The organism is Paenibacillus diazotrophicus (assembly GCF_042610465.1).
Window position 1 is genome coordinate 2,306,859 of sequence record NZ_JBGJZN010000001.1, and the last position, 57,671, is coordinate 2,364,529.

Genomic DNA, 57,671 nt, shown 5'->3' on the forward strand with positions numbered 1-57,671 from the left:
AGCGCTTGCTTCCGTAGCTCGGGATCGGGAATCCCTTCTGCATCCTGGCGCCAGAAATGGAGACATTCCGCCACTTCCGGCAGCACGTACTTGTAGACCCTGCTCATCAGCCCTATGGGGCCACGAGGGCTAAGGTAACGGCCTTGCTCAAATTCATTCAATGACAGTGCCTCCACATTGTTGTCTCCTTATCCAAATCATCATTATTATAATATGCAGAGCGTATTTGTACAAACAACAAAATCACTTTCGCAAAACCATGAAAGATTCAGAAATCTCCTGTTACAGCGGACATCCAGCGTTAGCTTTATGCTATAGTAGAACGCGTTCAACACAAAAGTATGGATTATGAGGCCATATTACATATCCGAAGGAGTGCAAATCATGTTATCAGAACGGACCGGAGGCCAGTACAGTGACCAAAACTGGCTGCGATCCTTTATGTTCACGCTCTACGGCACCAGTGTGCTGGTTGTCTCTTATTTCCCCTTATTCTATACTCACATTGGGTTCAGCAGCCCGCAGATTGGAATCCTGTATTCTATCGGGCCGCTGATCTCCATTTTATCCAACCTGTTCTGGAGCATGATGAGCGACCGTATGGGCACGGTCAAAAAAATCATGGCCATTCTATTGGCGGGCCAATTGGTAACTGCGCTGCTGCTGGCAAGAACTAATGATTTTGGGACCGTAATGCTTATTTTGTCCCTTTTCTATTTCTTCTATTACCCGTTATTCCCGCTTGCCGATACAATGGCAATCAAAATTGCCCAGCGCCACGGGCGCAATTTCATTACGATCCGGGTATTCGGGTCACTTGGATACTCCTTCTTCGCACTGACGATTGGTTATGTACTAAGGGCTTTGGGATCATCGTACAGCATAGCGGTCTGTATTGTAATTGTAGTTATTGCACTACTCATTACCTTTGGACTGAAGGATGTCAAACGGACCGAAATAGACAACAAGGCTGATACAGCCGGTTCCCCGGCAGAACCGCTTAAGCGCGGAGGCCTGAAACAGATTTTGCTGCAAAAGGAAGTGTTATGGTTCTTCGGCAGCGTATTCGTGCTTGCGATCGGTTACCGGATGAATGAAGCGTTCTTAACGCTCAGCCTCAAAGCCATGAATGCCGGAGATGAGATTATCGGATGGTCGCTGCTGGCTTCAGCACTGAGTGAAATCCCGGTATTCTTCGTCCTGAGTAAATATGGTGATAAATTCAAGGAGTTACCCCTGCTCGCATTTGCCAGCCTGATGTTTGCCGCCCGGTTCCTGTTCATGTCCCTTGCGAATGAGCCCGGTGCGGTGATAGCTATACAGGCTATGCACAGCATCTCCTTCGGCATATATTACGTGACGGCTGTGCGGTATATTACGCGCATAATTCCCGATCATCTCCGTGCAACGGGCATGGCCATCTTCACTGTTGTATGGTCAAGCGCAGCCGGTCTGCTCAGCGGAACATTTGGCGGATTAATCTACGAGGATGCCGGACGTACGGTATTCTATGTGGTGGCCATGAGCTTCTCGCTGCTGGCCTTCGTTGGTTTTTTATCCAAACACCTTCTGGACACTGGTTTCAGTATTCATCGTTATTCCCGCCGTAAAAGTAATTAGTTCTATCCAAGGGCTGCACTTCTTATATAGTGCAGCCCTTGGTGGATAAAAAGGCGAAAATAAAAAAACACAGTTCCCGAAAGAACTGTGTGCTTTGTAAGTTCTGGTTACCACTCTCGCAAGTGTTGCCATTCCAAAAAATATATGTTGTGACTGACAGATTAAACTGTCTGGCCGTTTATTATAATTTAACTACGTTAGCTGCTTGGGGACCACGGTTACCATCAGTAATATCGAACTCTACCGCTTGACCTTCATCCAAAGTCTTGAATCCGTCACCTTGAATTGCTGAGAAGTGAACGAATACATCTTCGCCGCCTTCTACTTGAAGAAAACCATAGCCTTTTTCTGCGTTAAACCATTTTACTGTACCTTTCAAATGAACAACCTCCTAAAAATACCGCCATATATGACGTATGCTTACATTATACCCCAACTATACCTGCGAATCAATCCATCATTTCCCTTCTAAAGTGATAATATTTGCTTTTCACTTCCTGCGTGCGTTATCATTGAGCCAAAAGCCAAAAATCGCCAGGGTGGTAATGATAATGATCAAAAAACATGAAATATACAAAACAGACAAGTGGAATATGATGACAGTAGAGGTTCAGGGGCGCTATATTGTTCTCCGTGAAATTTCTGATCAATGGGGAGAAGAAACACATACTTTTATGAGCCGTCCAGCTATGATGCAATGGGTCAACAACCGTTTCAACAAAGAATCTTACAAAGATAATGAAGAAGAGTACAAGAATATCATCGCAGCTTTCAAACAGGTATAGCCGGAGATGGATAACGAGAATTTAGTCATCTTCATCATTGTTGTTCTCTGTCTGGGAGCAGTGCTGGTCATGGGTAAGGAAAAAGTGCCGCCGCGCCTCAAGCGCGGTATGGCCCTGACTGCGGTCATTCTGATTGCCATGGCTTTTATCTTCATTATCTATAGCTTGCTAGCATAGCATCTGGAACAGATCATTAATAATCAGGATTTGGCAGGGCATACTAAGTCAACCTTAAGTGTTAAGGAGGCTTCCGTTATGTCCTTTTCCGCCAAGACCCTTCCGCTACTGCTTGCCTTAAGCCTGCTGCCGGGTAATCCCGTATCAAACGCGGTACTACAGAAGAATATGCCTATATCATCCCATCATCCGAGGAGGATTTCTATGGAACAATTATTGAAGAGAAGTGAAGTGCCCGCCGAAAACCGCTGGAAGCTTGAGGATATATTTGCTTCACAGGAGCAATGGGATGCAGAATATAAAGAGGCCAAGGAGCTGATTAGCAGCGCTGCCGATTTCCAGGGCAAGCTTGACTCTCCCGGAGCACTCAAACAATGCTTTGAGCTCGACGACAAACTGTCCCTGCTCACCGAACGCCTCTATGTTTACGCGCATATGCGCCAGGATGAGGATACGGCCGCCCCAACCTACCAGGCCCTCTCCCAGAAAGCCAAGAAGCTTGGAGTAGAAGCCGGGGAAGCTCTTTCTTTTGTCACACCGGAAATCCTTGCACTGCCGAATGAGACGCTGGACCAGTTCATTGCTGACCCTTCACTCTCAGACTACACTTTCACATTGACAGAAATGAAACGCGAGAAAGCGCATGTTCTCTCCAAAGCGGAGGAAGCTCTACTCGCCCAGGTAGGCACCCTTGCCCAAGCGCCGCAGACGGTATTCAGCATGCTGAACAATGCGGACTTGAAGTTCCCGAAGATCAAGAATGAGGAAGGCAAGGAAGTTGAACTGACGCATGGCAGCTACATTCAGTTCCTCGAAAGTCCGGACCGCGAGGTTCGCAAGAATGCTTTTAAAGCAGTCTATGAGACGTATGGCAAACAAAAAAATACAATTGCTTCCACACTGAGCGCAAACGTCAACAAAAATGTCTTTTACTCACGTGTGCGCAAGTACCCTTCTGTTCTAGAAATGTCCCTCTATGGCGATAACATCCCCAAGGAGGTCTACACGAATCTGATCGATACCATTCATGAGAGCCTGCCGCTGATGCATCGTTATATGAAGCTGCGCCAGAAGCTAATGGGTGTCGACGAGCTACATATGTATGACCTGTTCGCACCGCTGGTAGACGAATACAAGCTGGATATTACCTTTGAAGAAGCCAAGAAGATTACCAAAGAAGGATTGAAGCCCCTCGGCGAGGATTATCTGGGTGTGCTGCAGGAAGGCTACGACAAGGGCTGGATTGATGTCTACGAAAATGAAAACAAACGCACCGGCGCATACAGCTGGGGAGCTTATGGTACCCATCCTTATGTGCTGCTGAACCATAATGATAACCTGAACAGCATGTTCACACTGGCTCATGAAATGGGCCACGCCCTGCATTCCTACTATTCGGACAACACACTCAAATACCGGGATGCACAGTATACAATTTTCCTCGCAGAAGTGGCTTCTACAACCAACGAAGCACTGCTGATGGACTATCTGCTCAAGAAGTCTACCGATCCGAAGGAAAAAATGTACCTGCTCACTTACTATGCCGACCAGTTCCGCACGACTGTATTCCGGCAGACGATGTTCGCTGAATTCGAGAAAATCATTCACCAGCGCGCCGAAGAAGGCGAATCGCTGACGCCACAGGATCTGTCGGAAATCTACTATGACCTTAACGTCAAGTACTATGGCAAGGATATGGTGGTTGATAAAGAGATCGAGATGGAATGGGCCCGGATTCCGCATTTCTACAACAGCTTCTATGTGTACAAATATGCTACCGGCTTCTCGGCGGCTACCAGCTTTGCGAAGCAGATTCTGGAAGAAGGCAAACCGGCGGTAGATAAATATCTCGGCTTCCTGAAGAGCGGCGGCAGTGATTATTCGATCAACATTCTCTCCAAGGCAGGCGTTGACATGTCCTCTCCTGCACCCATCCGTGAAGCGATGAGCGTCTTCGAAAGTGTAATTGAACAGATGGAACAGTTGACCAAATAAGGCATACCGCTTAGTATTACTGTAATCCCTTGCCCTCTGCGGGCAGGGGATTTATCTTGTCATCCATGCTTAGAGGAGGAAGTTACATGCGATTGCAATGGTCACTTATTTTAGGACTGATCTTCGCTCTGATTACAGCCGTGTTCGCAGTCATCAATGTAGATCCGGTTGAGGTCAATTTCTATTTTGACGTTGTCCGTATCCCACTGATCCTGGTCATTCTGGGCTGTGCCCTGATCGGCGGGGTTATTGTCGGCTCCTACGGCATCTTCCGTCAATACAAGCTCCAGAAACAGATCAAAGGTCTTACAGCTGAGCTGAACAAGCTCCGGGATGCGGATCATTCCTTGGATGCGGTAGCACTGAATCAGGACAGCTTCTCTACAAACAGTACGCCGCAGCTATGAGGTGAATTGCAGTTTCAATCTAATAACAGGAGGACATTTACCTTGATTACCATTCAACCTAATGAAGAATACATTCTAACCGTTCTTAAAAAACTGCTCGATACCCCTAGTCCCAGCGGCTATACAACTACAGTCATGAACCTTGTAGCTGAGGAAGCGGCAGCACTGGGTGTGTCGATGAGCTGGAACGAAAAAGGCGGCTTAATCCTAACCGTTCCCGGCCTTGATCCAGCCCGCACCATCGGCATCAGCGCCCATGTGGACACGCTTGGAGCCATGGTCCGCTCTATCAAACCGAACGGCACGCTGCGTCTAACCTCTGTCGGCGGTTTTACCATGAATAGCATCGAAAATGAATATTGCGTCATTCATACCCGCACTGGCCTCACTTATACCGGCACCATCCTGAGCAGCCATCCTTCTGTCCATGTCTATGCGGATGCGCGTGACTTCAAGCGTTCTGAGGAAAATATGGAGATCCGGATTGATGAAATGGTCTCCACCAAGGACGAAGTCCTAAAGCTAGGTATTGCTGTAGGTGACTTCATCTCCTTCGATGCCCGGGCAGTTATCACACCTAGCGGCTATATCAAATCACGCCATCTGGATGACAAAGCTAGCGTTGCCGCTCTGCTGGGACTGCTGGAGAGTATCCGACGCGAAGGCTGGAAACCGCTGCATAACCTCTCCCTGCTAATCTCCAATTACGAAGAAGTTGGTCACGGCGCAGCCTGGATTCCGGGTGAGATCAGCGAGATCATCGCGGTCGATATGGGTTGCATGGGTGATGATCTAAGCTGTAAAGAGACGGATGTCTCCATCTGCGCCAAGGATTCCTCCGGACCCTATGATTATGCCATGACCGGCCGGCTGATTGAACTTGCGAATCAATTGGCTATTCCATTCGCGGTCGATATCTACCCGCAGTACGGCTCTGATGCTTCCGCCGCCCTGCGTGGCGGGAACAATATCCGGGCTGCGTTGATCGGCCCAGGCGTACATGCCTCCCACTCCATGGAGCGCACGCACAAGCAGGCTGTGCTGAACACAGCCAAGCTTCTCGCAGCATATGTGGGCGCGAACTGAGGTTGCACTTGCTGGCCTGCGGCGGGCCGCGCAGCGCAGGCCGTGGCTGACAGCCGCCGTTCTTCTGACGGCGGCTGTTGCTGTTATGGCGGCTATCGTGCTGCTGACGAAGCCGCATCCGAGGGAGGCCTTCCACGGCCTCCCTCACGCTTACAGCTACCTGCAGGCGGACAGCTCCGGCAAGGTGCAGCTGTATATGATGTCAGCGGCACCAGCTGACATTGTGCTGCGCAGCGTGGTTTCACCGCTGCGCCCGGTTGCCGCCTACGGGATTAACGGCGGCTTCTTCTACGGTAGCGACCTGCTGTCGGTCGCGATCATGGACGACCGGCCGGTGAACGGCGTTCAAAGGGCGTATGGCTCGGGCTGGTTCAACGCCAAATATGCGCGTGGAACGCTGGTATGGGACGGCGCGAGCGGTTCGATGTCGGTTCAGGTCGTCTCCTCAGGAGATGACCTGTCCGTCACGGACCGCGGGCATTACTGGGCGCAGGGCGGGATCAGCATGAACCTGCAGCATGATGAGCTGTGGCAGGCCGCGGCCGCCACAGAGCATCTGCCCTATGCTGACGAGCAGCGGATGCGCTCGGGGCTGGTCTACGATGAGGACGGAAAGCTGTGGCTGATCGTTACACCATCACGCTGTACGGCAGAGGAATTCCGTACAGCCATTCTGGAGACCGTCCCCGGTGAAGGGCGGGAAGGGATCTTCCTCGACGGCGACGGTTCCTCGCAGATGAACGCCGAAGAGGCTGTGCTGACCGGCGACTCGCGGCCGGTCGTGCAGATGGTTGCCCTGGTAGGCGGCAAATAACCTGCCGGAGGGTTCGCCGGATGAAAAGGCGAATCTACATTAATTTCCAAGACCTTATCTTCCATAGCCTTAATATGAGCCCCGGAAGAAAATATATAGCAATAAAATAAGCAGGCAGGTTTCCGAATCCGGAAATCTGCCTGCTTGCAATTCTGAATTCTTATTCCCACACCTGATCCAGCTTGTCCGAATAGTACAGAATAGCCTGGCGGTAACTCCCGATCCCTTTATCGGAAGAAGTCTCCGCGAGCAATGTCAGCGTCAACTTCATCGCTTCACTATGATCACCCAGATTGTGCAGTGCCATGGCCAGAAAAACCGCAAATTCCTTCTGCTCCGGATACTCGTGCAGCCCCTGCTCCAGCACTTCCTTGGACCGGGTATACTCACCCAGGGTCCGGTAGGTGCTGCCTAGTCCCAGAAGAGCACCCATACGCTGCTCCTGGGCCAGGCCCAGTGACAGACTGCGCTCATAGTAAGGCACAGCCTTCCGTTCCAGGCCCAGTACATCATGGGTCCAGGCCAGCTGATAGTGCAGCTCTGCATTCTCTTCATCTCCACTCAGCAAGGCAAGAAGCAATTCTCTTGCCTCTTCAGCCTTCCCGGCGGTGCGAAGGGACACTGCGTCTTCAATCGAATGTGTCAATCTCTTCTGCCTCCTCTTTGCGCTGTAAAGCCGTTACGTTATACGAAAACACAGCATTCAGGGCAGGAGCTCTGAATGCTGTGCTAATGTCACAAATGTGGTGAGTCATCAAGCGTAATAGCAGGTAGCCGTCACTAGGATGATGCGAAAATGACGCTTGATATCCAAGGATTAAAGGATACCCGCCTCCTACACTTTACCGGCAATCTTCTCTGCCAGCTCATTCAGATACGTCCAGCGCTCCATCAGACGCTCCAGCTCGGCTTCTGCCTGCCGCTGCTTCTCGACCAGCTCCTGAAGCTTGCCTGAATCCGCAAAGGCTGCTTCCATCTGTACACTAATGTCGGCCAGATGCTGTTCTGCCTGCTCAATGGCCTCGTCAATTCCTTCATATTCACGCTGTTCCTTGAAAGTGAATTTCAGCTTTTCTCTGGAAGGAGATGTCGTTGGGGTTGCCTGTCCTTGTTCCGGAGCAGAGCCGCGCTTGCCTGAACTCTCTTCTACTCCATCAGCAGGGACATTCTTCGCGAGCCATTCCTCGTATTCACTATAATCGCCTACATGCAGACGAATGCTTCCATTCTCAAAAGCAATCAGCTTATCCACTGTGCGGTCCAGGAAATACCGGTCATGGGATACTGTAAACACTACGCCCGGGAATTCGTCCAGATAATCCTCCAGTACGGCAAGTGTGCCGATGTCCAGATCGTTGGTCGGTTCGTCCAGCAGTAATACGTTGGGCGCTCCCATCAGGACTCGCAGCAGATAGAGACGTCTCTTCTCTCCTCCGGAGAGCTTGGCAATCGGCGTCCACTGCATAGCCGGTGGAAAAAGGAACCGTTCCAGCATCTGTCCGGCAGTAATTACACTCCCGTCCGCTGTACGGATGATCTCCGCTTCTTCCTTTACATATTCTATGGCCCGCATGGTGTCATCCATATCCTGATGCTCCTGGGTGAAATACCCCAGCTTGACGGTTGCACCAAGCTGAACCTCTCCGCTGTCCGGCTGCAGCTTGCCGGCAATCAGATTGAGCAAGGTGGATTTGCCGCTTCCGTTCGGACCTACAATGCCTACCCGGTCCTGAGGTACCGCGATATAGGTCAGATCCTTAATCAGTGTCCGTCCATCCAGGGACTTGGTTAGATCTTTCATCTCAATAATTTTGCGGCCCAGACGTGTTGAGGCCACGGAAATGTCGAGTGCACCCGTTGCAGCCGCCCCTTGACTATCCTTCAGTTTCTCATAACGGTCAATTCTGGCCTTTTGCTTCGTCGAACGGGCCTTGGCGCCACGGCGAATCCAAGCCAGCTCGGTACGCAGCAGATTCTTGCGCTTCTGCTCCATGGACGCCTCACGCTCCTCGCGTTCGGCCTTCAGCTCCAGGAACCGCGAATAATTCGCTTCATACCGGTACAGCTGTCCGCCGTCCAGCTCCAGCATGACACTTGCCACCCGCTCAAGGAAATAGCGGTCATGGGTTACCATCAATAGTGCGCCGCGCCGTTTCTGCAGATATTGCTCCAGCCAGGCTACTGAGTCTGTATCAATATGGTTCGTAGGCTCATCCAGGATTAGCAGCTCAGAAGGGGTAATCAGGGCCGCTGCAAGCGCAACCCGCTTGCGCTGTCCGCCGGATAACGTCTCCATCCGCGCATCAAACTGTGTAATGCCGAGCTTGGTGAGCACGGTTTTGGCTTCACTCTCCAGCTGCCACGCGCCGGCAGCGTCTATCGCCTGTCCAATCTGTACCAGCCGGCTCTCCAGGGCAGCGTCGCCCGGGTTTTTATCCAGAAGAGACAATGTCTCCATATACTCCCGCATGGTAGCAAGCTCCGGCTCATCCCCGGCAAAAACCTGCTGCAACACGGTGTTGTCCGGCTCATACGGCGGATTCTGTGCCAGGTACTGTACCCGCACCGAATTTCCAATGGAAATTTGTCCGGCATCTGCTGTATCCAGACCCGCAATGATTTTTAGAAAGGTAGATTTCCCTGTACCATTCACACCGATGACGCCAATCTTGTCTCTGTCATCCATTCCAAACGATGCATCCCGGAACAATGTTTTTTCCCCATAACTCTTGGAAAGATGTTCCACGGTCATAATATTCATGCTCTGTCCTCGCTTGCCTAATATTTTAAACCGGATCTGTACAACTTACTGCCCTGCCGGTAAATCTCCAAGTGATGCATTCATGTTAGCAACTGCACCTTCGATAAAGAGACTGGCTACAAACCTCGTTCGTTGGTTCGCATCCTCTTCCGAGAAGGAAGGATCAAACAGGATATCCATCTTCAGCCGGTCCAGCATACCGATGTACGACTTCGCCATCAGCTCCGGCTCATAGGCCCCGCCTTCCAGCAGCACCTTCACTACTGCCTGCATATACTCTTCCATAAAACGCGCCATGTAGGCTACCAGCTCAGGGTTGTTGTTCGGCGCCCGAAAGAAAAGCTTCGTATGCTGCTTGCGTTCATAATAGTAAAATAAGTGATGCTCTGCAATAACGGACAGCTTCGCGGTCAAGCTGCTGCAGGCCTGGAGCTTAACTTCGAGCTGCTGAAGAAATCCTTCACAGTCCCGCCGGGTGACCGCCATGAACAAATCCTCTTTATTTTTGAAATATAAATAGACCGTGCCCTTGGCAATCCCTGCACGCTCTGCCACTTCCGACATCTTCGTTTCGTAGAAGCCGCCTGAACCGAAGAGCTCGTAAGCGGCATCCAGAATGGCTGTATGTTTGTGAATGGACGCGCTGCTCACCGGTTCACCCCCTTCAATATTACGGATATTGGTGTATTCATGATATGAAAAGCATGTACCTCTTGCCGCCTGGTGTTATAGACCACCGATCAACAGAGCGGCAACGCCACCCAGAATGGAGCTGACGGCATTGACTGCGTCATTATCCATCCATCGCCAGCCACGGGCATAGACCGTGGGCTGGCCGCAATGCCGCGAGGCTTCTACCTCGCGGCCGCATACGGTGCAGCGGTTCATACGCTGCACCGTGGCCCCTAGAACCGAGTCGGCGAAGGCTCCGACGAGGCCCCCAAGAAGTCCTGCCAGCGTAAGCAGCAGGACTGAGTGTCCCGGCATGCCGGAGGCTGCCCTCAGCAGCCAGGAGGCAGCGCCGATCAGGGCGCCGCCTGCAGCGGCGGCCAGGGTTCCCGGCAGCGAGACACCGCCAGAGGTGCCGGGCGGCAGAATACGCCCCGTCAGCACAGAGCGGGGCGGCTTCCTGGCGAGGGTGCCAATCTCCGTCGCCCATGTGTCCGAGGTTACAGTCGCCATGACGCCGATGAACAAATATCCCCATAGCTCCAAGGGATAGATGGCGTTCAAGAGCACCAGCAGCATGCCAAGCCCGCCGTTGGCGAAGACCTGGCCAGCATCCCGGCGCCCTGTTTTGTCATAGGTAGCTTCCAACTCTGCCTTATTCTCATGGTGGAGCTTCGAGAGCAGGGTGGAAGAGATGAAGAACAACAGCAAAATCCCAAACCAAAAGGCATTCCCTGCCCCGAAATAGATCGTCCCCATAGCAACCGCCGCCAGCATCCCGGATAAGCTGAGCGACTGCTTATAATAAGCCGCTCCGGCCACCAGCAGAGCGCCGCAGAAGCCGATTGCCCATTGTAACACTTCAAGTCCCGCAGGCATAGGCTAACCGATCAGGCAGGTGCCCATTAAGCGATCGCCCCACAACAGCTCGAACGAATCGCCTGAAGCCACAGGGCCAACACCAGCCGGAGTACCGGTAAAAATAATATCATCTTTGCCCAACCCGTAACGAGCTGCAATGAATTCCACAATTTTTTGCAGTGAAAAAATCATGTTCTTGACGTTCCCGCGCTGGACCTCCACCCCGTTCTTGCGAACGGTGTAATCCGTTGCTTCCAGCTCTTCCGTATCCGGAAACGCAATATAGGGAGTCAACGGTGCAGCGTTCTTGAAGCCTTTGGCAGGCGTCCAGGGCAGACCTTTCTTTTGCAGATCGTTGTGTACATCGCGCAGGGTGAAATCCAGACCCAGAGCCATCACATCCACCAGCTCCTGTACGCTCATGCCAGGTACATAATCCCTTGCGATCCGCAGAACAATCTCACCTTCGTAATGAATCAGTCCGGCATCTTTTGGAAGCTGGATAATGGCTTTGTCGAGGGGAACCGCCGCATGTGAAGGCTTAAGGAAAATCAGCGGCTCCACCGGTACCTTGTTGCCCAGCTCCTCCGCGTGTTGCTTGTAGTTTCGTCCCACACAATAGATATTGTTAACATCAGCGCACATGTATGCTTCAGCTCTCTTCCCTGTCAATTATAAGCATAAGCTAAACTTACAGAAACGTATCGCCCCAAATATCCGGACGGTTCGTACAGATCATAATCTCTGAATGCATTTCGGCCAGGCGGCGCATCTCTTTGGCCTTATTCACCGTCCAGGCCATGACCCGCACCCCGCGCTCAGCGAGCAGCTTGGCCAGGTTCGGATTCAGCCGGTCAAAGCTAATGGACAGAAAAGAACAGTCGAGCTCCTTGAGCTTCCTCGCCGGGTCGCCAGACCTTGCGTCGTAGATCAATCCCGTGCGGTAACGCGGGTCCAGCTCCCTAATCCGCTGTAGCGCACCGGCGTCGAATGAGGTCAGTACCACCTCATCACGCATGCCGTGTGTGTTGACAAGCTCAATCACCGCTTTTTCCAGCCCGGGATACATATCCCCGCTTGTCTTCAGCTCAATGTTCAACCGTAACCTTCCACAAGCTAACTGCAGCACCTCTTCCAGGGAGGGAACGCGTTCTCCGCGAAAAGCCCTGCCCTTCCAGCTCCCAGCATCGAGGCGCCGGACATGTTCATAATCCATATTCTTGACTTTGCCATGGCCGTTGGTGGTGCGGTCAAGCGAGAAGTCATGGATAACTACGGGGACACCGTCCTTCGTGAGTTGAACATCAATCTCCATCCATTGTACATAAGGAAGGGCAATGGCCATTCTTATGGCAGCAAGGGTATTCTCCGGTGCTTTACCCGAAAACCCGCGATGGGCCACACACAAATTATTCATCATAAGCACCTCCGGCAGAAGTATGGTCAATATCTGCCCCTACTTGACAACCTGAACTACATTCCCGTCATTACCGATCTTCACAAGACCGGAAGACAGGGACTGCACTTTGTGCAGCAGCAGTTGGCCGTCCACTTCATTCATGGGCACGGGTTTTGCCAGCTCCGCACTCATCGGACTGAGCTTCATTGAACACTGCCCCTGTGCGCTGCACTCTGCCTGAAACACAGCGGTATCCCAGGTGGCTCGGGTCAGCGAACGTGTGAAAATAAAGTTGCCGGTGCTGTAAGCGATCCATTTGCCTTTGTAGGGCTCAATCCCCTGCAGCACATGCGGATGCCCGCCCATGACCAGATCTGCGCCTGCATCAATGAAGCTGCGCCCAAGCGCTTGCTGGACCGAATCATATTGTTCCATCCGTTCTTTGCCCCAATGTACCATTACAATGACAAGATCAGCTTTCTTGCGGGCGCCAGCGATAACCTTCAGTGCTTCCGCACTGTCATACACTGAAGCTACTCCAGGTTTGCCAGCCTGCGCCTGCCACTCCATTGCAGGCAATACACGTGTGAAACCAAGCAGAGCGATACGAATGCCATTTCGTTCAAAATACTTGGCGCTATATGCTTCGGCTGCGTTCGCTCCGCCTCCTACATACGGGATGCCACGTTTGTTCAAATGATTAAGTGTATCCAGCAGGCCTTCCTCACCCTGATCAAGGGTATGGTTGTTCGCCAGATTCACCGCATCTACACCGGCAGCCTTCAAAGAATCAAGCGCCCTGGGCTCTCCCTTGAATACAAACTGCTTGTTGGCTGCGCCTACCCCTCCGGTGGTGATTGGCGTCTCCAGATTAAGAATGCTCAGATCATCCTTCTTGAACATGCCATCCAGGTCAGCATACGAATAATCGTAGCCTTTTTGTTGCAGGATTTCACCCGCTTTACCTGAAAAAATGACATCTCCCGCAAAACTCAGCTTCACGGTCTTCCCAGCATTCTCTGGAAGGCCCGAAATCTGGCTGCTACTGGAATTCCTGGTGGAGCCTTTATCTACGGGATCGTATGTGCTTTCCGGTGCAGAGCTTGCTTCAGGAGCAAGGGATGGGCCAGGTTCCGTAGGAACTGGAGTCGTCTTTGGAGTCGTCTCTGCAGAAGGTTCAGATGAAGACTCCGCAGCCGGCGAAGGTTCGGGTGTAGGCTGAGCCGAAATAGTAGGTTCGGGCTCCGCATCCCCCTGCTCCGGTGATGGAGAACTAAATATTGCAGCAGCCGGCGGTGGATCACCGCTTGGATCTGGATCGCCAAGAAAAGCATAAGTCAACAGAGCAGCAATCATGAGAAGCAGACTTACGTTAATCCATGCCCAAACCGTTCTGCGCCGGCGCTTGTTGCTTGGCTTGTTGTTTTTTCGGGTACGTGAACGCGGCGGATACATGAATGCAAGTAATCTCCTTTATCCTAAAATTGTTTCTATTATAGCATAAGTCCCACCCCATCCTCCAAAATAGAGAGGCTACTCCAAAGAGGACAAGCAAAAACGGTGAAGCGCGCCTTACGGAGCACTTCACCGTTACTGTTAACTCATTACTACGGACTGTTCCAGTTGATCCTTGAGGTTGAAGGAAGCTTTCTCTGCCGTCAGCTTAGCCTGCTTGATGCAGTCTGGCATGCCAATGCCGTCATACCCGGCACCAAATGCATATACTCCAGGCAGCTTCTGTTCTAGCTCGCTGCGAAGACCGGCAATACTCGATGGATGTCCCACCGGATATTGCGGCATGGAATGTTTCAGCCGGGTAATTTCCGTAAACAACGGCTTGGCGGAAATACCCATAATCTCCCGGAGATCCTTGAGCACTAGTTCAGCCAGAGCCTCATCCGGCAATTCTACATTCTGCTCATCACCTGAACGGCCGACATAACAGCGGAGCAGCACGCGGTCATCAGGGCTGGTATGCAGCCATTTGGTGGATGTCCAGGTGCAGGCCGTAATATTTCGTCCTTCCTTCCTCGGAACCAGAAAACCAGAACCGTCATATTCAGTCACAATATCCTTTTTCTCAAAAGCCATGACTACATTCGCAACCGATACATAGTTAACATTGTCCAGTGCTGACACATCCACATGGGGACGAAGCAGTTCCGCAGCAGCAAAATTCTGGACAGTGACGTACACGTCATCTGCTGTCAAGGTCTCCCCATTATCCAATGCTACCTCATAACGAGGTGAAGGAGCTGTTCCTGAAATCTGCGAGGCCGGGAAAGCGGACTCTGTACCGCTTATTACCTTGATGGCTGTAACACCCGTTCCCGTACGCTGCTCAACATCATGCAGTTCATGAATCAAGGCTTGGACCAGACTCTGGAGCCCTTTGCGGAAGGTAAGAAAGGCGCTTTTTTTGGTACCGGTATGCGTTTCAGCCGGCTTCCGTCCCATCATCATCCCGCGAATGAGGCTGCCGTACCGCCGCTCTACTTCACCGAATTGCGGAAACGTAGCCTGCAGGCTGATCTTGCGCATATCCCCGGCATAAATTCCGGCAAGAAGCGGCTCGGTCATGTTTTCCAGAACTTCTGTCCCCAGCCGGCGTTCGATCAGTTCGCCCAGCGACTCATCCTCGGAGCTGCGCCGTGGCGGAATGACAAAATCCATCATTGCCCTCATTTTGCCGCCAAAGGTGACGAGGCCGCTTTTTAGAAACGGTTTGAGTTCCGTGGGAATGCCAAGCACAAGTCCGGCCGGCATGGGATGCAGCTTGCCACGCTGCAGTATGTACGTCTTCTTGGCATTCGGGTTCGTGGTTACCAGCTCATCACCGATTCCCAGCTCCTTCGCCAGATCGCTCATCACCGTCTTTCGGGCCAGAAAAGAATCCGGTCCTTTCTCAATCACAAAACCCTCGCGGTGCAGCGTTTCTATCTTGCCGCCAAGACTCCCATCCTTCTCTACCACAATGATATCCGGCTGAATCCCAGCTTCGCGGTAATATTTGCGGACATAAAAAGCGGCGCTGAGGCCACTGAGGCCTCCGCCGATAATTACAACTTTGCGGGCAGTGCCAGTCATGATTGCCCCACCTTCAGCTCTTTGGCCTTGGTGCGGACTACATCACTCAGCACAGACATATACGCCGGGTCACTGTTGAGTGAGTCAATACGCATCAGCCGCATATCCAGTTCAGAGGCCAACGCCTGTGCTTCAATATCCAGGTCATACAGCACCTCCAAGTGATCGGAGACGAAGCCAACCGGAGCAACCAGCACATATTCGACCTGCGCTTCACTAAGCTCGTGCATTGTCACCAGAATATCCGGTCCGAGCCATGGCTCGGCAGTACGGCCAGCGCTTTGCCAGGTGAACTGCCAGGAGCTGACTCCCGCTAACTTGGCGACAGCCTCAGAGGTTGCCAGCAGCTGGTCCCGGTAAGGGTCTCCCATGGACAAAATACGTTCCGGCAGACTATGGGCGCTGAATAATACACGGACCTCGTCGCGTGCTGCACCTGCTTCTTCAAACAGGTCCAGCTTGGCTGACACTCTGCGGCTCAGAACATCAATCAGTTCAGGATGAAGATGATAGCTCTCCACGAATGCCATTTCGATTCCGCTGGCTTCCGCCTTTTCCTTGGCGCGTTTGATATAGGTGCCGACACTCATGACGGAGTAGTGAGGGGCGAGGACAATACCTACAGCTTGGGTAATGCCGTCCTTGACCATCGCTTCCACACCGTCCTCTATAAAAGGGTGGGCGTGCTTGAGTCCCTGGTAACAGACATATTCTACTTCTTCGCCGGAATAACTGCTGTTCAGCGCGGCTTGCAGCGCTTCCACTTGACGGTCCGTATTTTCCCGAAGCGGAAAAACCCCGCCGACGATGGCTTCATAGCGGTCCTTCAATTCCTTCAATTGCTCAGGAGACGGGGCATTGCCACGGCGGATATGTGTATAATATGCTTCTACTCCTTCCAGACTTTCAGGAGTGCCGTAAGACATTACGAGTACACCTATTTTGGTAGTCATATATTCCATCCCTTTCTGCAGATAATGGGTACCATAAGTGATCCGGTTATAATCATAAACGGGTGGTTTCGGTTTTCTTCAAAGTCTCACGGGAATAGTCATGGACATACTCAGTCAGTTCCTTTAGCGTGTCCAAAGACGCCTCGGGAAATAAACCATGTCCCAAATTAAAAATGTAACCTGGTTCAAGCATGCCTTCATCCATAATAGCTTTTGCCCGTTCTTTGAGCAGATTCATTGGAGCCGTCAGCAGAAAAGGGTCCAGATTGCCTTGAACAGCAAACCCGCCGCCGGTGCGCTGTCTACCTTCAGTAATGCTGACGCGCCAGTCTAGCCCGATTACATCGGCCTGAAGATTCGCGAGGCTTGGAAGAAGCTCTCCTGAGCTGACACCCGGAAAATAAATCTTCGGCACATCAAGATCTGAAAGCCCGGCAAAAATACGGGAGATGGTCGGTAGCACAAAGCGTTCGAAATCAAGCGGAGCGAGTGAACCTACCCAGCTGTCGAACAGCTGAAAGGCTTTTCCGCCGCTGGCTACATGGGCGCGTAAATAAGTGATCACCATATCCCCAAGCTTATCCATCAGCTTGAACCATACCTGCGGCTGACTGTACATCAATTCCTTAGTACGGTGGTAGCTCTTGGAAGGTCTTCCTTCGATCAGATAGCTCGCAATCGTGAAAGGTGCTCCTGCGAAGGTAATCAGCGGCACTTCGAGCTCTTTGTCTAAGATAGCAATGGTCTTCAGGATGTGGCTAAGATCGCCTTCCACATCAATAGGCTTCAGGCGGTCCACGTCGGCTGCACTTCGAATCGGGTTCTCAATAACAGGGCCGATGTTCTTCACGATGTCGAACTTTACTCCCAGTGAAGCCACCGGATTCATGATGTCGGAGTACAAAATGGCTGCATCCACGCCCAGCTTGCGAACAGGCATCATAGTAACCTCTGCTGCCAGCTCCGGCTGCTCACAAATTTCGAGCAGCGAGTAATTCTCTTTAATTTTACGGTATTCGGGATCATACCGGCCAGCCTGCCGCATGTACCATACTGGAATGTGCTCCGTGTCTTGCTTCCTGCAGGCGCGGATAAAAGTGTCATTGTAGGTCATGATAAGATCTCCATTAGTTGATAGAATGTGGGTTAACGCTTATCCTTTATTATGCTCTTTTTAAAACTTCGGAACAACAGCCGAACCAACGAGGGAATGACAATCCCATGACATTACTATGACAAGTGTTGCATCTTCCGTCTCTGAAACTATGATATAATGATTGAATGTCTTTTTTTGAGAGCTCGTGATCTTTGAATCCTTTGAAAGGAAGTGAAAGCACTTTGAAGAACTGGGAGACCTGGAAAATCAACCTCATCGTGCTTTGGTTCGGTCAATTTCTGGTTAATGCCGGTATGACTATGATTACCCCGTTTCTATCCTTATATCTGGCTAAGGACCTCGGAGTTCAGGGCCATGCGCTCGGAGTGTGGGCCGGTCTTATTTTTGCAGCTAACTTCATGACCTCGTTCCTGTTCCAGCCGCTCTGGGGTAAGCTGGCCGATAAATACGGGCGCAAAATCATGCTGCTGCGCTCCAGCTTCGGCATGGCGCTGGTCATTGTGCTGATGGGCTTTGCCCAGACGCCTATGCAGCTGTTGCTGCTTCGCCTGCTTAACGGGACGATCTCCGGATTCAATCCGGCCTCCATCGCACTTGTATCGGGCAATACCCCAAAAGCCCGCATGGGTTTTGCCATGGGGCTGATGCAGTCCGGCTCCGTCGCCGGGACCATTCTGGGTCCGCTGATCGGCGGTGCACTGGCCGACTGGATCGGGTACCGCCCGATCTTTTATATCGTGGGCGCACTCTTATTCGCTGCATCCCTGCTAGCCTTATTTCTCGTAAAAGAGAAATTCGACCGTGCCGAAGCGGCGCAGGCTCCGCAGATTTCCGTACTTGCAGGCTTCAAAGAGCTGGCTAAGGTTCCGCAACTACCGGCATTGTTCGGTGTAACATTCCTCCTCCAGTTCGCCATGATTGCACCGATGACGCTGCTTCCGCTCTATGTTGAGAAACTGCATGGCAGTGCCGTGGACATTGCCTTCTGGGCAGGAGTCGTCAGCGCGGTTACCGGTGTGTCCAACATGCTTACATCGCCATTGCTCGGCAAGCTGAGCGATAAGATTGGCGCACACCGTATACTTACCTACGCCCTGATCGGCGCAGCGCTGTTTATCATTCCGCAGGCCTTTGTGACAACGGTCTGGCAGCTGATTATCGTACGCTTCCTCATGGGTGTCTTCATGGGCGGCCTGCTGCCTAGCGTGAATGCTCTCATCCGCTCCTATACTCCTGACGGTAAAGAGAGCCGGGCCTTTGGTTTCAACAGCAGTATGCTGGCTCTGGGAAACATGCTTGGAGCTGTCATCGGCGGCTTTTTGTCCGGCTATATCGGCATTGAAGGATTATTCCTTATCTCCGGCGGCTTCCTGCTCGTCAACACGGTATGGGTACGGCTGAAGCTGTACAAAGGATCCCCGCCGCGATTGTTCCGCTGATGAGATCAGCGCTTGCAGTACTATTTAACCATAGCCAGCGCCAAGCCATCGTAGGCAGGGAGCAGGGTACTTGTCAGCCGTTCATCAGATGCAATCATCTCATTAAAACGGCGCATGGCCTGTACCGCCGGTCCATTCTTCTCTGTATTCAATGTCCGTCCGCGCAGAAAAATATTATCTCCGGCGATCACCGCCCCAGGCGATGCAAGCTTGATGGCATATTCCAGATAATTCGGATAGTTCTCCTTATCGGCATCAATAAAGAAAAAATCAAAGGTCCGACCCTCCGCTTCCAGAAGCTTCAGGCTATCAAGCGCGGGGCCGAGCTTGTACTCTACAGCTTCACCGTATCCGGCCTCTTCCAGGTGCCGTCCGGCAAGCTCTGCATATTCGGGCTTCAGTTCAAGCGAGGTCAGCCGCCCTCCGTTGATTAGCCCGCGGCAAAGGCAGATACCGCTGTACCCGCCGAGTGCGCCGATCTCCAAAATGCGGGTGGAACGCGACATTGCAACCAGCATCGTCAGCAGCCGTCCATAACCGGGTGCTATGGATACTTCAGGCATGCCGCTATCCTTAATGGCCTGCTTCACCTTAAGCAGCAGCTTGTCCTCTGTATATAAATATTCACTGTATTCTTCTTGATCGGGCATAGGTATTCTCCTTTGTGGTTAGTACTGTTCCTGGAACATCAATCGGGATAAATACGGCAGGACGGGCATTGTGCTGCGTCCCTCCTTCCCCTATACTGGATAGGCAAGCTGTATGGAAGACTACCGGAAGCACGCTTCCCTTATTGTAAAGGTTATATGTATTCATCTACAAGTCAAACGGAGTTGAGCGAATTTGGGCAAATTACAACTGATCGCTACCGCCCCCATGGGTCTGGAAGCTATCGTGGCACGTGAATTGAACGAACTGGGTTATGAGACCACGGTCGAGAATGGCCGGGTATTGTTCAGTGGGGATTACATCGACATCTGCCGCTGCAATCTATGGCTGCGGACCTCTGACCGTGTACTGGTGAAAATGGGCCAGTTCCCGGCCAAAACCTTCGACGAGCTGTTTGAAGGCGTCAAGGCGATAGAATGGCAGGACTGGATTCCCGAAAACGGAGAATTCCCCGTAGAAGGAAGGTCGCATAAATCCCAGCTTACCAGCGTACCTGCCTGTCAGGGGATTGTCAAGAAAGCCATCGTCGAAAAGCTGAAATTATCCTACCGTACCGAATGGTTCCCGGAGAACGGCCCTAGGTATGTGGTGGAAGTGATTCTTCTGAATGATACCGCACTGATCACACTGGACACCACCGGTCCCGCACTGCACAAACGCGGATACCGGCGCCAGGCGACGGAAGCACCGCTGAAGGAAACCATGGCGGCCGCGCTGATCCAAATCAGCCGCTGGAACGGCCACCGTCCGCTTTTTGATCCATGTTGCGGTTCCGGCACGCTCCTGATTGAAGCGGCGATGATTGCCTGGAACATTGCGCCAGGCCTGCGGCGCTCCTTCCCGTCGGAACATTGGCCGGAAATCCCGAAGCGCCTCTGGGAAGAAGCCCGCGAGGAAGCCTTCGACGCAGTGCGCGACGATTATCCGCTGCAGCTGACCGGGACAGATATTGATCCCGCAGCGATTGAAATCGCCGAAGCCAACGCCAAGAGTGCCGGACTCGCCGGAGAGATCACATTTAAGGCTATCGCTGCCGCTAAGGTCAGACCCGAAGGCGAATACGGCTGCATCATCACCAATCCTCCCTACGGGGAACGGATCAGCAATGACAAGGAAGTAGAGAAGCTCACCCGGCAATTTGGTGAAATGATGCTGTATCTTCCAACCTGGTCCTTTTTCGCCATCAGCCCCTATAAGGAATTCGAACAATTCTACGGACGCAAGGCGGACAAACGGCGCAAACTGTACAACGGACGGATTGAATGCCAGTATTATCAATACCTGGGTCCACTCCCACCGCGCAATCAGCAATAAGATGCATAGGGTTATGGTGCATGCTCTGCAACAAGAAACGGACAGATCCCGAGAAGGATCATGTCCGTTTTTTTGATTTATAGAATGATCGCACTTTCTGCAATTACATCCCGCTGGCAGATTCGGGCGACCCACCTTTTCCTAATTGCCGTATACCGCGTTAGTATGCTTCTTTGGCTCCATTACCTCCTATGTATCTGTCTGATGTTGATGATCTTCAACATTCTATCATGCCCCTCCGAGCACGCCCAAGCACGTTTCCCGTAGCCCATAAAAGCAAAAAACCTCCGCTTCACTCAGCGGAGGTGATGATATAACACAGTGCCTACTCCTTAGTAACTGGCTGTTTGACAAACGCCTGGGCTTTGGCCAGAACCTCATCTTCAGTAGGGGCACTGACATACCGGCCATTAATATAGACAAACGGCCGTTTGCCGCAAGGCCCGCAATAGGAGATACATCCAGTCTTGATCTCGGCGTCCGGCGCCATTTTGCGCAGCTTGGGGAGGATACTTTTCATCTTGATATGATTACATTCGTCACAAACGCGTATATCGTTAGCCATGGAGCAACCCTTCTTTATGTCCGTAAAATACGGGCGAACACTTAGTGATCGCCATGATTTCCTTTAGACGGATTAGTGATGATAAAACCTTCTTCGGGGAAGTACAAATAATCAATCTTCACACCGTCCAGCAGCGGCTGGTTCGGATCAAGAATTACATCAATTTCTTTATCCGTGGATACCACTACATCATTTTCCTTAGGCGTGTCCAGGTCGAGGCCATAGTGGGCATGATCGCCGTGGGCATGTGTAATGGCTACGCGCAGCTTCAGCTCGCTGTTGCCTTCAAGTTCCATCGTTTTCTTTATCACTTTAGCCGCATTGCGGGTAATTTTGACGTTCATCCTCATCCATCTCCCAGGCATCTATAGTTTAAATACTCAATAATTTATTTTAAGGAAATCAGCCCGCAAAAGCAACCATAATAGCGAAATAGATCAAGAGGAGGCGTGGAAAATTGTCTAAACATCATCTACCGGTGCCAAGAGCCGGATATTTACGTTCCATACGCGAGACAAACCAGCCCATGAGCAGCATCGTCACGCCAATATCGTCAATCGGGAGAAACGGCATGATATCGGGTAGTACCCAGTACAATATTACCGGTATGGTGAACAGCAGCTTGTCCGACATAGCCACATTCGGCGAGATGACATACTGCCAGGAGTTACGGAAAATATGGGACCATTGTTTAAGTGACAACAGTTTTTTCAGTTTCATAGGTTCCTCCTAAATGTTTGGCTGACATCAGCTTTCTCAAAAAAAGAATACAGCCGCTAAGCGCATCTCGAAATGACTGCGGCCGTACTCTTTGCTGGTATATTACGCAAATTTACAGACATTGTTTCATTTTATTTGAAATTTGAAAGAATAGTTGCCAAAACAAGGCCGGTCTCCAGTGCCATATCCTCAAAATCAGCAAGTGGAAGCGGATTTTTGCCTATGCCCAGCTCCACGGTGAAACCGGGCCGACGGAAGCGCTGAATGAACCAATCCTTGTATCCGGCATCACTGCCATGCAATTCTACCGCCCGGTAGCCGCTGGCTGCCGCGAGCAGGGTGGCCAGTGTCCGGCTCTCCGGAGGCTCATAGCCCCGGTAATTCCAGTAGATCTCGCTCCCCTGGCTATGTAGCGATACGGCCGCATCGCCGGGAACCTTCTCAGCCAGCTGTGCCAAGGCAGCAGCTTCCGGTTCACTTAACGGAGCCTTTCCGCTGTAATCACGTGGGCCCGGTCCTGATACGGCCCGCCGATTCCGCTCCTCCTCCCAATGGGCGGGGAACTGGTCTCCGAGATCCACACCGCGGATGTTGGCCTTCCAATGGCGGAAGCTGCGCCGTCCGCCATTCCATTTTCTCAGCTCATCGTAGTAGGGATGACCCGGCCAGGCTCCTTCCTGAACCAGCTCCACCCCGTCGGGATTGGCCATTGGCACAGCCCATAATGTCCAGTTATTGTACCACGCTTCAGGGTTATGACCATTCCAGTCCTTGCCTGCCGCGTAGGCCGCCGCATATTGCTCAACAAAAGACATGAGACAAGGTGATGTAAGCCATTCATTCGCATGCAGGGACGCATTGACATGCAAATGTCGCGGCCCGCAGCCAATCCGCATCAGTTGGAGCGGCTTACCCAGAATGCTCGTGCCAATCCTTTCAACCTGAAGAAAAGGATACCTGATCAATAATTTTCCCAGGTCCTCTTCCATGTCCGCCGGTCCGTATTCCCCTCGGAGATATACAGCCGTATGAGGCGCTGCCTCAGGAATGACCAGCACTTTGCCGGGTGCACACCCGTAGGCCGAACTAATGCCTGGGTTCAGCTTTTCCAGTTCCCCGATATCCACTCCAAATAAGGCAGAAATGCTCAAGGCATCATCACCTTCCTGCACAGCATAACGCTTACGCGGAGCGGAAGGCAGAAATAACACCTGCCCCGGATATAAATACGGCTGCTTGCCTGCCCACGGGTTTCCTTGTATCACATGCTCCGGTGTAAGTCCATGCCTCGCGGCAATCCGGCTAACCGTATCTCCCCTGCGGGCAATATATTGCTGCATATGTCTCATCCCCTCGGCCCTCGAGTTGGTGTCATTCAATGCCTTCAGCCGGGGAATTCACGGGAGACATTCGAATACAACCCACTAATCCATTCTATGCAGAACGTGCTGTCCACCATGTGGAATTTGACGCAGCAGACGCAGCAAAAAAACCGGAACATTGCTGTCCCGGCCTCAAATCTCAGTTCTACAATTACCCCTGAATCAGGGGTTTGTCCTTAATCAACCCACTGCTGCAATTCTTACAACGATGATACCTGCCAGACTACAGGGGTACGCTTAATCTGCTCACCGAGCCAATCCCGGGCGATCCGCTGGAACATCTCCGCATCTCCACTGCAGAAGAATTGGTGGATCGGGCTTTCGTCCCCGCTGGCCAGCTTTCCTTTGTCGTAAAGAATTGTACTAATCTCTCTTGCGGTCTCTTCCGCCGAGCTGATCAGCTTCACCCCTGGTCCCATTACTTTGCTGATCGGTTCCACCAGGAACGGGTAATGGGTACAGCCCAGGATCAGCGTATCGATCGGCTCGTATTTGATGCCATTAAGCGATTCAGCCACTGCAATATGACTCTCCTCTGAGCGGAACAGGCCTTGCTCCACAAAGGGGACAAGCGCCGGGCAGGCCTGGCTGACGACCTGAACGAATGGGGAAAGCTGCTTCAGCGCAGCGGTATAGGCACCACTCTTGATTGTGCCCACTGTACCGATGACACCCACCGTACCTGTTTTACTTGCGCTTATGGCTGCACGTGCACCGGGATGAATGACGCCAATGACAGGAATGGGTACCTTGGCTGAGATATAATCAAGTGCGGCCGCAGTTGCAGTATTGCAGGCAATGACAATCATTTTAGGATTAAATTGAATCAAATAGTCCACAATCTGTTCAGTGAACATTTTCACTTCTTCTGTCGAACGGGGTCCGTACGGGGCCCTTGCGGTGTCGCCAAAATAAATGATCTTCTCCCGTGGGAGCTGTCTCATCACTTCCTTGACAACTGTTAGTCCCCCTACACCTGAATCTAGTATTGCGATAGCTTGCTGCACGAACACACCGCTTCCTTTTTACTTGTTTTGTGTAGCTTATGTAGAGCAAAAACGAAATGTACCTAGGCTTCAGCCCCAATTGCAGATAATACTCCAATTTCCGGAACAGTTCAAGAGCCGCCTTCCGCGGATTGCGAAAAGCGGCTCATCACCGGGAATTATAAGTATGAACGATAGCGTGAAATATATATTTCCTCTTTAAAAAAGGGATATCCGCCCGGCTAGGCGAGGTCGCTGCCATCTTTGCCATTCTCGGTGTCATCTTCCAAAGCAGCTAACGCATCAGCTTCATCTTCCAGCGTATCCAGTTCTACCAGCTCATCGAGCTCTTCACCAGCTTCATCAAAAATAATTTCGGCCGATTCACCTTCAGCCACAATTCCGCTTACTGCAGCCTTTTCCTCTTCATCAGCACCGGTATATTGCTTGCTCCATTCCTTAACCTCAGTAACTACAGTCAAGGCGGCGTCTTTGGCTTTGCTGTACAGCTCCGTGCTTTTTTCACTGGCCGCTCCAGCAATTTCCTGCACTTTGTCGATGGCGTCTGCTGTTCCGTCCGCAATGTCCTTGCGCAGCTCCTTGCCAGGCTTAGGGGCGAACAGCAAAGCCGTTACAGAACCTACCACCGTACCAGCAAGAATGCCCCACAGCAAGCTTTTGTTATCTTTTTTCATGTCTCATCTCTCCCTTGGGTCTATTTGAGCCTTTGCCCGGCCATCCGGGCTATCGCCTAGTTCTGCTACATCATAAGCAAAGAGAGTATGTCTTGTGACAGTTTATACGCTGATTTCCGAAGTTTTCTCTTTCTTGAGCGGTGCTATGGCATAGCGGCAACTCTGCCCGCCCTCTGCCATACATTCTGTTCGGGTAACCTTCGCGCCGAGCAGTTCCTCGAACAGCCCTTGTTCACACTGGCATGCCTTGCGGTATTGGGTAGCCACCTGGCGGATCGGACAGTTGTATTCCTGCATTACAAAGGATCCGTCCTCTTCCCGGCTCCACTCGGCCATATAACCGCCAGCATTCTGAATGGAGGACAGCTCTGCAACACGCTCTTCCAGATTACGATTCTCCATCATGGGGGAATACTGGGCAAGCATGCGTCTTTTGCGGCCTTCAAACAACATATTAACTGCTTCAAGCCCACTACCGTGATCTAGCTCACGCAGCAGCTCCAGTGCCAGATTGTGATAGCTTTTGGGAAAATGGTCGTCCGCCCGCTCTGTCAGCGAATATACATGCAGCGGACGGCCCATGGCCTGGCGGACAACCTTGGTTTTGGCCAGCGATTCCTGCTCCAGCTGCAGGACATGCCGCCGGACGCCCATTTCGGTTATTCCCAGTTCCTCCGCGAGCGCACTGATCGTCAGCGGGCCTTTCATCTTCAGGAGCGTCATAATCATGCGCCTTGTCGATCCGCTTTCCTGCCCCTTCTTCATTATTAAGGACCCCTTCCTTTCACAGCTGACGCCTGTGGTCGCCTCTATATCGCCAGCATCCTGTGCCAGCTAGAATATTACACTTGAGCCTGTGCGCCCAGCTCCTGATCCAGATAGCTATGAACCTCTTCTGCGAATTGCTCCAGCGCAGCCGGCAGCAATGTTGCAAGCGGGTGAAGCGCCGTACGGTCCCATACATAATAATCCTGCACCAATGGCTTGCGTAGGGCTACCAGCTCGATCAGCAAATCATATAGACCGCTACCGGTAAAAACCTTTTCCTCATGAATAATAGAAATAATATCCTCATAGCTTCCGGCATCACGCATGATGAATCCGTCAATCAAAGAACTTCCTACATCGGTAACGACCTCGATCGCCAGATGCAGACATCTTTCCTGGACCAGTCCCATGAACGTTCCGCCATCCCACGAGGCTGCTGCTGCCCGGAGTCCGGTATTGATATCGGGAATCTGCCCCAGTATAGTTTCGATCTGTTTTCGGTTAACATAGTACACAGTAGAACCTCCAAATCAGGTGATGTGGCATAGAGCTGCTGAAAAAATTCCGAACTATTTCCCCCGCCTGCCGCGGCGTTTCAGCCAGAACAGCATAATTATGCATGCGGCCAGAAATACAACTAAATAGGTTAACGCTTCCATCGGGTATTCAAGCTCTCGCATAGACGTCACACCTTCCGGTATTTGATGGCGGATGCCGCCGCACTCTACAATAATCCCTAGATTTCGTAATCCACAGCAAATGAGACTTCTTTGACTTCATTGATGTGCGCAATAACTTCCTTATGTGCAGGATGTACCTGGTATGCCTGTAAATCCTCAAGCGAAGCGACTACTGTCACCAGCGCAATATCAAAAGAACGCTCAGAGCGAATGACATCAGCCCCCACCTCGATGGAGATCAGCTGTGGAATTTTGCCTTCCATGTTCCGGAGTACGGCTACGGTTTCCTGGACTTTTTCCGGAGCACGGTCCTTTAATTTGAAGAATACAATGTGCTTAATCATCTATATCGCTCCCTGCGCCTTGAATATTATGAAATGGTTTACTAAAAATATATCATACCCGCCTCACTTCTGAAAGAAACTTAAGTACAGCCGTTCTGCCAACCATTTCACCCTGGACGAAAGCATAACCAAAATGTTAAAGTCATATAAAGCCAACCCTGAATATTTACTACATTATTAAATCAGTATATCGGAGGAATTATGCCTAAGAATCAGCAAGAATCACATAAAATTCAGGCCTGGTCTCTGATCAACCGCAAATATCTTGGACAAGGCGTAAGGGTCAAAAGATTCCGCCGACCCAAGCGCAGCCAAATCCGCAATCGCGTACTGCTTGCCGTTCTAATGGCCAAAGACATGAAATTGTCCCGGCTTGCCGAAGAGCTCGCGGTCTCTTCACGCAGTGTTAGCGCATGGGTATATGAAGGACGTATTCCTTCCAGGACCAATCTGGAGAAGGTCTGCCGTATTCTAGGCTATCCGTCCCATATCTTGTTCAACGAGGCTCTTCTGCGGCAAAGTCCGATTGTATGCCAGCCGACGCCTTCTCGCTTCATGAAAAGAGCCAATGCCCATTCCCCCCAGAGCAATATCATACTTACGGGGCTGTGCATGGTGTATGATTTTTCGGTTACAGACGTCAGTATTTGGATCGGGGTCCATCCCGGAACCTTCCGCAAGTGGCTGCATCAATGTCATCTTCCAACACTGGCACTGCAAGAAAAAGCCGAGAGCTTCTTCCATATTCCGCGCCATATTCTATTCGCTGACTGCGAATCGCGATAACCTGGAAGCCAGCCGCGGGCTACATACTTCAAATGCGCATAACTGCTTATCATACTATCACCAGGCCCTGCTTCCTTCGGAAGCGGGGCTATTGACGTTTCAACCTGATGCGATATCGTGAAACTTATTGATGCTTATCTAAAATAAAGGCCATACTACCAGAAGACGTACAGAATATACTTCAGAAAAACGCAGGAGGTGCGCTGGTGGAATTGAACGGGATATTTACTGCCGGTCTTACCGATTCTTGGGATGTAGCGGAAGGGGTAGCCGGTCTTCGGACTTTGTTTGTTAACGTTGTCTATATAGGTAAGGCTGAATCGGACTGGATCCTGGTGGACACCGGACTTGGTAATTTCGCTGGGAGCATTTTGCAGACTTCCTGGGAGCGGTATGGCAAGCCGCCGGCAGCCATTGTTCTGACGCATGGCCATTTTGATCATGTGGGCAATCTGAAGGAGCTTCTGGAAGAATGGAAAGGGGTCCCTGTGTACGCGCATCCCTTAGAGTTGCCTTATCTTACAGGCTCCCTGGATTATCCTCCCGCTGACCCTGCTGTGGGTGGAGGCCTCATGGCCACGGTTTCGCCGCTCTACCCGCATAGGGGGATTAATCTTGGAGACGCGGTTCATCCGCTTCCGCAAGATGGCATGATCCCTGGAGCAGAGGGCTGGACCTGGGTACATACACCCGGTCACAGTCCTGGCCACATTTCTCTTTTCCGGCCTGATGATGGGGTACTTATAGCAGGGGATGCCGTAATTACAGTTAAGCAGGAGTCGGCATTTGCAGTAATTACCCAGCACAAGGAACTGCACGGACCCCCGGCCTATTTCACAACAGACTGGGTGGAGGCGGAGAAGTCCGTCCGTAAGCTCGCTCTTCTTGACCCCCAGATCGTAATGACCGGGCACGGACTGCCCATGACCGTGCCTGAGCTATCCTCAGAATTCGCCCATTTATGTAAAACATTCAAAGAGCTGTCTGTTCCCTCTCAGGGTAAATTCGTATAATTTTCAGCGCGGCCGGTAAGAAATACAGGGCCGCGCCCTTCTATGACTGCAGTCTCATCCCTTATTTTTTTCGTGCGAGGATATACCTCAATATGTATTCATGTGTCCCGCTTCCTGGGCTTGGCAGCAATTCGATAAAGGTTCCCGTCTCCACAATGTCCACTGCGCTAAAATGCTCCCGCAATTCCGTATCGCTGAAAAAGTGGGCGTATTTCCCTTCCTTGTATTCATATGTGCCCGGCTCCAGCATTATCCCCTTGCCGTTGTTAGGGTCTTCATCGGAGAAGCTGGTGAAATAAAGAAGGCCTCCAGGCCGGAGCTGTGCAAGACTGGCGGCTATGAACTGACGGCGCCCGCCGGCAAGAAATAAATGAAGCACATCAAAGCAATAGACTGCATCTACCTGAATGTCCAGTTGCGGCTCCAATGCCGATCCTTTAATAAAGAGGGTTCTGCTGTCCCACACTGCGGCAAGTTCAAGGGCAGCACTGCTGAGTTCAATCCCATATGTGTCCATATCCGGGGAGAATACCTTGGTGTTCCGCCCATAACCCGCACCCGGTATCAAAACGGATTGCACCCCATCCTCAAGAAACCTCGCTTTGGCCTGTAAAGCCGACGGACTGGGCCGATCTCCCCAGATCATGCCCTCACGGGCAAATCTTGTACTCCAATACTCATCTATAGGGTCTTCTCCTTTACTCATTTACTGCCCGCCTCCCTTCTAACGCCGGTTTTTCACTCTGTACCAATATGAATATATTTCCTGAAAGCCCAGCTTGTCATATAACGCTGAAGCCCCTGCGTTGGCCTGCACCACCTGAAGAAAGGCGTGTGCCGCTCCCAGATTTTTGCCCCAGTGCAGCAGACGGAGCAGCATTTCCTCTGCCATCCCCTGCCGGCGGAATGGAGCAGCTGTGCATATATCATATAAACCGATATACCCATGCTGGATAACCCCGAGTCCGCAAGCTGCTGGAATACCATCTTTCAGCAACAGGGTATACCCTTGCTTCAAAATGGAAGCGGACAGCATTCTGCGTAGTGTATTCCTGCTGACAGACGACAGATCTGCCATTCCTGAGAAAACCTCCAGCCACTCTTCATTCAGGTCTTCACGGATCTGGATCTGGTACCTACCTGGTGGAGCGGGCAGATCTTGCAGGTCCAGCGTCCTTACGGACGAGGGTTCTACGATCTCATAGCCCTGCTCAGCCAAGCATCCGTCCAGATCTGCGGGTTGGGTGTACGGAGTGATTTTGAACACAGTGTTCAGCCCGGCCTCCGCATAATACTGCTCGGCGAGGCTTATTTTGTCCCTGATATCCAGTCCGCCCTGCTGTTCATCCGGACCATATAGGGGATTCACCGAATTTGCACGTTTGGTGTAACCTGCCGATGTGCGGAGCACCCAGCCATCCAGCAGCACACTTTGCTCTGCGGGCCAGGTATTCAGCGTGATTTCTTCAATCCGTTTAGGCATGCTGTATTTCTCCTCCTTGTCGTCTGTTACAGCTCATGTCCCTGTCTCCCTCAAGGTTCAGGTACATATGTCTATTATCATAATTCACCTTGCTTCATCAGGCAAAGACCAGGGAGGGAATATGCCGAGAACCATGAATCTCTGCATTCATAGCAAAAACAGCCATTTCTCCACAAAAGCAGAGAAACAGCTGTCCTATTGAAGTTATGCAATCTATCCTGTCTACCAGCTTGATTTGGTAATGCCGGGGATTTGCCCTTTGAGCGCAAGCTCACGGAAAACGATCCGTGAAACATGGAACTTGCTTAGGTAACCTCTGGGTCTGCCGGAAACGGTACAACGGTTCTTTTGCCGGGTGGGCGACGAATCGCGCGGCAGCTTTTGCAGGGCCATGTAATCCCCCTTTGCCTTCAGCGATCTGCGCTCGTCAGCATATTCCGCCACCAGCTTCTGCCTTTTCATTTCCTTCACGATCTTCGATTTCTTTGCCACGCTGCTCCAGCCTCCCTTCATTGATATTGTATCTGACTGTCTATTCGTTCAATGCCGTCTTCAGAGCTTCGAGGTTCTTGCGCATAATGCTCAAGTAATCCTGATTGCTGCTCCGGTCCTCATCGGTCAAGCCTTCGATTGGGTTCAGCACCGCAGTCTTGGCACCAATCTCCCGGGCGACTGTATCCGCCACACTGGACGACACCAGAGTTTCAAAAAAGATGGTTTTCACGTCATGAGCCTTAGCGAACTCCACAATACCGGCCATCTGGCTGGCAGAAGGCTCCTGCTCAGGAGAAAGACCAGCGATAGGGATTTGCGTCAGCCCATACTCCTGCGCCAGATAACCGAAGGCAGCATGCTGAGTAATGAAATCCTTACGTTTTGTATCTTTCAGACTATCCTTGAACTCCTTGTCAAGCTGCTCCAGCTTCGCGATATAGGCAGCACTATTCGCTTTGAAGGCTGAAGCATTCTCAGGAGAAGCTACGGACAAAGCGGCTTCGATCGTCTGTACCTCCTTGATCGCAAGAGACGGTGCCAGCCAGACATGCGGATCAAGACCGCCATGGTCATGGCCTTCCTCGGCATGTTCGTCTCCTTCATCGGCATGTTCGCCTTCTTTATGCGCATGATCATCTTCCGCTCCAGCGTGATCCTCTTCTTCCTCTTCTGTTCCTGCCATAAGATTCAGCCCTTTACTGGCTTCGACAGCTACAAGCGGAGTTCCTGAAGCACTGGATATCACCTGCTGCGCCCAGCCCTCCATTCCGGCACCATTGAATACAAGCACATCAGCGGCAGATATTCCAGCCATATCCTGGGCCGTTGGTTCCCAGTCATGCGGCTCAACTCCGGCTGGAATCAGCGTCTCCACATCGGCTAAATCTCCGACTATATTTCGGGTGAACTCATACATCGGATAAAAGCTGACTTTAATGTCCAGCTTGTCCGCCTTGACTGCGGTACCCGCAGCTGCTCGCTCTGTGCTTCCGGCAGAAGTTGGGGCGGCATTACCTGCATTGCTTGCGGTGTTATTACTGCTGCAGCCTGCGGCAATTACTGTTAAGGTGAGGGAGAGAACGGCAAGTTGACGGATTTTATAACTCAGCATATAGAATCAAGCTCCTTTAATTATGGACTTATGGATATTGCGGCGTCTCCGGACTGCCATTAGCTTCTGAACGGCAATGGCACCCAGGAGAAAGCATAATAATATGAGGGCGATCGTACCTCCAGGCGGTGTGCTGATATAGTAAGAAGCAGTCAGACCGCTGAACACACCCGCCAGGCCGACACCGACTGAGATCAGAATAGCCGCCGTAAACCCGGATGCAATCCGCAAAGCGATAGACGCCGGTAGGACAATCAGCGCGGATACGAGCAGTACCCCGACTACAGGCATCGCCGCTGCAACCGTCATGCCGGTCAGCACAGCAAATGAAAATGACAACAAGCCGGTGTGAACACCACTGATCGAGGCGGTCTCCTCGTCGAAGGTCAGGCTGTAGAGCGGACGGCGAAGAAGAATGAAATACAAGAGACCCGCTGCAGCTACAATGGCAATCAGTCCAAGCTGGGTATCACTGACAGCGACGATGGAGCCGAATAGATAAGAGCTGAAGCTCCGGCTCAGGTTCTGTTTCAGACTCATTAATACTACTGCCAATGCAAGGCCGGAAGTCATAATGATCGCCACCGGCAGCTCGCTGTATGTACGGTAAGAACGGCGGAGCTGTTCGATAACCAGACCGCCAGCTACAGCCACTGCAAATCCGCTGAGCGCAGGATTCAGCTGCAGCACTGTACCCAGCGCTACTCCTGCTAGAGAGACATGAGACAGTGTATCAGCCATAAGCACCTGTCTGCGAAGCATAAGGTATACACCCAGCAGCGGACCGATGATGCCGATCAGGCCCCCGGCCCAAAATGCGCGCTGCATGAATTCGTAACCAAGCATTTCCAGCCCTCCTGCTCTTGTCGTTCCAGACTAATCAGCGTATCCAGATAGGGACTGGTCTCTTCCAGGCCGTGTGTGACCATAATGACCGTCCGGCCGTGATTGCTGACATAATGGCGCATCAGCTTGTAAAATCCGGTGCGGCTGACGATATCCATTCCTGTTGCCGGCTCATCCAGCACCAGGACCTGGGGCTGCTGCGCCAGTGCCCTTGCGATGCAGATCCGTTGCTTCTGCCCGCCCGACAGCTCCCCGATCCTGCGGTCCCGGTATTCCCACATGTCTACCTGCCGAATACTCCGCTCCACAAGCTCATCCTGCTCTTTGGTGAAACGCCCGAACAATCCCAGCCGCGGGTAACAGCCGGACCGGACAAGCTCGATGACCTTGCTCGGAAATCCGGCATTGAACGAAGCCACCTGCTGCGGAACATAGCCAATGACAAGCTTACCTTCCCCCGTCATCTCCTTGTTAAGAGTAACTGTTCCGCTCCACGGCCGGAGCAATCCAAGCATTAGCTTGAGCAGAGTAGTTTTGGCTGCCCCGTTCGGTCCGGTGACCCCGATAAATTGCCCGGCTTCAATATCAATCGAGAGGTTGTCAATGACCGGCTCCTTTCCGTAACCGAACACCACATCCTTCATGGATGATAAAATCATGGTGTATTGCCCTCCTTTCATAAAGCGGAATGAAGCATAATAGGATCCAGGGTCCGGAATGATCTGGTTCAACTATTCCTGCATCCTCTTTATTCGTAATGATTACGTATTAACTCCAATGATACTATCGTAATAATTACGATTTGTAAATACAAAACGAATAATTAATCGTAATTATTATGATTAAATCGCTAACCAATGGCACAGCATTCCACACAAAGAACCGGAATCACAGAGTCATGATCCCGGCTTATTCCCAGATTCCGAGCTTCAGCTTCAGCTCTATATTCGGCATCCATATCCCATGATTTCAAGCGTACTCACTCCGAGGCGTCAAACATTCCCTCGGCTGCCCATGGCAGCGGGTTATTGAAGCTGTTCCAATCCTGTTGCATCTCTTCTCCATTCAGCAGGCACAAGTCCAGCCGGGCTTCCAGATCAGCACGGTCCATGCTGATTCCGATAAATACGACCTCATTCATGCGGTCACCCCAGCGCTCGTCCCACCTGGCTTTCACATCTGGCTCCGCAGCAAGCACCTCTAGCTGCTGCTCTTCAGGGAGTGTTGCCAGCCAGTAGCCAGCAGGCCCGAACTGAATCGAGGGCCCTGCCTGACTAATCGTTGCGGCAAGATCGCCCTTGGCCGCCAGCCAGACCAAGCCTTTGGCCCGGACCACCTCTTGCGGCCAATCACTGAAGAACGAGCTAAGCCGCTGCGGATGAAATGGCATTCTGCGGCGGTACACAAAAGAACTAATGCCGTATTCCTCTGTCTCCGGAACATGCTCCTCCTTGTTCAGCTCCGCAATCCAGCCGGAAGACATGCTGGTTCGTTCGAAATCGAACCGTCCTGTGTTCAGAATCTCCTGGGGATCAACCCCACCTTTAACCGTACGGATGATCTTCGCGGCAGGTTGAAGTCTTCGCAGAACAGACTCCAGCTTGTTCAGCGCTCCATCATCCACCAAATCGCATTTGTTCAGCAGCAGCACATCACAGGTTTCAATCTGGTCGATAAGCAGATCGACAATATCGCGTGCATCCTCTTCCCCTGCCACCGTGCCACGGTCAATCAGACTGTCGCCCGAAGCGAAGTCATGCCAAAAACGGTTAGCATCGACAACGGTAACCATAGTATCGAGTCTGGCCAGTGCAGTCAGATCAATATCCAGCTCGGAATTGGCATAGGTAAACGTCTGTGCAACAGGGACAGGTTCACTGATTCCAGAGGATTCGATCAGAATATAGTCAAAACGTCCTTCCGCCGACAGACTCTGTACTTCACGCAGCAGGTCATCACGCAGCGTGCAGCAAATGCAGCCATTGGACATTTCAACCAGCTTCTCCTCCGTCCGGGATAGGGTGTTGCCTGCTTTCACCAGGCCCGCATCCACGTTGATTTCACTCATGTCATTGACAATTACGGCCACCTTCAGGCCGTCCCGGTTGTGAAGGATGTGATTAAGCACTGTGGTTTTGCCTGAGCCCAGGTATCCGCTGAGCACGGTAACAGGAATGGGGTTCATAGATATTCTCCTTAATCTCCTTGAGATGTTATTGGTCCAACGCTTTCTTATTTCTTCATACAATGTTCTGTGAATCAGCGGGTCTCACGATGCAGCGTGACCCGTTTCAGTCGGGGGCTGTATTTCTTCATCTCGATTCGGCCCGGCTGGGTTTTCTTGTTCTTCGTGGTGGTGTAATTACGGTCGCCGGTTTCTGTACAAGCCAGTGTGATGATGACTCTCATGTAATTCAGCTCCTTTTTGTTTAATCGTAATTATTACGATTTACACATTCTACAGGTTTGTCCTGTTCACTGTCAATAACAACCCCAAAAAATTTGGGCTCTCTTACATTTGTGGTCTTTCTGGCAGATCCATTACGTATAGATGGGAATATGAAAATATGATTCTTGCAATAGCAGGAATGTAGCGGGAGGGAGAAACATGAAGATACCAGTAATTATCCTGGGCGGATTTCTAGGGAGCGGCAAGACTACCTTGCTGCTGAACCTGCTTAAGGAGAGTAAGGCTAGAGGGCTGAACCCTGGCGTTGTGATGAATGAGCTGGGTAAAAAGGATGTCGATGGGTACATTCTGCAGGAGCATGGCGGCACCAGCGTGGAAAAGCTCCTGGACGGCTGCGTCTGCTGCAGCCGCAAGGATGAGCTGCCAAAAACTCTGGGCCTGCTGCTCGCACAGCGTCCGGATGTAATCTATATCGAGCTTACCGGTGTGGCTGATCCCGAGGAAATTGCCAAATCACTGCTGGAACCTTCGCTTAGCGAGCGGTTGAAGCTGCACTATTCTATAACAGTACTGGATGCGGAGAATGTACTGGAGTATGGCAGCCGCTTCTCCGCCGACAAGCAGCTTGTGCGGACACTGCGCCGCCAGCTCTCCAGCGCTGATCTGATTATTGTCAACAAAAGTGATCTCGTGGAACCGGAAACGTTATGGCGGATTGAAAAGATGGCCAGCCGTCATAATACGGAATCCGAGATTGTGTTCACACATTACAGTGAAATCAATCTCACTCCACTGCTTGCAGGCATCATCCCCCGTGAACAGCATGTTTCGATACCTCAGCGAGGGCGCAGCGATCTGAACGGCGCTACACTCAAGCGGATGAACAGTCTCGACGGCAGGCAAGGAGCAACCGCAGTGCAGGAACCGGAAGCTGCCCAGCAGGCATCCTACTCTCAGGTAGCGGCAGTCACACTGACCTTTCCGTCAGAAGCAGCAGGCGGAATCCGGCAGGCGCAGCTGGAGAGCTTTTTCCGTGAATGGGGAGACAGCCTGGTGAGAGCCAAAGGGCATGTCAAGCTCGCCGGGCAGGACGGGGTGCATCTGGTGCAATACGCAGGAAATCGCTGCAATTGGGAGTTCTCGCGGTATCCCGGCCAGCCTTATCTCGTATTCATCGGATTACATCTGGACGAGAAACTGCTGACGGACCGCTGGGAAGCCTTGTTCCAGCAGCCTTGACCACCTTGTCACCGTTCAAAATGCTGCCCCTGCTGATTCCTGCCATTTTCCTGATTGCAGTGGGTGTCTTCTGGCTTCCGGGTCACCCGCAGCTGCTGGACAACGCCTACACAGAAGCCTTCAAAACCGGATTTATCGGCATTCTGCTGGAAGCCTTGCCGTTTGTCCTTCTGGGGGCGCTGCTCTCCTCACTCCTCCGCGTATTCGTGCCGGATGAGATGATTTCACGCTGGATTCCGCAGCGGCCGGTCCCGGCGATCCTGTTCGGCTGCTTGCTCGGCATACTTTTTCCTGTATGCGAATGCGGGATGATTCCGCTGGTCCGCCGACTGATGCACAAAGGCATGCCGCTATATGTAGCCATCGTCTTCATATTGTCGGGTCCTATCCTGAATCCAGTCGTCTACGGGGCTACATTGACAGCCTTCCGAGCCCATCCGGAGCTGGCTTACGCCCGAATGGGACTAGCCTTTGTTGTAGCCTCACTGATCGGTTTTCTGATCTATGCCACCGTCCGCAAATCACCGCTTCGGCTCTCGATCCGCCGCGAGAGTGGAGAAGTCCATGAGCGCAGCACTCGCGGGGGCAGACTGGTTGCTGTTTTCGTGCATACCTCGGATGAGTTTTTTGAAATGGGGAAATATCTGATTATCGGCTGTCTGCTAACGTCCGGGATTCAGACCTTCATGGATCAAGGCAGTCTGGCTGCCATTGGCGGGAAACCGCTGGGCTCTTATCTGTTCATGATGGGGTTAGCGTATGTGCTCTCCCTGTGCTCTACCTCGGATGCCTTTGTTGCCTCTACTTTCCTGCATACTTTTCCCGGAGGCTCGCTGCTTGCCTTTATGGTGCTCGGACCGATGCTCGATTTCAAAAACTCGTTAATGCTGCTCTCGCTATTCAAGACCAAATTTGCCCTTTATTTATTTTTTCTGATCTTCTCTGCTGTATTTATCACTTCCGTTCTAGCCTCTCTATGGCTATGACTCCTTAAGAACAGGAGATCCGCTTATGAATGACCCCCGGAGCATCCGGCTGCATTATGGATTCAGGTCACTGCTCCTGCTGCTCTTCGCCCTCTACATTGGGCACCTTGTTCAGCAGGAGGCACTGCATTTCTACGTCGCTCCCAAGCTGGCACGCTGGATTCGCCTTTGTCCGGTTCCGCTGGCATTAATGGCGCTAAGTCTCGGAATTCAGGCCATATTCGGCAAAAGCACGCTGCTCTGCGACTGCGAGCACCGCCTGCCGCGATCTGTGCTGGGCAGTACCATGCTGTACTGTCTGTTCCTGTTCCCGCTGCTGCTCGGCTTCCTGCTTCCCGACCGTTCACTAGGCAGCTCGGCAGCAGCCAAGAAAGGCATCGCCTTGTCCTACATTGCCGAAGAGGCCGCTGAACATGTGAAATTCAACGCCTCAAGCCCTTACCTGGAGGAGTTCGCCGAACTCGCCGGAAAGCTGTATGTGCAGCCTGTAATCGAGGTGTACCCGGAGATTTTTTCGGAAACTCTCGGAGCCATCGACTTGTACAAACCGCAATTCGAGGGCAAATCGATTACTGTGACCGGATTTCTGTATCAGTCGGATGGAGAAGGGTCCAAAAAGGCTTATGCCGTTAGCCGCTTTCTGGTGCAGTGCTGTACAGCAGACGCAACTCCCCTGGGAATCCTCCTTGACCCTCTAACGCAAATAAGCCTGCCCGCCGATACCTGGATCGAGGTTCGGGGCAAGCTTCATACGTCAACTTATCAGGGTAAGGAAGTCATCGAAATTACACCAGACCATATTACTCCGGTTCCGCAGCCTTTCACTCCCTATGTCTATACCAATGCTGATTCGATAGCTGCCTGGGCTGAGATCCAGCAATCCGGACGCAAGGCAGAATAACTGCAGCCATTTCTTTATCGACATCTACTGAACGGCAAGGATTACGGAGCATCAGACCCTACTGACACACCAAAAACTTTTGTCAACGCCGGCTAAGCCGCTTCAGAATGAACCGGAGCCACACGGTAATCGCTGCATAGATCAATAACACTACGATTAGTGTAAGCACCCGCTCTCTCGTAGAGCCGTCCGCTAACAGCACAGGACCAAGACCAAAGAATGTGGTCAACAGATACAATGCTGCAAACAACACATATAGAAGTCCTCTCATCCGCATACCACCTTTCACCAAAAAAGCCGTAAAGCCAATGCCGCTTAACTGCAAATCCTTCTGTGCAACCTCTGAAGGACATGTGGTCAAGCGGCTTTTCTTTGTATTCAGCTTCACTTCATAACCCTGCTATCTGTGAATGTGGGCCGACCATTCCCGCAGCACCCTGTCTACTTCAGACGGCGAGATCGGCTTGGAGATGAAGTCCTGCATGCCTGCTCTGAGACACAGCTCCTTGTCCTCCACCCGGGCAAAAGCCGTTGCAGCAACAATAACCGGAGAGAACCCTATTTCGTTACGTATGATACTGGTTGCTTCAATCCCGTCCATAAGCGGCATCTGAATATCCATGAACACCAGATCATAACGATGCGAGCGCACCGCCTCCACAGCCCTCTCTCCGTTCAGCGCCACATCAGCGTAATAACCGCGCTTCTTGAGATAGGTCTGAAGCAATTGCAGGTTCACCGGGTGATCTTCAGCAATCAATATAGACAGCGGGCCATATTCACCATCCGGTGAGCTTTTGCCCATCACATCCCTCTCCTGGAGCGTATCGGTTTCCCTTACCGGAAACTGATTATAGGAAAGTTCCGACTGCGGCAGAAAAACGTGGATGGTGAAAAAGAACTCCGAACCTTCCCCTTCGTTGCTCTCCACACCGATCATGCCGCCCAGCAGTTCAACCAGTTTTTTGCTGATGGCCAGCCCCAGTCCTGTACCGCCATACTTGCGGTTGATCGACGGGTGAAGCTGGGAGAAGGACTGAAACAGCAAGCCCTGGCTGCCCTGAGGAATGCCGATTCCTGTATCTTTTACAGTGAATCTAACTACCAGATCACCGGTATCGGCAATGGATTGCAGCTTTACGGCAATGTGAATTTCGCCCTCTTCAGTAAACTTCACTGCATTGCCAACAAGATTCACCAGAATCTGGCGCAATCTGGCTTCGTCCGTCACCACAAGTACAGGTAGATCCGGGTCCAGCTCGCAATGGAGAATTAGTCCCTTTTCCATTACTTTCGGATAGAACAATTCGGTTACATTCTGGAGCACCTGGGACAAATCCACCGTCTGTAGATCGAGTGTCATCATGCCGGCTTCAATCTTGCTGAAATCCAGCACCTCGTTCAGAATATGCAGCAAGGACTCGCTGCTTTTGTTAATAATCTGCGTGTAGTATTCCTGTTCTTCATCAAGTTCTGTTCCAGCCAAAAGATCTGCCATGCCAATAATCCCGTTCATCGGTGTGCGCAGCTCATGGCTCATGATGGCCAGGAACTCCGACTTAGCCCGGTCTGCCTGCTCTGCTGATTCTTTTGCCCTAACAATAGCCTTCTCTTCAGTAATATCCCGGAAGACGACAACTGCCCCCTTCCGTTCCCCGTTATCAAATAATGGCGACATGCGATATTTCACCAGAAAGCTGGACCCGTCCTGTCTCCAGAATACCCCTTCCTTGTCCTCGTATGAGAGATAGCTGGAAAGGGAGTCCGATAATGACCTCCGCCCGCTGGTATAAGGTTCGGCGTCAAGCCATGTCTGTTCCACAGTATGCAGCTTGATATTTCTCGCCAGTTCACCTGGCTCATAACCCAGCATCGTCGATGCCGCAGGGTTAATAAACATCGTTTCGCCTTCAAGATTCATGCCAAAGATACCTTCGGAGACCGAATTCAGGATCAGCGCATGCTCATAACTGAGCTTCTCAATCTGCTGAAGATGCCGTTTGCGTTCCGTGATGTTGCTGGTTATACCGAATACACCTACTACCTGGTTATTGACCATGATCGGTACATAAATCACGCTCACCTCAACAGGATAACCTTCCCTATGGATCAGCCTGCTCTCAAAGATCTGAGGCAATCCTTTGGCCGCCTGCTCAAAACGCTCCTCGGCAAATTCCAGTTCTTCCTGATCAATAATTTCACTATAGCTGGAATGCAAAAGACTCCCCCGCGGATAACCGCTCAGTTGCTGGAGACTGGCATTCAAGGACTGGATGTGCCCATCCAGATCCATCGCACTGATCGCTGAAGGATTATACTCAAACAGGGATTTATACCGGTTCTCACTCTCCAGCAGTTTCAATTCATATTGTTTGCGCTCGGAAATATTCCGGGTGACGCAGACCATTTCGGCAATGCCGCCCGGGCCTGCACTGATATGGCGCAGCGTTGTTTCTACCCACAGGTAGGAGCCATCCTTGCACAAAAAGCGAAAAATAATCGGCTCCAGCTTGCCGCCATCCATACTTTTCTGGAGATAGGAGCGAACGCTGTCGATATCCTCCGGATGAACATGCTGCATCCCATTCGAGCCTTCCAGCTCCTCCGGCGTGTAACCAAACATAGGCTGGCAAACTGGAGAAGCATATAGATAAGTAGCCTCGTTGTCTGTTCTATTCCGTGAGATAAAATCCAGTGAATTCTCAGAAATCAGCCGATAGTTCCGCTCACTCTCACGGAGCTGCTCTTCCATCTGGTAGCGTTCGGTGATGTCCTGCACGATGCCATTCATCTGCAACAATTTACCATATTGATCCAGAACTACTTCCCAATAGGTATAAATAACCCGGCGCACACCTTCGTCGTTCTCAATTCTAAACACCGATTGACCATTGACCCCGGACTCCAGTGTCTGGCCCAGTTCGGCCCGCAGTCGCCCCATATCCTCCGGAACCACGCGGGACAACAGCTGCATATAATCGATAAGGCTGTGAGTACCGCTCTCACCATCATCGCACATATCAAAAATAATCCGCAGCTGCTTGGAAACAGTCATCTGCCCGCTCGGGGAATCCCACTCCCATGAACCCATCCGGCCCAGCTCCTGGGCAGTTGCAAGCATATTCTCATATTTCTTGCGTTCCGTGATATCACGGGCGATAGTCAGCACCTGCACTACATTGCCTTCGCTGTCACGCACCACCTGGAATGAATTTTCAAGCCATAGATAATGTCCGTCCTTATGGCGGGCCCGGCGGGTGAACACATCACTGTCGGAATACGCCTTCCCGTGCTGGGTCATTTCTATCGCATCTTCTTCATGGTAAAAATCCGGTCTTTTTCTGCCGATCACCTCTTCAATCGGATAACCCAGCAGCTTCTCGACCGATGGAGACACATAGCGTACCGTTCCGTCCGCATCCGCAAAAGAGATCATATCCGGTGTGTTCTGCGTAATCAGATTATAGAGTAGCCTGTCCTCCTCAATCTTTTTCTCGGCCAGCTTGCGGTTGGTAATTTCCTTCATTTCGGCGATTAGATGACTAGGTTCACCCGTAGTCTCATCTATCGTCAAAAAGATATGTAACGCAATCCAAATGATCCCGCCGTCCTTGCGTACAAAACGTTTTTCTTTATTTACAGACGCACCGGGACTGTCCTGCAAGTATTGCATGACCACATCATGCTCAACAGCAGTCTTATCCTCCGCGTAAGCAATATCCAGGTAACGAATATTCATCATTTCTTCTTCCGAATACCCAAACATATTGCAGAGCGCGGGATTCGCCATAATCATGGTACCGTCTTTGGTGGAGACTACTGCGAACCCTATAGAGGACCGCATAAACAGATGCTTAAAGAGTGTGTCGGTCAAATGATAGAGCCTCCTCTGTAAAAGTGGGGACTGAAACTACACCTAGTATACCTTTTTTTCAGAAAAGATGCTTCTGGGGTGAAAGTCCTATTATTTGTCCTGGATCACAAGTCTTATAAATAGGCTAATGGGTGTACCGCTCTTTAGAAACGAAAAAAAAAGCTTCTATTCTTGTAACAACAAGAGTAGAAGCTTCTTTGTAGGTGATGCGGTCAAGAGGACTCGAACCTCCACGATATTGCTATCACTGGCACCTGAAGCCAGCGCGTCTGCCAATTCCGCCATGACCGCATAATATGTAGTTCAGCATTTTGATCGCTGTAAGTAAGACTATACTCTCTTTTCTAATCAGATGCAAGGGGTTTTTATTGCAACTCAGTCTTNATATGTAGTTCAGCATTTTGATCGCTGTAAGTAAGACTATACTCTCTTTTCTAATCAGATGCAAGGGGTTTTTATTGCAACTCAGTCTTTCATCCTTACACATCGTTACATTATATCCCCTCCCCGTCTGACCAGCACAAATTTCCTAGCAAAGTCTCCTCTTCGTGTACCAAAAAAAGCCAGTTCGAAGGACTGGCTAAATGTTTAAAAGCAGATCACTACCTATACCCAGAGAGATTTAGTAATGATAACGAGCAGGATGAACAGTACCAGAATTGCACCTGTGGAAGTAAACGCACCGTACCCTCTTTCATTTTCACTCATGTTAACTCCTCCTTTGTACTTGTATACAATACACTATGTACATTGGGGAGCTGAGGATTGGACGAATAGGTAACACTTTACCCTCTTTAGGATCCTTTACACGAGGTTCACATTGTGAATGGTTCCAACATCGGGACTGCTGGAGCTGACATTTCCAGTGGCTGTTACTGGAGCACACTGAGCAACATGCTAATACCTATATTGTGCGGAGTGAAGAATCTAACAGGCTGTATTGGAGAAAACCTTTGGTCCACAAGAATTTCTGCAATCTGCCGTTCACTATTTATTAAGTTCATCATATATAGGTGAAAAAAAGATCACTAATTTGGATCCTTTGACCCCTGGCAGGGGTTCTTGGCGGGTTCGGAATTATCCGATTTTTTTTGCATTCTAATAAGTCACGTTCCAGTCGCCCCCTACACCCTGTGCCGCTTCCGTACTCTGCCAGATATAGCTGGATAATACTTGTGAAATCTCAAGGAGCCGGTACATTGAGCACAAAAGCAGACCATTTATTTATCCGTACATGAAGTGAATAGCCGTTCCTGCCATCCCCATTTATCCATAACCTATGGTATCACAAGGTGAATTATCACCCATAGGGAGGTAGTATACTGCTATGACTACTGCAGCAAAAAGAAAATTACCGAAACGCGTCACAGGGAGAGTTCTTCAGCAAATGGGCATATCCATGCTTCCTTTTTACCGCCGAATCGCCAGCAGCTTCGCTTTCGCCAGTCAATGGACAACCGCTTTGCGCACCTCTGACCTAATCCTAATTGGCAAACTGCTGAATCGCTTGCCGAAGTCTTCCAGAACAGATGATTTTAGTATTGATCCTCTTAGCTACTTGCTAACTTTTCCGTTTAAACCGCCTGTGAATTATTACTCCAGCGGGTTAATGGTTGATCGGCAAGTAGGAGCCTTTTTCCAGACGAGTGTGCACCGCAGTATTTCAAGATCACTTATCCCTTTTTACCGGAAGCTGGCTACCTGCCTCCCCTATGCCGAAGCCTTGGCTGTTGCCATCCGCAGCAATGATCTTCAGCAGATCAATCGTTTAGTCCGCAGGCTGGTAACAACTAAGGAACTGAAAGAGATGTCTCGCGGGCAGGATGGCGTTATTCTGGTGTTCCAGCCCAAGGGTAGCAAGTTCCCGTATGAGCACTTGCTGATGCGTGAGCTGCGGTAATTGCATTTCGCTGTTTACAGCCCATTCACTGAGTAACTAATTCGATAGCAATACTCTGTGCACAGACGCCAAGCAGATTGTGTTCACTTATCTCGCCGAAGCCGGATTTGACTGCTAGTTTCGGGAAGGGTCACTTCTTCGCAAGATGCACCTTCAGCAGTTTGCCTTTGACAGTTGTGTCCTTCATCGCCTGCAGCACCAGCGAGCCTTTGCCGTTCAGGATATCCACGTAGGTAACATTGTCCTGGATCGTGATGATCCCGATGTCTTCCGCAGTGATCCCTTCAAGCTTCGCAATAGTCCCGACGAAGTCAACCGCTCTGAGCTTCTTTTTCTTGCCTCCGTTGAAATAGAGCTTCATGATGTCCTGGTTCATGACCTCAGTCTTGCCCTTCTTGCGGACCTGCTGCTTGCCCAGCTTCTCATCAAAAGCAGGTTTAGCATAAGCAACGGCATCCTCGGAAGGGGCTTTCATCAGCGGCAGGCTGAAGCCGATATAGCTCTCAATGTCTTTCACCCATTTGTGCTCGTTCGGCGTAGCGAGGGTGATGGCTTTGCCGCTTTTGCCTGCGCGTGCGGTGCGTCCGGTACGGTGCACGTAGCTCTCTTTTTCCATCGGAATATCGTAGTTGATCACATGGGTGATGTTCTCAATGTCAATGCCGCGGGCAGCTACGTCGGTGGCAATCAGATAGCGGAACTGGCCTCTTTTAAAAGCGTTCATTACCTCAAACCGTTCGTCCTGCATCATACCGCCATGAATTTTGTCCACCGGATACTCCAGATCGGCCATCCCCCGGAACAGCGCGTTCACCTGCTCCTGCGTCCGGCAAAAAATAATGCAGCTATCAGGATTCTCCACCGTAAGTAAGTCGCACAGCAGTCCAAACTTCGCAGCTTGTCTCACTTCAATCAGCGCATGCTCAATCGTCGCTGTCGTGATGCCGCTGGCTTCAATCTCAATGTCCACCGGCTCCGTCATATATTTGCGGCACAGGTTCTTGACAGCATCCGGCAGTGTTGCGGAGAACAGCATCGTAACGCGGTCCCGGGGCAGCTTCTGGATAATCTGTTCGATCTGCTCAATAAAGCCCATGCTCAGCATCTCATCCGCTTCGTCGATCACCAGATATTTAATCCGGTTCAGCGGCAGCGTGCCGCGCTCAATATGGTCAAACACCCGTCCAGGGGTGCCTACGACGACATGTGTTTTTTGGGTAAGCTCGATTTTCTGCGGGGCAAAAGGCTGTTTGCCGAACAAAGCGACCGCCTTGATCCGCTTGAAGCGGCCAATATTGGTGATGTCCTCCTTGACCTGTGCAGCCAGCTCGCGTGTCGGCGTAAGCACCAAAGCCTGCGGCTTGTTCTCCGCCCAATCCACCAGCTCGCAGAGCGGGATGCCGAACGATGCCGTTTTGCCGCTGCCCGTCTGTGATTTGACGATCAGATCCTGGCCTTTCAGGGCTACAGGAATAACCTTGCTCTGTACCTCAGTCGGCTCCAGATAGTTCAATACGTCCAGTGCGCGGACAATCTCCTCATTTAACCCGTAATCTTTAAATTGTAATTCACTCATGTAGTTGTTGTTCCTTCCATATTGTGCATTCTACTATTATAACAGCTTACGGCTGCCTTGATTCCATTCCATATAAAATTGCTCCAAAAAGCTCAGCATGAACTCATGCCGCTCCTCCGCCAGCTTGCGCCCGTAGGAAGTATTCATCAAATCCTTCAATTTCAACAGTTTTTCGTAAAAATGATTGATCGCCGTGCCTTTGGAATAGTCACGGTACTCCTTCTGGAGAGACTCATCACGCGGGGGAATGTCCGGATCATAGACCGGTCTGCCTTTGGCTCCCGAAAAAACCATCACCCGTGTAATTCCGATGGCGCCTAGCGCATCCAGACGGTCTGCGTCCTGTACTACCCGTCCCTCCAGTGTGGACATGGGTACGCCCCCGCCTCCACTGAAGGACATCGTTTCTATAATCTGCATGATGTGCCGGATCTGTTCCTCATCGTTCAAATGTTCCTTCAACCAGTTATGTACTTTGGCAAGTCCCGCTTCTTTAGAAGGGTTCAGCTTCTCATCCGCCACGTCATGCAGCAGAGCGGCCACTGTACAGATTAACACATCAGCCTGCTCCATCTCCGCGATCAGCGCTGCCATGTTACGTACACGGTCCGTGTGGAACCAGTCATGTCCGGTTTGATCCTGGCCCAGCTGCTCTTTGGCAAAGTTCTCGGACTCGACAATGATCTGTGTATGATTCATTAATAATTCTCCCTTGTTATTGAAGTTGTTATTGGATATAATGTGCATTATTCCAGCCCTGAAGGGACATGATTCGCATGAACAGCATAACCATCATACTGAATCAGCTTCATCATCACAAGCAGCGTTAGCACTCCTGAACATTTTTCAGGGAGGGCTGACGCTTTTCGCGTTTGACCTCCCTGCCGCATATCAAGCGCGCGGGACCAAGAGGTCCGGCGCGTTTTTTGTTTATAAGGGGCAATACAGTTTCTGTGGTCTCCCCGCAAGCGTAGCAGGACACCGGGAATGACTTAAGAAGCCCAGGCTTTATTTTCTTCAGATAAAATAATAAAGGAGCTGCTACACATGCAGAATGTTAAAGGGACCTATGATTATTTCGGTCGGGAGCAGGCCATCCGCCAAAAAGTCCGATCTACGCTGACCGAACTGTTTGAGCTGTATGATTTTGATTCGATGGATACAACTCTGCTTAATGAGCTGGAGCTGTTGACTTCCAAATATGCTGGAGGTGACGAGATACTCCGCGAGATGTATCAGTTGACCGACCAGGGCGGCCGGAGGCTCGGGCTGCGGTACGATCTGACCATTCCTTTTGCCAAAGTGATCGCCCTGAATCCAGGCATAGAGTTCCCCTATAAACGTTATGAGATCGGCAAAGTGTTCCGGGATGGACCGGTCAAAAAAGGCCGTCTTCGCGAATTCCTGCAATGTGACGCCGATATGGTTGGGATCGGTGGCCCGCAAGGAGAAGCAGAACTGATGCAGCTCGCGGCAGAGGTCTTCCGCAGACTGGAAATCCCCATTATCCTGAAATGGAACAACCGGCTCTTCCTTGGAGAGATCCTGGAAGCAGCCGGAGTTCCGCCGGAGGAGCACCTGTCCGTGATGCTGACTTTAGACAAGCTCGCCAAGATCGGCAGCACAGGTGTGCTTGAGGAACTTAGGGTGAAAGGACTGACTCCGGCTGCTATAAGCAAGCTTAAAGAGCTACTGGATATGGATGCCCCTTCCTTTGAAGAGCTTGCGAAGAAATATGAGCTGAGCACACAGCCTGGCCTGCTTGAGGTACTGGCCTTACAGCGGCTAATCACTGAAATTGGACTGGCAGAGACTTGCGTCTTCGATCCTTTTCTGTCACGCGGCTTATCCTTCTACACAGGAACAGTCTATGAAATCTTCGACGCTTCCGGTACCTATACTTCCAGCCTTGGCGGCGGAGGAAGGTATGATTCCATCATTGGGAAGCTTGTGGAGCGTGATGACATCCTATATCCTACAGTGGGTATTTCCTTCGGCATGGAGTCGATTATGGCTCTGCTGGGAGAGCGGCCTGTCCGGGATGAAGCTTCAGGGGTAATGGTCATACCGATTGGGGAGGTTATGCCGCAGGCTTTATCTGCTGCCGCTCTGCTTCGCGCTTCAGGTATCCGCACTGCTGTAGATACCGGGAGACGCAAGCTGAAGAAAACGCTGGCCGCGGCGAACGCGAAGGGTATCCGCTACGTGATTCTGATCGGAGACAGCGAAGCTGCTGAAGGCAAGCTCCGGCTTAAAGATATGTCACAGCAAAGCGAAGAGTTAATCACAGTAGAAGCCGCAATTGCACGGATTGCTGAATAGCCGGGATTGTGCGTCCGGGCCGTAAGAAATTTGGCATATTGGCTCCTCACCAGAACATCAGGAAAAAAATTCTTTCAGCAACTGGGCGATTTCTTGAGGAGCTTCACCATTCTCAGGGGAAAGATGATCAAGCTTAGGAAATACCCGGGACTGAACTTGCGGAATCGTCTGTTCCAAGACATGAATCATATGATGCACGGCTTGTGGACTTTTTCCTCCGGCCATCAACAGCACTTTTGCATCAATCGATTCATATTTGGAGTACGTCGCTTCCAAGCGTCTAACCTCCTTATGTTCATTTAGACACGCGGGTAACAACCGCCTAATCTTCTCCCATTTCTCACCACGAATCACCAGACGCAGAATAAAATTTGCATACCATTTCGGTAAATTTTTCAGAGGAGTATGACCCGCACCCTGTACAAAGCTGGTAAATGCTCCTCTGGAATCCTTCGCCATCAAAGCTGCCTCATACTCTTCAATCCAATCCCATTCCTTAGGGTTCGATTCTATTGAAACCCCGGGTTCGTAGACGGCAATCTTCTTACATACTGAATGGGTACCCCCGAACTCTAGAGCTGCAAGTCCGCCAAAGCTATGCCCAAAAATATTAGCCGCCCCACTCGCTTCCTGGACGGCCTGAATATCCTCACATTCTTTGCCGATCGAATAATCCGCTCCTTGATCTCCGCTTCTGACGCGTCCCCGCCGATCAATGATATGAACGGTAAACGACCCCGACAACTCATCGGCAATATGGGTGAAATCATCTGAAGTACTCAGCGCCCCAGGAATGATTAGTACACCCGGTCCTTGCCCGATACTTTGATATCCTATTCTGGTTCCATCATGCGAAATCACGTAAGAATAAGTAAAAGAACCAAGCTGCTTCATTTTTTTAGCGGAACTTAACATAAGAAAGCCTCCCTCTACGACCTAATATTATTATTGATTGAATTTTAATTCAATAATAAACCTGGTAAAGGCTACCGTCAACCCAAACATTTACAAACCTGTCCAATAAAATTATGATTGAATAAACATTCAATATAAGGAGTCTTCCTATGCCGAGAACCAAAGAAAAATTTGACGAGATGCGGCTAGTCACGATCGAAAAAATAAAACAAGCAGGCCTTCATCTTTTCGCAAAAAAAGGGTTAGCCGCAACGAATATAAAAGAGATCGCCAAAACCGCTAATGTAAGTCTGGGTCTCATCTACCATTATTACAAATCAAAAGATGACTTATATCTTGCACTTGCCAATGAAGCTATGGATAAATCTGCTCTTGTCCTGGATGAACTCCATAACATGTATGCGAATGCCGCAGAGAAGCTCGAAGCGTTCACTGAAATCTTCTTGAATGCGGTCAACAAAGAGGATGGTATATACTATTTCATTCTTATTTCTCAATTATCAGAGACGAATTCCCCGGAAGAAAATAAAAGTTTGTTGGATAGAAAACTTCAATCCATCCAAAACTTAGCTTTGATTGTGAAGGAAGGACAAAAGTCGGGGGAGTGCGTTGACGGAGATGCGTTCCAGCTGGCAGCCACTTTCATTTCTGCTACCCAAGGCATAGCTTCTTTCAAGCTCATGTTCGGAGACCCATTCCCGATTCCAACCAAGGAAGTTCTGCTGAGAACCTTGTTGAAATGAGAATAACTGCTTCACTGAAAGCTAATAAGCCGCATCGTGATCTATCCGGTGCGGCTGTTTGCAATTTATTTTTACCATAGAGGATTTTGTTAAGCAACCGCTGTACAGGGAGAACCGCCACCTGCCTTCAATTCCGGGCATGCCGCTTCAAATAACGGTCCCGGTAGTCCTTGGGGTTCTTGCCGCTGTATTTCTTGAATGAACTACAGAAATCGGTGAAGCTGGAATACCCGGTATACATGGCAATATCGGCTACCTTCAGTTTATTTTCCTGCAGAAGCTGCTCAGCCTCGGCCATCCGCAGCCTGGTAATATAATCGTCTATGGGTATACCGACATGCTGCTTGAACAGCCCCGACAAATAAGCCGCATTAAAATGAAATCTCTCTGCCAGAGATGAAAGATCCTGTTCGCAGCAGAAATGCTCCCTGATATCTTTCCGGACGGCTTCGATCATATGCCGGCCGCTGGAGAAGCGGACTTTCTGCACTTCATCCATCACAAGCAGCGCCAGCTCTTCCATCTTCTCCCGAAGTCCTTCACGGGACTGGTAATCAGCTATACTCATCTGGCATTTCCATAGATATTTCTGCACAGCAGAGCCGCCGAGCTCGAACTTTTGGGCAATCGAGCTGAATACCAGAAGCAGCCGCAGAGCCAGAAAGGTAGAGATGAACATCGGTCTTTCGCTGCTGAAAAGGGCATCAAGATGCAGACGCAAAGTGTTCATATCCAGATTTTCGATCACTTGGGTCAGCATGCGTTCTACTTCAGGAGTAAAAAACTGCATCAGCTCCCGCACCTGCCTGCGTTCACCTTCCGCTTCCTTGTAATGGGGGCTCTGGTTCCAAGAGAACATGCACGAGGTATAAGCATTCTTTAACCGCTTCAATCCCTTTACTTGCTGCCCAATTCCTGCTGCGCATTCCAGCTTCAGATGGCTGGCTGTGCTCTGCTTCAGTTCCTCTACGAACCGCTGTGTTTTGCAGGAATGCTCAGGTCCTGATTTCAAAATAACAACAAAATACATGATCCCGGAGTTGAATTCATTACCGAACGGATAGATTCCTTTCCACCTGGCGGACATCTCCCGGCAGTTCTCCTTAAATGCCAGCTTCACGAGGTTCTTGCGCTCCTGGTGACCCGTCCTTTGATCCGGGGGCAATTGGATCTCCACAGCGGCAATCTGCAGCTTCAAATCTTCTGCTGCCAGTGGACCCAGCTGAAGCTGTTGCAGACGTTTTCTGACTACTGACAGATTGCTCCATTCATCTTTGATTAGCTGCAATATATAGTTCTCCTGCAACAACTGCAACCGTTCATTCTTCATGAACACCCGATCGGTTTTGCCCTTGATGCTCCGGCTTCCTTCTTCTCCTTCTACAAGCATGATCTCAGCTATGATCCTCACCTCTTGGTATCAGTATGGACCAAATCCCCGCGATATATGGCGGTTCCTCTGTTAAAAAAAACAAAAAAAAAGGACCCCGCCTTCGAACGGCGGGGCCAAAAATTATATTAAAGGGGGGTTATGAATTCAATATATACCCCTAAGCTTAAATCAAGATGAAAGCAAGCTAAAGATTGCCTTAAACCGCTTAAATTTTGAATTTCTCTACCAAACCCTGCAGCTCTTTCGCACTCTGCGTATTTTCATCGGCCATCTTACTTTCAAGCAGGGTTTTCTCTACGATATCCGCAGTTTTCTCAGCAATATCCTGCACACCGATCGCACCTTCATTCACTGTGGCCGCGACTTCATTGACCGCAGTTGCTACACTGGACACTGTCTCGCTCAAATGGTCGGCGGCTTCCCCGAACTGACTCATTAGCTCATCGATGTCGGATGCGTCGCTATTGTATTGTTTGCTGACCTCTGCAAGCCGCTCATAATCACCCAGAACATTATGATCGATAAATTCAAGTATGGCTTCCGAATTCCCCTTCATTTGCTCTACAGATGAATAGACATTATTCACAACTTCTTGAATGCCTGCCGCCGTTTCGGAGGATTTCTCGGCCAGCTTGCGGATTTCGCCTGCTACAACAGCAAAACCCCGTCCAGCTTCTCCAGCCCGTGCTGCTTCAATGGCCGCATTTAGAGCGAGCAGATTGGTCTGGCTTGTAATCGAGAGAATCGTATCTGCAAGTACGTTGATTTCATGAATCGCTCCAGACTGCTCAATGGCTTTTTCCATCTCTACACGAACCGATTCATAGATGCGTTTGGCATTGTCTATGGACTCAGTGGCATCATGCTGCAGCGCAAGCGCCCGCTCGGTGATCTGACCGGATACACCGGCACCTTCCTTTACCCGACCGGAAATGCTGCGGACATTACTCTCAATTTCATGAATAGCAGCTGACATCTCCTGCGTAGAGGCGGCGGTTTCTTCCATCCCTGCCGACAGCTGTTCTGTAGTCGCCGAATTATCGTGGGCATTCTCGCGTACGTCATCAGACAGCTTTTCCAGCGTCTCAGCATTATCCAGCACCTTCGTGGAAATGGTAACCAGGCTGCCTGCCATCTCACGGAGCACCGCTCTCGTATGAACCATGGATTTGGCGATTATTCCGGTTTCGTCTTTATTTTTCAACAGATATTCATATTGCTTATCGTATCTGAGGTCCAGCTCCGCGGTGCGGTTAATCAGCTCCGTCAACTTAACGATCGGCGAAGAGATCCGGGTCGCCACAGAAATCCCAACAACCAAGGACAGCAGCAGGCTCCCAAGAGCCAGCAGAATAATGAATTTTGTCATATTGTTAACCGGCTGCATAATTTCATCGAGATCACCAGTCAGCACCAGTATCCATCTCGTATCGGGGAGAACGCTGTAGGCAGCTTTTTTCTCTGCTCCCTTGTATGTATATTGTACATTGCCATCCGCAACCGTCTTTCCGGCTTTTACCTGCTCCACTACTGCCTTAATCTGAGCATTCTCGACCGGTGTACCAATCTTGGATTCATCTGGATGAAACAGCATATTCCCCGTCTCGTCCAGAAGGTAAGCATAGGAAGACGGTGCATTGGCCACTTTGGCATCGGACAAATACTTAATGATACTCTTCGTATTGACTGCTGATGCCACGAATCCGATCATTTTGCCGTCACTCATTACAGGATGTACAAATGCGAGAACATATGCACCAGTAGACTTGGACTTTAGCGTTTCACTGATTACTGGTCCTGCGGTCTTCAGCACATTCTTAGTGTAGCTTCTTTCACTGAAATCTGTTCCCACCAGCTTGGTATCACTATCGGCAATGCCAATTCCCTTCATGTTGACCACAAACATATGCTCCAGATTGCCTGCGTCCTTCACCATCTGTTGAAGTCTAGTATTCACCTCGGTCTGCAGCGGATCCCCTGTACTGGCAAGACTGCCGTCCCCAGACTTCAGCAGCAATTCAGCAATTTCAGATTGGCCCGCAACAAGTGCCATATTCCGCTTCTCTTTGTCAATCATCGCTTCAATGGTCTGCCCTTTGTTGGTGTTGACCTGACCCATTGCGGTTTCAGTCAGATTCAGAATAGTCTTGGTAGATTTGCTGTACGTAAAAACCCCCATTATTAACGTTGAAATCAGTGTAACGACAATCATCAAAACCGAAAGTTTCATCCGAATCTTCATCTTCTTCTACTTCCTTCCACCTTAATCTACTCAACTATTGGATACTCCATCTAAAACCGTAACATTTGTTACAATAATTATCGGATTTAAAACAAGTATTGTTAATATTTTCATGGAGATATTTAGGGAATATTATCACATTTTGTCGAGATTTAAGATATAAAAATTCAGGACTTTTGTCACACTTAAAAGAAAACAAGCATCTTGCACGGAAGTTCTCCGGCTTAGATGCTTGTTGATCCCCATATATTCAGGCCATACTATTGGCAATTCCTACAACAACCCAGGATAGAATCAGGACAATATTCCCCCATAGCAGCAATTTTTTGGGAGCGGCAAATCCCTTCCATTCTCCATCCTTAAGCCCCCAGGCGTTGCTGATGATTAAGGATAATCCGTTAAAGGCCAGCCATCCCACCACAGCGCCAAGTGGTCCAAGCAAAGCTGTAGCTTTGGCATATAGTCCAAGCGCCAGATACCAGACAGCAGCGGTCAGAAGCGCTTTGCCATATGCCTTGCCCGCGCCTTTGGCCGCATAATCCCTATAGGTACCATTCTTGATTAACAATAGGACGGCATACACAAAGTTGGCGACAAAGCCGCCAGATAGTGTAATTACCCAGGATATCAGACTGGCGCTGATTTTGGCTGTACCGTGGGCAACCGCAATATCCACAGTCTGATTCGCATAGGAAAACCCGATATTCATTGCTGCTGAGCCCAATCCGGCTACAGAAGCAATAATCAGGCCTTTGGTCAGATTGCTGCCACTACCCTTTCCCTGGCCGGAGGCAGTAATGATTTTTTCTTTTAACAATCCGGCCTTGGTAATGACCGCCACCCCCGTCAGCATAACCGCTGTACCGATCAGCAGCACTGTGAACGGGCCTGCCGCCGGAATGTTGCCGAAGATAAATAACGGAATCAGTGATCCCAGAGATGCCGAAATCCCCATGTTCACACCATATGTAAGGGATACTCCAATGGAGTCGATGGCTTTGCCGAACATAATCGAGCTGATGCCCCACAGGAAGCCGCAGAAGGAAGCGGTACACAGCACATCCGAAGAGGTCTGGCGGATATAACGGAAGAAGTCAGGGACTTCAATCCAGGTCCACAGTACCGGTATAATCAGAATCCCCACCAGGGAAAACACTGCCCAGAACGCTTCCCAGGAGAACGGCTGGTACTTCTTCATCCCCAGTCCGAAGCTGCCCTGGAAACAACAAGCCAGCAGCAGCAGCAAAAAACCGTAAATCATCTTAAAGTCCTCCCAATCCTTGTCCCTTTGTATGTACTGAATCTTTTGATGATTATACATGAAAACTTTCATTATTGGGATGAAAAAACCAGAAAAATAACCGCAGCGGTTACGCCACGGTCTTGTATATGGTTATTATCCTAAACTTCCAACTCCACAGCAGTCACAGCTTGCTAACAACGCTTCAGACACCTTCCGGGAACAACGCATCCAGCGCCGGGCAAGGCAGTTTATCAAGGAATTCAGACAGCGGTGCAGGCATGTTGCTGTAGATATCTTTTAACGAGGTGCCGTTATAAATATTACCGATAATTACCGGATGACACAGCTCGGAGATCAGAATATCGCCATTGCCGTGCAGGTGAAGCTGTTTCTTGCCTTCAATGCAGTGCGGGAAATATACTCCTGGCTGCTCCTGGAAGCCCAGCGCCTCCATAAATCGGTCCATGCAGGTGAAGTAGAGAGTGGTATCCTCTTTTTTGCGGGCAATCAGCTCACTTACTGCATTCTTCAATTGTTCGCGGGCAGCGATCGCCTTCCAGCCGGTATGACCCATAATAATACTATTCTGAATTTCATGGGTTCTTACCCCCATCGCATACACCTGATCGCTGATTTCCTGCATATGATCCTGCGTCTCGTTAAACAGCAGGGTCTCCAGTACCACATCGACACTCGTCTTGGCGAACATTGTAATGTTCTCACGGATTTTATCATAGATGCTGGTGTGGATATTATAATAGCGCGAGAAGGCCTCGGCGGTTGTAAAGTTGAAGGAGATATGGATCGTAGTCAGTCCTGCATCAACCAACTGCCCAATCCGCTCCTCGGTCAGAAGACTGCCATTGGAATTCAGCTGGGTCTGAATGCCCCGGGAGGTACAGTAGCTGACAATCTCCAGACAATCCTGAAACTTCAAGGTCACTTCGCCGCCGGAAAGACGGACTCTCTTGAGATTTGGCAGATCCTCCAGGATGCGGATCACTTCCTTGCCCTTGATACTCTGTCCGTCATTTCTGTTATAAGCGCAGCAGTAATCACAGCGGAAATTGCAGTTCGAGGTTACCCCAACCTCCAGCCCTTCCAGCTCATACGTCAGCGGTTTGTCCAGCTCAAGTGATTTATATTTCATGCTCATGCTCCATAGTCCTCCTGAAAATAAAATATCATCGTTGTCTATCCACAACATTTGGGTTGCAGGTGTACAAAGGTCAACCTTAAAAATTATACAGGTTTGCCGAACAGGTTAATGTGACATTTGTTGTGATGAAGCTCAACAACAAAAAGCCATGAAAATCACTCAGCGGTGCATGAGTGGCTTTCATGGCTTCATTTTAATAGACAGGTATGAATCCAATATCGCATGGTCTACAATTCTACTGATTTCCCCATCTCGCTTAATACCGGTTGACCGATCAGACCCAGACGCCAGATGGCGATGCCCTTAAGGCCATAACGTTTGGCCAGGCCGATCTTGGCATTGACCGAGGTTTCGTTCTCACTGTATACCGAAATGCCAAGAATCAGCTTGTCCTTGCTGACCTGCTGCAGGGCAAGACGGATGGATTCATCGACCTTGTTCATCGGCTCCGGCCCGGTCTCACCTTCATAAGCATATGCCATAATGACCAGGTCGTCGGCAATCGAGGCCAGTGTCTTGTAATCATATCCTTTGTATGAGCTGTTGAGGGGATGAAGAATAACTGTAAGTTTCAGGTTCGCCGCTTTTGCCCGGGCAGACAGGTTCTTGACAAAGGTATTATATTGACTCTGCACCAGTGCCTTATCTCCGGTCATTCCAAGCCCTTCCAGGTCGAGGGCAATCCCCTGAAAACCCTTCTGCGTCGCGGTGTCCACAATTCCTGCTATCGTCTGTTGCTGAAGCTGCAGATCCTCCATATTGCGGGTCAGCTCCAGCTCCTTGTCTCCTGAATATACCATCAGATAAGGAGCGGTCCCCCCTGCAGCAGCATTCTGGACGATGGATTCCGGTGTAACATCACCGGCTGCCTGCGGCCATCTGAACTCCGTGCCGGAGGTCGTGTATAGTCCACTACGGTCAATCCGGCTCCAGCCAAAGGCAACGGCATCAAAATCCGGAATCAGCGAAACTTCGCTGTATGCGCCCTGTGCGTAGAAACCTAGCGTATATATATCCTTCTTAGGTGAGGTGATCGAGACTGTCTTGGTGGTCTGACTCCAGGTTACACCTGCGCCGAACTGCTGACCAAAAAAGCTGAGCGGAATCATCGTCGTGCCGCGGACATTCTGCGGGGCAATGGCCAGCTTCACCGCTGCACCGTTAACAGACGCGCTTGGTTTGCCCAGAGTAAGAATGACTTTTTGGGTGCCTGACGAATCGGCTTTTGTAGCGGTAATCTGTTTGGCTGCCTGATTCCATTCCACCTTTACACCCAGTGCTTCGGATATCGCCCGAAAAGGCACCATGGTGGTTCCGTTCATTACTGCAGGTTCTACTGGAAACGGAAGCGGGTAACCGTCGAGCACAATGCTTACACCACCTGCTGCAGCCTGAACATCCTTTGCAGGAATGGATGCCAACCCTGTCGTTGCTATCGCCATGCACAATACTATTGTAGCTATACGCTTCATTGCTCAATTCCCCAATCTGTAGGATGATTTCAAATCTCTCAACCAGCTTTACCCCTATCATTTTACCAAAGAAGGTATTTATAGCAAGTTAATAGATTGTCACCATCCGCCCTACATGAATGCGCTAAGAAAGACTCCCACTGCCCGTTCGGCGTCCACATCCACTGCTACCTCGATGATCTCTCCTACTTTGGGCTGCGCCCGCAGATCAGCGACCACCATACCAGCGGTATGCTCCCCCTGATGCTCCACACGCACTTTCATCTGCC

General features: G+C 50.7%; 59 protein-coding genes and 1 tRNA gene (2 of these 60 cut by a window edge). 17 read left to right on the forward strand and 43 right to left on the reverse strand.

Translation table 11 applies throughout. From position 1 onward, the window contains the following. Positions 1-161, reverse strand: partial view of a tetraprenyl-beta-curcumene synthase family protein gene (locus tag ACAN54_RS10575; RefSeq protein ID WP_379154213.1) — the 5' portion only. The gene continues 922 nt to the left of window position 1, outside the view; the window shows 161 of its 1,083 coding nt (coding positions 1-161); the start codon lies at positions 159-161; the stop codon falls past the left edge of the window. A gap of 223 nt (positions 162-384) precedes the next feature. Between ACAN54_RS10575 and ACAN54_RS10580 the strand changes: the two genes are divergently transcribed. Continuing rightward, positions 385-1,620, forward strand: a complete 1,236-nt coding sequence (locus tag ACAN54_RS10580; protein WP_379153787.1) for an MFS transporter — start codon at positions 385-387, stop codon at positions 1,618-1,620. A 181-nt stretch (positions 1,621-1,801) separates the two neighbouring features. Here the strand turns inward: ACAN54_RS10580 and ACAN54_RS10585 are convergent, their stop codons facing one another. Further along, positions 1,802-1,999, reverse strand: coding sequence for a cold shock domain-containing protein (locus ACAN54_RS10585; RefSeq protein WP_019911834.1), 198 nt, complete (start codon positions 1,997-1,999; stop codon positions 1,802-1,804). A 172-nt stretch (positions 2,000-2,171) separates the two neighbouring features. On the opposite strand from ACAN54_RS10585, the gene ACAN54_RS10590 reads away from it, so the two are divergent. The 6 genes from ACAN54_RS10590 (at position 2,172) to ACAN54_RS10615 (ending at position 6,884) form a co-directional block, all read left to right on the forward strand. Next, positions 2,172-2,405, forward strand: a complete 234-nt coding sequence (locus ACAN54_RS10590) for a hypothetical protein (protein WP_074086091.1) — start codon at positions 2,172-2,174, stop codon at positions 2,403-2,405. A gap of 6 nt (positions 2,406-2,411) precedes the next feature. After that, the gene (locus tag ACAN54_RS10595) at positions 2,412-2,582 is read left to right on the forward strand and encodes a hypothetical protein (RefSeq protein ID WP_379153789.1); all 171 of its coding nucleotides are present in this window, start codon (positions 2,412-2,414) and stop codon (positions 2,580-2,582) included. A 204-nt stretch (positions 2,583-2,786) separates the two neighbouring features. Continuing rightward, a complete protein-coding gene (pepF, locus tag ACAN54_RS10600) occupies positions 2,787-4,577 on the forward strand; it encodes an oligoendopeptidase F (protein WP_379153791.1) in 1,791 nt (596 codons plus the stop codon). Positions 4,578-4,663: 86 nt separating this feature from the next. Beyond that, positions 4,664-4,984: a LapA family protein gene (locus tag ACAN54_RS10605; protein ID WP_379153793.1), complete on the forward strand. Its 321-nt coding sequence runs from the start codon at positions 4,664-4,666 to the stop codon at positions 4,982-4,984. Between the two features lie 45 nt (positions 4,985-5,029). Further along, entirely contained in the window at positions 5,030-6,070 is a 1,041-nt protein-coding gene (locus tag ACAN54_RS10610; RefSeq protein WP_379154215.1) for a M42 family metallopeptidase, read from the forward strand. An 85-nt stretch (positions 6,071-6,155) separates the two neighbouring features. Further along, a complete protein-coding gene (locus ACAN54_RS10615; RefSeq protein ID WP_379153795.1) occupies positions 6,156-6,884 on the forward strand; it encodes a hypothetical protein in 729 nt (242 codons plus the stop codon). Positions 6,885-7,044: 160 nt separating this feature from the next. On the opposite strand, the gene ACAN54_RS10620 is transcribed toward ACAN54_RS10615, so the two are convergent. The 10 genes from ACAN54_RS10620 to hemE all read right to left on the reverse strand — a co-directional run bounded on the left by ACAN54_RS10620 (position 7,045) and on the right by hemE (position 17,728). Beyond that, on the reverse strand, positions 7,045-7,530 hold the full coding sequence (locus tag ACAN54_RS10620; RefSeq protein ID WP_379153797.1) for a tetratricopeptide repeat protein: 486 nt from the start codon (positions 7,528-7,530) through the stop codon (positions 7,045-7,047). 189 nt (positions 7,531-7,719) lie between these two features. Then, entirely contained in the window at positions 7,720-9,645 is a 1,926-nt protein-coding gene (locus ACAN54_RS10625; RefSeq protein WP_379153799.1) for an ABC-F family ATP-binding cassette domain-containing protein, read from the reverse strand. A 45-nt stretch (positions 9,646-9,690) separates the two neighbouring features. Next, positions 9,691-10,296: a TetR/AcrR family transcriptional regulator gene (locus tag ACAN54_RS10630; RefSeq protein ID WP_379153801.1), complete on the reverse strand. Its 606-nt coding sequence runs from the start codon at positions 10,294-10,296 to the stop codon at positions 9,691-9,693. Between the two features lie 75 nt (positions 10,297-10,371). Then, positions 10,372-11,193, reverse strand: coding sequence for a DUF92 domain-containing protein (locus ACAN54_RS10635; RefSeq protein WP_379153803.1), 822 nt, complete (start codon positions 11,191-11,193; stop codon positions 10,372-10,374). Between the two features lie 3 nt (positions 11,194-11,196). Then, positions 11,197-11,820 carry a fumarylacetoacetate hydrolase family protein gene (locus ACAN54_RS10640; protein ID WP_379153805.1) on the reverse strand — a complete coding sequence of 208 codons (624 nt, stop codon included), beginning with the start codon at positions 11,818-11,820 and terminating at the stop codon, positions 11,197-11,199. Between the two features lie 46 nt (positions 11,821-11,866). Further along, positions 11,867-12,592 carry a glycerophosphodiester phosphodiesterase gene (locus tag ACAN54_RS10645; protein WP_379153807.1) on the reverse strand — a complete coding sequence of 242 codons (726 nt, stop codon included), beginning with the start codon at positions 12,590-12,592 and terminating at the stop codon, positions 11,867-11,869. Positions 12,593-12,631: 39 nt separating this feature from the next. Further along, positions 12,632-14,029, reverse strand: a complete 1,398-nt coding sequence (locus tag ACAN54_RS10650) for a CapA family protein (RefSeq protein ID WP_379153809.1) — start codon at positions 14,027-14,029, stop codon at positions 12,632-12,634. 141 nt (positions 14,030-14,170) lie between these two features. Beyond that, complete coding sequence (gene hemG / locus ACAN54_RS10655) at positions 14,171-15,661, reverse strand: protoporphyrinogen oxidase (RefSeq protein ID WP_379153811.1); 1,491 nt, start codon at positions 15,659-15,661, stop codon at positions 14,171-14,173. Next, positions 15,658-16,614, reverse strand: a complete 957-nt coding sequence (hemH, locus tag ACAN54_RS10660; protein WP_379153813.1) for a ferrochelatase — start codon at positions 16,612-16,614, stop codon at positions 15,658-15,660. The genes hemG and hemH overlap by 4 nt, the downstream gene beginning before the upstream one ends. Positions 16,615-16,666: 52 nt before the next feature. After that, a complete protein-coding gene (gene hemE, locus ACAN54_RS10665) occupies positions 16,667-17,728 on the reverse strand; it encodes a uroporphyrinogen decarboxylase (protein ID WP_379153815.1) in 1,062 nt (353 codons plus the stop codon). A gap of 224 nt (positions 17,729-17,952) precedes the next feature. Here hemE and ACAN54_RS10670 point away from each other — a divergent pair, with 224 nt between their 5' ends. After that, positions 17,953-19,170: an MFS transporter gene (locus tag ACAN54_RS10670; protein WP_379153817.1), complete on the forward strand. Its 1,218-nt coding sequence runs from the start codon at positions 17,953-17,955 to the stop codon at positions 19,168-19,170. 20 nt (positions 19,171-19,190) lie between these two features. On the opposite strand, the gene ACAN54_RS10675 is transcribed toward ACAN54_RS10670, so the two are convergent. After that, positions 19,191-19,820 carry an O-methyltransferase gene (locus ACAN54_RS10675; protein ID WP_379153820.1) on the reverse strand — a complete coding sequence of 210 codons (630 nt, stop codon included), beginning with the start codon at positions 19,818-19,820 and terminating at the stop codon, positions 19,191-19,193. Positions 19,821-20,013: 193 nt separating this feature from the next. Between ACAN54_RS10675 and ACAN54_RS10680 the strand changes: the two genes are divergently transcribed. Next, positions 20,014-21,153: a THUMP domain-containing class I SAM-dependent RNA methyltransferase gene (locus ACAN54_RS10680; RefSeq protein ID WP_379153822.1), complete on the forward strand. Its 1,140-nt coding sequence runs from the start codon at positions 20,014-20,016 to the stop codon at positions 21,151-21,153. Between the two features lie 325 nt (positions 21,154-21,478). Here ACAN54_RS10680 and ACAN54_RS10685 read toward each other — a convergent pair whose 3' ends face one another. From ACAN54_RS10685 to ACAN54_RS10725, 9 genes are all read right to left on the reverse strand, one after another. Continuing rightward, the gene (locus ACAN54_RS10685; protein WP_379153824.1) at positions 21,479-21,718 is read right to left on the reverse strand and encodes a YuzB family protein; all 240 of its coding nucleotides are present in this window, start codon (positions 21,716-21,718) and stop codon (positions 21,479-21,481) included. Positions 21,719-21,759: 41 nt separating this feature from the next. Further along, positions 21,760-22,062 (reverse strand): HesB/IscA family protein, encoded by a 303-nt coding sequence (locus ACAN54_RS10690; RefSeq protein ID WP_379153826.1) that lies wholly within the window; start codon positions 22,060-22,062, stop codon positions 21,760-21,762. Positions 22,063-22,186: 124 nt separating this feature from the next. Then, positions 22,187-22,438 (reverse strand): hypothetical protein, encoded by a 252-nt coding sequence (locus ACAN54_RS10695; protein ID WP_379153828.1) that lies wholly within the window; start codon positions 22,436-22,438, stop codon positions 22,187-22,189. 131 nt (positions 22,439-22,569) lie between these two features. After that, the gene (locus ACAN54_RS10700) at positions 22,570-23,778 is read right to left on the reverse strand and encodes a M14 family zinc carboxypeptidase (RefSeq protein WP_379154217.1); all 1,209 of its coding nucleotides are present in this window, start codon (positions 23,776-23,778) and stop codon (positions 22,570-22,572) included. Between the two features lie 242 nt (positions 23,779-24,020). Next, complete coding sequence (gene racE / locus ACAN54_RS10705) at positions 24,021-24,827, reverse strand: glutamate racemase (protein ID WP_379153830.1); 807 nt, start codon at positions 24,825-24,827, stop codon at positions 24,021-24,023. A 221-nt stretch (positions 24,828-25,048) separates the two neighbouring features. After that, positions 25,049-25,501, reverse strand: coding sequence for a YtxH domain-containing protein (locus tag ACAN54_RS10710; RefSeq protein ID WP_379153832.1), 453 nt, complete (start codon positions 25,499-25,501; stop codon positions 25,049-25,051). Between the two features lie 102 nt (positions 25,502-25,603). After that, positions 25,604-26,266 carry a helix-turn-helix transcriptional regulator gene (locus ACAN54_RS10715; protein ID WP_379153834.1) on the reverse strand — a complete coding sequence of 221 codons (663 nt, stop codon included), beginning with the start codon at positions 26,264-26,266 and terminating at the stop codon, positions 25,604-25,606. Between the two features lie 77 nt (positions 26,267-26,343). Beyond that, on the reverse strand, positions 26,344-26,784 hold the full coding sequence (locus ACAN54_RS10720) for a DUF86 domain-containing protein (protein WP_379153836.1): 441 nt from the start codon (positions 26,782-26,784) through the stop codon (positions 26,344-26,346). Positions 26,785-27,005: 221 nt separating this feature from the next. Continuing rightward, complete coding sequence (locus ACAN54_RS10725) at positions 27,006-27,293, reverse strand: Dabb family protein (RefSeq protein WP_379153838.1); 288 nt, start codon at positions 27,291-27,293, stop codon at positions 27,006-27,008. Between the two features lie 201 nt (positions 27,294-27,494). Here ACAN54_RS10725 and ACAN54_RS10730 point away from each other — a divergent pair, with 201 nt between their 5' ends. Both ACAN54_RS10730 and ACAN54_RS10735 read left to right on the forward strand, forming a co-directional pair. Next, positions 27,495-28,079 (forward strand): helix-turn-helix domain-containing protein, encoded by a 585-nt coding sequence (locus tag ACAN54_RS10730; protein ID WP_379153840.1) that lies wholly within the window; start codon positions 27,495-27,497, stop codon positions 28,077-28,079. A 206-nt stretch (positions 28,080-28,285) separates the two neighbouring features. After that, positions 28,286-29,092: an MBL fold metallo-hydrolase gene (locus ACAN54_RS10735; protein WP_379153842.1), complete on the forward strand. Its 807-nt coding sequence runs from the start codon at positions 28,286-28,288 to the stop codon at positions 29,090-29,092. A gap of 61 nt (positions 29,093-29,153) precedes the next feature. Here the strand turns inward: ACAN54_RS10735 and ACAN54_RS10740 are convergent, their stop codons facing one another. From ACAN54_RS10740 to rpmG, 8 genes are all read right to left on the reverse strand, one after another. Next, positions 29,154-29,798, reverse strand: coding sequence for a class I SAM-dependent methyltransferase (locus ACAN54_RS10740; protein WP_379153844.1), 645 nt, complete (start codon positions 29,796-29,798; stop codon positions 29,154-29,156). Positions 29,799-29,816: 18 nt separating this feature from the next. Beyond that, entirely contained in the window at positions 29,817-30,575 is a 759-nt protein-coding gene (locus ACAN54_RS10745; RefSeq protein ID WP_379153846.1) for a GNAT family N-acetyltransferase, read from the reverse strand. Between the two features lie 222 nt (positions 30,576-30,797). Continuing rightward, positions 30,798-31,067, reverse strand: a complete 270-nt coding sequence (gene rpsN, locus ACAN54_RS10750; protein ID WP_379153848.1) for a 30S ribosomal protein S14 — start codon at positions 31,065-31,067, stop codon at positions 30,798-30,800. 40 nt (positions 31,068-31,107) lie between these two features. Further along, entirely contained in the window at positions 31,108-32,181 is a 1,074-nt protein-coding gene (locus tag ACAN54_RS10755; protein WP_379153850.1) for a metal ABC transporter substrate-binding protein, read from the reverse strand. Between the two features lie 6 nt (positions 32,182-32,187). Beyond that, positions 32,188-33,033, reverse strand: a complete 846-nt coding sequence (locus ACAN54_RS10760; RefSeq protein WP_379154219.1) for a metal ABC transporter permease — start codon at positions 33,031-33,033, stop codon at positions 32,188-32,190. After that, complete coding sequence (locus ACAN54_RS10765; protein WP_379153852.1) at positions 32,979-33,686, reverse strand: metal ABC transporter ATP-binding protein; 708 nt, start codon at positions 33,684-33,686, stop codon at positions 32,979-32,981. Before ACAN54_RS10765 ends, ACAN54_RS10760 begins: the two co-directional genes overlap by 55 nt. A 320-nt stretch (positions 33,687-34,006) precedes the next feature. After that, complete coding sequence (locus ACAN54_RS10770; protein WP_379153854.1) at positions 34,007-35,212, reverse strand: GTP-binding protein; 1,206 nt, start codon at positions 35,210-35,212, stop codon at positions 34,007-34,009. 74 nt (positions 35,213-35,286) lie between these two features. Next, a complete protein-coding gene (rpmG, locus tag ACAN54_RS10775) occupies positions 35,287-35,436 on the reverse strand; it encodes a 50S ribosomal protein L33 (protein ID WP_379153856.1) in 150 nt (49 codons plus the stop codon). Between the two features lie 199 nt (positions 35,437-35,635). Between rpmG and ACAN54_RS10780 the strand changes: the two genes are divergently transcribed. Genes ACAN54_RS10780 through ACAN54_RS10790 form a run of 3 tightly spaced genes read left to right on the forward strand, consistent with a single transcriptional unit; the run spans position 35,636 to position 38,563 of the window. After that, complete coding sequence (locus ACAN54_RS10780) at positions 35,636-36,676, forward strand: CobW family GTP-binding protein (RefSeq protein WP_379153858.1); 1,041 nt, start codon at positions 35,636-35,638, stop codon at positions 36,674-36,676. After that, entirely contained in the window at positions 36,673-37,662 is a 990-nt protein-coding gene (locus ACAN54_RS10785; protein ID WP_379153860.1) for a permease, read from the forward strand. Before ACAN54_RS10780 ends, ACAN54_RS10785 begins: the two co-directional genes overlap by 4 nt. A gap of 25 nt (positions 37,663-37,687) precedes the next feature. Next, positions 37,688-38,563 carry a TIGR03943 family putative permease subunit gene (locus tag ACAN54_RS10790; protein WP_379153862.1) on the forward strand — a complete coding sequence of 292 codons (876 nt, stop codon included), beginning with the start codon at positions 37,688-37,690 and terminating at the stop codon, positions 38,561-38,563. An 82-nt stretch (positions 38,564-38,645) separates the two neighbouring features. Here the strand turns inward: ACAN54_RS10790 and ACAN54_RS10795 are convergent, their stop codons facing one another. The 4 genes from ACAN54_RS10795 to ACAN54_RS10810 all read right to left on the reverse strand — a co-directional run bounded on the left by ACAN54_RS10795 (position 38,646) and on the right by ACAN54_RS10810 (position 43,145). Beyond that, the gene (locus tag ACAN54_RS10795) at positions 38,646-38,951 is read right to left on the reverse strand and encodes a DUF6954 family protein (RefSeq protein WP_379153864.1); all 306 of its coding nucleotides are present in this window, start codon (positions 38,949-38,951) and stop codon (positions 38,646-38,648) included. A 12-nt stretch (positions 38,952-38,963) separates the two neighbouring features. Next, entirely contained in the window at positions 38,964-42,437 is a 3,474-nt protein-coding gene (locus ACAN54_RS10800) for a PAS domain S-box protein (protein WP_379153866.1), read from the reverse strand. Between the two features lie 207 nt (positions 42,438-42,644). Beyond that, positions 42,645-42,728, reverse strand: a tRNA-Leu gene (locus ACAN54_RS10805). Positions 42,729-43,043: 315 nt separating this feature from the next. Then, on the reverse strand, positions 43,044-43,145 hold the full coding sequence (locus ACAN54_RS10810; RefSeq protein WP_379153868.1) for a YjcZ family sporulation protein: 102 nt from the start codon (positions 43,143-43,145) through the stop codon (positions 43,044-43,046). A 619-nt stretch (positions 43,146-43,764) separates the two neighbouring features. On the opposite strand from ACAN54_RS10810, the gene ACAN54_RS10815 reads away from it, so the two are divergent. Continuing rightward, positions 43,765-44,337: a hypothetical protein gene (locus tag ACAN54_RS10815; protein ID WP_379153870.1), complete on the forward strand. Its 573-nt coding sequence runs from the start codon at positions 43,765-43,767 to the stop codon at positions 44,335-44,337. Between the two features lie 130 nt (positions 44,338-44,467). Here ACAN54_RS10815 and ACAN54_RS10820 read toward each other — a convergent pair whose 3' ends face one another. Together ACAN54_RS10820 and ACAN54_RS10825 are read right to left on the reverse strand one after the other, a co-directional pair. Next, positions 44,468-45,913, reverse strand: coding sequence for a DEAD/DEAH box helicase (locus tag ACAN54_RS10820; RefSeq protein WP_379153872.1), 1,446 nt, complete (start codon positions 45,911-45,913; stop codon positions 44,468-44,470). 36 nt (positions 45,914-45,949) lie between these two features. Next, positions 45,950-46,612, reverse strand: a complete 663-nt coding sequence (locus ACAN54_RS10825) for an HD domain-containing protein (RefSeq protein WP_379153874.1) — start codon at positions 46,610-46,612, stop codon at positions 45,950-45,952. A 348-nt stretch (positions 46,613-46,960) separates the two neighbouring features. Here ACAN54_RS10825 and ACAN54_RS10830 point away from each other — a divergent pair, with 348 nt between their 5' ends. Continuing rightward, on the forward strand, positions 46,961-48,235 hold the full coding sequence (locus ACAN54_RS10830; RefSeq protein WP_379153876.1) for a histidine--tRNA ligase: 1,275 nt from the start codon (positions 46,961-46,963) through the stop codon (positions 48,233-48,235). 57 nt (positions 48,236-48,292) lie between these two features. Here the strand turns inward: ACAN54_RS10830 and ACAN54_RS10835 are convergent, their stop codons facing one another. Then, positions 48,293-49,150 carry an alpha/beta fold hydrolase gene (locus ACAN54_RS10835; RefSeq protein WP_379153878.1) on the reverse strand — a complete coding sequence of 286 codons (858 nt, stop codon included), beginning with the start codon at positions 49,148-49,150 and terminating at the stop codon, positions 48,293-48,295. Between the two features lie 149 nt (positions 49,151-49,299). On the opposite strand from ACAN54_RS10835, the gene ACAN54_RS10840 reads away from it, so the two are divergent. Then, entirely contained in the window at positions 49,300-49,893 is a 594-nt protein-coding gene (locus ACAN54_RS10840; RefSeq protein WP_379153880.1) for a TetR/AcrR family transcriptional regulator, read from the forward strand. A 127-nt stretch (positions 49,894-50,020) separates the two neighbouring features. Here ACAN54_RS10840 and ACAN54_RS10845 read toward each other — a convergent pair whose 3' ends face one another. The 6 genes from ACAN54_RS10845 to ACAN54_RS10870 all read right to left on the reverse strand — a co-directional run. Continuing rightward, positions 50,021-51,283 carry a helix-turn-helix transcriptional regulator gene (locus ACAN54_RS10845; protein WP_379153882.1) on the reverse strand — a complete coding sequence of 421 codons (1,263 nt, stop codon included), beginning with the start codon at positions 51,281-51,283 and terminating at the stop codon, positions 50,021-50,023. A 208-nt stretch (positions 51,284-51,491) separates the two neighbouring features. Further along, a complete protein-coding gene (locus ACAN54_RS10850) occupies positions 51,492-53,528 on the reverse strand; it encodes a methyl-accepting chemotaxis protein (RefSeq protein ID WP_379153884.1) in 2,037 nt (678 codons plus the stop codon). A gap of 250 nt (positions 53,529-53,778) precedes the next feature. Beyond that, positions 53,779-54,789: an L-rhamnose/proton symporter RhaT gene (locus ACAN54_RS10855; protein WP_379153886.1), complete on the reverse strand. Its 1,011-nt coding sequence runs from the start codon at positions 54,787-54,789 to the stop codon at positions 53,779-53,781. A 184-nt stretch (positions 54,790-54,973) separates the two neighbouring features. Then, positions 54,974-55,927, reverse strand: coding sequence for a radical SAM protein (locus ACAN54_RS10860; RefSeq protein WP_379153888.1), 954 nt, complete (start codon positions 55,925-55,927; stop codon positions 54,974-54,976). 230 nt (positions 55,928-56,157) lie between these two features. Next, on the reverse strand, positions 56,158-57,402 hold the full coding sequence (locus ACAN54_RS10865; RefSeq protein WP_379153890.1) for a stalk domain-containing protein: 1,245 nt from the start codon (positions 57,400-57,402) through the stop codon (positions 56,158-56,160). A 111-nt stretch (positions 57,403-57,513) separates the two neighbouring features. Then, a protein-coding gene (locus ACAN54_RS10870) for a nucleoside hydrolase (RefSeq protein ID WP_379153892.1) crosses the window boundary here: on the reverse strand, positions 57,514-57,671 show its 3' portion. 793 nt of this gene lie beyond the right edge of the window; only the last 158 of its 951 coding nucleotides appear in the window; its start codon lies off the right edge, out of view; it ends in the stop codon at positions 57,514-57,516.

Excerpts from the sequence above, each read along its gene's own strand:
- ACAN54_RS10580 (WP_379153787.1), top strand. The coding sequence starts at position 385 with ATGTTATCAGAACGGACCGGAGGCCAGTACAGTGACCAAAACTGGCTG.
- ACAN54_RS10590 (WP_074086091.1), top strand. The coding sequence starts at position 2,172 with ATGATCAAAAAACATGAAATATACAAAACAGACAAGTGGAATATGATG.
- ACAN54_RS10595 (WP_379153789.1), top strand. The coding sequence starts at position 2,412 with ATGGATAACGAGAATTTAGTCATCTTCATCATTGTTGTTCTCTGTCTG.
- pepF (WP_379153791.1), top strand. The coding sequence starts at position 2,787 with ATGGAACAATTATTGAAGAGAAGTGAAGTGCCCGCCGAAAACCGCTGG.
- ACAN54_RS10605 (WP_379153793.1), top strand. The coding sequence starts at position 4,664 with ATGCGATTGCAATGGTCACTTATTTTAGGACTGATCTTCGCTCTGATT.
- ACAN54_RS10615 (WP_379153795.1), top strand. The coding sequence starts at position 6,156 with ATGGCGGCTATCGTGCTGCTGACGAAGCCGCATCCGAGGGAGGCCTTC.
- ACAN54_RS10625 (WP_379153799.1), bottom strand. The coding sequence starts at position 9,645 with ATGAATATTATGACCGTGGAACATCTTTCCAAGAGTTATGGGGAAAAA.
- ACAN54_RS10635 (WP_379153803.1), bottom strand. The coding sequence starts at position 11,193 with ATGCCTGCGGGACTTGAAGTGTTACAATGGGCAATCGGCTTCTGCGGC.
- ACAN54_RS10640 (WP_379153805.1), bottom strand. The coding sequence starts at position 11,820 with ATGTGCGCTGATGTTAACAATATCTATTGTGTGGGACGAAACTACAAG.
- ACAN54_RS10645 (WP_379153807.1), bottom strand. The coding sequence starts at position 12,592 with ATGAATAATTTGTGTGTGGCCCATCGCGGGTTTTCGGGTAAAGCACCG.
- ACAN54_RS10650 (WP_379153809.1), bottom strand. The coding sequence starts at position 14,029 with ATGTATCCGCCGCGTTCACGTACCCGAAAAAACAACAAGCCAAGCAAC.
- hemG (WP_379153811.1), bottom strand. The coding sequence starts at position 15,661 with ATGACTGGCACTGCCCGCAAAGTTGTAATTATCGGCGGAGGCCTCAGT.
- hemH (WP_379153813.1), bottom strand. The coding sequence starts at position 16,614 with ATGACTACCAAAATAGGTGTACTCGTAATGTCTTACGGCACTCCTGAA.
- hemE (WP_379153815.1), bottom strand. The coding sequence starts at position 17,728 with ATGACCTACAATGACACTTTTATCCGCGCCTGCAGGAAGCAAGACACG.
- ACAN54_RS10675 (WP_379153820.1), bottom strand. The coding sequence starts at position 19,820 with ATGCCCGATCAAGAAGAATACAGTGAATATTTATATACAGAGGACAAG.
- ACAN54_RS10685 (WP_379153824.1), bottom strand. The coding sequence starts at position 21,718 with ATGGCTAACGATATACGCGTTTGTGACGAATGTAATCATATCAAGATG.
- ACAN54_RS10690 (WP_379153826.1), bottom strand. The coding sequence starts at position 22,062 with ATGAACGTCAAAATTACCCGCAATGCGGCTAAAGTGATAAAGAAAACG.
- ACAN54_RS10695 (WP_379153828.1), bottom strand. The coding sequence starts at position 22,438 with ATGAAACTGAAAAAACTGTTGTCACTTAAACAATGGTCCCATATTTTC.
- ACAN54_RS10700 (WP_379154217.1), bottom strand. The coding sequence starts at position 23,778 with ATGCAGCAATATATTGCCCGCAGGGGAGATACGGTTAGCCGGATTGCC.
- ACAN54_RS10710 (WP_379153832.1), bottom strand. The coding sequence starts at position 25,501 with ATGAAAAAAGATAACAAAAGCTTGCTGTGGGGCATTCTTGCTGGTACG.
- ACAN54_RS10715 (WP_379153834.1), bottom strand. The coding sequence starts at position 26,266 with ATGAAGAAGGGGCAGGAAAGCGGATCGACAAGGCGCATGATTATGACG.
- ACAN54_RS10725 (WP_379153838.1), bottom strand. The coding sequence starts at position 27,293 with ATGATTAAGCACATTGTATTCTTCAAATTAAAGGACCGTGCTCCGGAA.
- ACAN54_RS10730 (WP_379153840.1), top strand. The coding sequence starts at position 27,495 with ATGCCTAAGAATCAGCAAGAATCACATAAAATTCAGGCCTGGTCTCTG.
- ACAN54_RS10740 (WP_379153844.1), bottom strand. The coding sequence starts at position 29,798 with ATGAGTAAAGGAGAAGACCCTATAGATGAGTATTGGAGTACAAGATTT.
- ACAN54_RS10745 (WP_379153846.1), bottom strand. The coding sequence starts at position 30,575 with ATGCCTAAACGGATTGAAGAAATCACGCTGAATACCTGGCCCGCAGAG.
- ACAN54_RS10755 (WP_379153850.1), bottom strand. The coding sequence starts at position 32,181 with ATGCTGAGTTATAAAATCCGTCAACTTGCCGTTCTCTCCCTCACCTTA.
- ACAN54_RS10765 (WP_379153852.1), bottom strand. The coding sequence starts at position 33,686 with ATGATTTTATCATCCATGAAGGATGTGGTGTTCGGTTACGGAAAGGAG.
- ACAN54_RS10770 (WP_379153854.1), bottom strand. The coding sequence starts at position 35,212 with ATGAACCCCATTCCTGTTACCGTGCTCAGCGGATACCTGGGCTCAGGC.
- rpmG (WP_379153856.1), bottom strand. The coding sequence starts at position 35,436 with ATGAGAGTCATCATCACACTGGCTTGTACAGAAACCGGCGACCGTAAT.
- ACAN54_RS10780 (WP_379153858.1), top strand. The coding sequence starts at position 35,636 with ATGAAGATACCAGTAATTATCCTGGGCGGATTTCTAGGGAGCGGCAAG.
- ACAN54_RS10790 (WP_379153862.1), top strand. The coding sequence starts at position 37,688 with ATGAATGACCCCCGGAGCATCCGGCTGCATTATGGATTCAGGTCACTG.
- ACAN54_RS10810 (WP_379153868.1), bottom strand. The coding sequence starts at position 43,145 with ATGAGTGAAAATGAAAGAGGGTACGGTGCGTTTACTTCCACAGGTGCA.
- ACAN54_RS10815 (WP_379153870.1), top strand. The coding sequence starts at position 43,765 with ATGACTACTGCAGCAAAAAGAAAATTACCGAAACGCGTCACAGGGAGA.
- ACAN54_RS10820 (WP_379153872.1), bottom strand. The coding sequence starts at position 45,913 with ATGAGTGAATTACAATTTAAAGATTACGGGTTAAATGAGGAGATTGTC.
- ACAN54_RS10825 (WP_379153874.1), bottom strand. The coding sequence starts at position 46,612 with ATGAATCATACACAGATCATTGTCGAGTCCGAGAACTTTGCCAAAGAG.
- ACAN54_RS10830 (WP_379153876.1), top strand. The coding sequence starts at position 46,961 with ATGCAGAATGTTAAAGGGACCTATGATTATTTCGGTCGGGAGCAGGCC.
- ACAN54_RS10835 (WP_379153878.1), bottom strand. The coding sequence starts at position 49,150 with ATGTTAAGTTCCGCTAAAAAAATGAAGCAGCTTGGTTCTTTTACTTAT.
- ACAN54_RS10840 (WP_379153880.1), top strand. The coding sequence starts at position 49,300 with ATGCCGAGAACCAAAGAAAAATTTGACGAGATGCGGCTAGTCACGATC.
- ACAN54_RS10845 (WP_379153882.1), bottom strand. The coding sequence starts at position 51,283 with ATGCTTGTAGAAGGAGAAGAAGGAAGCCGGAGCATCAAGGGCAAAACC.
- ACAN54_RS10850 (WP_379153884.1), bottom strand. The coding sequence starts at position 53,528 with ATGAAGATTCGGATGAAACTTTCGGTTTTGATGATTGTCGTTACACTG.
- ACAN54_RS10855 (WP_379153886.1), bottom strand. The coding sequence starts at position 54,789 with ATGATTTACGGTTTTTTGCTGCTGCTGCTGGCTTGTTGTTTCCAGGGC.
- ACAN54_RS10860 (WP_379153888.1), bottom strand. The coding sequence starts at position 55,927 with ATGAGCATGAAATATAAATCACTTGAGCTGGACAAACCGCTGACGTAT.
- ACAN54_RS10865 (WP_379153890.1), bottom strand. The coding sequence starts at position 57,402 with ATGAAGCGTATAGCTACAATAGTATTGTGCATGGCGATAGCAACGACA.